This is a genomic window from Gemmatimonadota bacterium, from assembly GCA_040882465.1.
Taxonomy (GTDB): domain Bacteria; phylum Gemmatimonadota; class Gemmatimonadetes; order Longimicrobiales; family Gaopeijiaceae; genus JBBEBG01.
Genome location: JBBEBG010000035.1, coordinates 1 through 57,671, shown reverse-complemented (window position 1 = coordinate 57,671; position 57,671 = coordinate 1). Strand labels below are relative to the sequence as shown.

The following is a 57,671-nucleotide window of genomic DNA, read 5'->3' as shown; positions in this document are numbered from 1 at the left end:
GAAAAAGAGGCGCAGATCCGGAACCCCGTATCGGAGAAGCCCGATCCGGCCAGGCCCCATTCCGAAGGCGAACCCGGTGTAGCGTTCGGGATCGAGGCCACAACCCTCGAGGACGGCGGGATCCACCATTCCCGCCCCCATGATCTCGATCCAGTCCGACTCGCGCTCGACGCCCTCCTCGTCTCGGAAGACGCGTTTCACATCCACTTCGGCCGAGGGTTCCGTGAAGGGAAAGAAGGAAGGGCGGAAGCGGACCCGTGTCCCCGGACCCCAATACCGGCGCGCGAATTCGGCGAGCGTCGCCTTGAGATCCACGAAGGTGATCCCTTCGTCCACGGCGAGCCCCTCGAGCTGCATGAAGGCGGGGGTGTGGGTCGCGTCGTACGAATCGCGGCGGTAGACCATTCCCGGTGCGAGGATTCGAATCGGCGGAGGATGCCGCTCCATGATCCGGATCTGTACGGGGGAGGTGTGGCTTCGCAGGAGGTGGCCACTCTTGAGGTAGAGGGTGTCCTGCTCGTCAGCGGCTGGGTGGTCGAGGGGGGTGTTCAGCGCCTCGAAGTTGTACCACTCCGTCTCGGCCTCAGGGCCCCGCGCGAGGGTGAAACCGAGCCCGCGGAAAATCCCTACGAGCTCATCGATGACCCGAGTCACCGGATGCCGCGCACCCGTCCATTCCGGGCGCCCCGGGAGTGTCAGGTCCTCGGCGGGAGCCTCCGCCTCGCCCGCGCCCGCGAGCTCGGCTTCGCGGTCGTCGAGCGCACCCTGGAGCCGCTCCTTAACCCGATTCGCCTCGGCGCCGACGCGTGGACGTTCGGCCTCTGGAAGCTCCCCGAGGTGCCGGAGGATGCCGGAAATCCGGCCGTCCTTCCGCCCCAGGAAGGCGACCCGGACCGCCTCGAGCGCGCGGGCGTCGGACGCAAGGCGCACACCCTCTACGGCCTCGGCCTCCAGCCGCTTGAGCGCCTCGACCAGCTCTCCTTCGTTGGACATGGGGCTCCGGGGGGGGATCAGCCGAGGCCGAGCTTCTCCTTGGCCTGGCCTGCGAGGACGCCGAAGGCGACCGGATCCTTGATGGCGAGCTCCGCCAATGCCCTTCGGTCGAGCTCCACGCCGGACTCGCGAAGCCCGTTCATGAGGCGGGAATACGAGAGATCGTGCTGGCGTGCCGCCGCGTTGATCCGGGTAATCCAGAGGCGCCGAAAGTTGCGTTTCTTCTTTTTCCGGTCGCGATAGGCGTGTTCCCACCCCTTCTCCACCGCATCCTTGGCGGTCCGGTAGAGCTTTTTCCTTCCCCCGAAGTAGCCCTTCGCTTCCTTCAGGATCTTCCGCTTTCTATCCTTGCGCGCCGGGGCGCCCGTAGACCGTGGCATGGCTTGACTCCCTCGTTGAGATTGTGGGCGCGTTAGATGCCCGGAAGCATCCGCTTGACGCGCTTCTCATCGGCCGCCGATACGAGGGTGGCCTTTCGCAAATGCCGCTTCCTCTTGGGGGACTTCTTCGTGAGGATGTGGCTCTTGTAAGCCTTCCGGCGGCGAATCTTGCCGGTCCCGGTGCGCTTGAACCGCTTCGCGGCAGCGCGGTTCGACTTCATCTTCGGCATCTTCGTCTCCTGGCGGGCCCGGCTCCCGGGCGCCCTGCTATGCTTTCGTGTTGACGGGCGCGAGCACCATCGTCATCGTGCGGCCCTCGCGCGTCGGCTGACTTTCGATTTTTCCCACGTCCTCCACGTCCACGAGGACACGTTCGAGGACTTCGAGTCCGAACTCCGGATGGGAAAGTTGGCGGCCCCGGAACATCATGGTGACCTTCACCTTGTCCCCTTCCTCGAGAAATCGCCGGACGTGCCGGGTCTTGAACTCGTAGTCGTGCTCTTCGATCCCCGGGCGGTATTTCACTTCCTTCACCTGAATCGTGTGTTGCTTCTTCCGTGCCTCCCGGGCCCGCCGAGCTTCCTCGTACTTGAACTTCCCATAGTCCATCAAACGGCAAACCGGCGGCCGCGCGTCCGGCGCGACTTCAACGAGATCCAGGCCAGTTTCTGCCGCCCTGGTCCGGGCGTCGTCGAGAGAAATGATCCCGACCTGGCCCCCGTCGGCGTCAATGAGGCGGATGGGGCTGATTCGGATCTGCTCGTTTACGCGAACCTTTTGTTCCTTGATGGTCGTACCTCCGATGGGAACGGATGCGTTCGGACCAACCACAAAAAAAAGCGGCCCGGCGTTGTCCGGGCCGATCAAGCCGTAGGGCGGGTAGGCCAACTGAGCCCGCACCAAGGCAATTCGGACCCGGCGGCCAACCTCCCCGGTGCGGAGGGAGTGCCGAAAGGTGGAAGGGGCTCTCCCCCCTCACTTCCGCGTTTTTCCTGAAGGAAAGATACCGCCGAGGAGGGGGGCGTCAAGCGTGGGGGTGAGGGTCAGAAGTCGAGAGCCCGGCGGCGGATGTCTTCCAGGAGCCGATCGCGGAAGACCCCTCGGGGCATGATCTCCTGCTTCTTCCCCGCGCCTCGCTTCCGCACGGCAACCGTCCCCTCGGCGGCTTCCCGCTCGCCGATGACACCCATGTACGGGACCTTCCTCATCTCGGCCTCCCGGATCCGATAACCGAGGGTCTCCCGCTCGACCAGGGTGGCCCGTATCCGCTGGTCCTTCAGCTCGGCGGTGAAGGCCGCCGCGTCCTCCCGCGAGTCCTCGGAGATCGGAAGAATTCGGACCTGCTCGGGCGCGAGCCAGAGGGGAAACGCGCCCGCGTAGTGTTCGATGAGCCCACCCACGAAGCGCTCCATGGACCCCACCAGGACGCGGTGCAACATCGCGGGGCGATGCCGCTCGTTGTCGTCCCCCACGTACTCGAGGCCGAAACGTTCGGGAAGATTGAAATCGAGCTGGACGGTCGGGCCCTGCCAATTTCTCCCGATCGCATCGATGAGCTTGAAGTCAAGCTTGGGGCCATAAAATGCGCCGCCCCCCTCGTCCACGGCGTAGTCGATCCCCCTCTTCTCCAAAACCGCCCGGAGGACGGCCTCGGCCCTGGCCCACTGTGCCTCCGAGCCGATCGCCTTCTCGGGGCGGGTGGCCAGTTCGATCGTGTACGGATACCCGAAGGTCCGGAGCATCTCGTCCACCAGGTCGAGGAGCGCCTCCACCTCCGACGGAACCTGTTCTTCCGTGCAGAAGACGTGCGCATCGTCCTGAGTGAACCCTCGCACCCTGAGCATCCCGTGAAGGACGCCGCTCCGCTCATAACGGTACACGGTTCCGAATTCGGCGTACCGAATCGGGAGGTCGCGGTAGGAGCGCTGGCCGGATTCGTAAATGCAGATGTGCCCCGGACAGTTCATCGGCTTGGGCCGGTAACGGCCCCCTTCCACTTCCACCGCCGCGAACATGCTTTCCTTGAAGTTCTCCAGGTGCCCGGAGATCTCGAAGAGCTTTTCGCTCATCAGGTGCGGAGTGTAGACGAGGTCGTAACCATGCCGGAGGATCAACTCCCGCTCGAAGTTCTCGATCTCGCTCCGTACGATCGCGCCGTGGGGCTGCCAGAGAATGAGCCCCGGCCCGACACGCCGATCCACCGTGAATAGATCCAGCTCGCGGCCGAGGACCCGGTGGTCGCGGCGCTTCGCCTCTTCCAGGCGCTCGAGGTGCTCCCCGAGCTCTTTTTCCTTGAAGAAGGCGGTGCCGTAGATGCGCTGGAGCATCTGTCGGCGCTCATCTCCCCGCCAATAGGCCCCGGCCGCGGAGAGGAGGCGAAAGTGCGCGAGCCTCCCGGTCGAAGGGACGTGAGGCCCGCGGCAGAGGTCGAGGAAGGGACCATCCGTGTAAACGGTAATGATCTCGTCGTCGCCGAGCTCCTCGAGGCGCTCCAGCTTGAGAGGGTCATCCTGGAAGAGTTGCCGCGCTTCCGCCTTGGAGACCCGGCGCCGCTCGAAGGGGAAGTCCGCCTCGATGACCTTCCGCATCGCGGCCTCGAAGGCTTCGAGGTCCTCCGGAGTGAAGGGCTCCTCGACCCCGAAGTCGTAATAAAATCCGTCCTCGATCGCCGGCCCGAATCCGATCTCGGCACCCGGCCGGAGGGTCCGGACCGCCGTGGCCAGGACGTGCGCGGCGGAGTGACGAAGGAGCGGCGTGGCCTCGGGGTCCCGCTCCGTGATCAGGCGCACCCGCGCGTCCCCCTCGATGGGTCGGGAGAGGTCCACGAGCTGCCCGTCCACCTCCGCCGCGAGGGCCGCCTTGGCGAGCCCCGGACCGATGGCGGCGGCGACGTCGGCTCCGGACGAACCCCGTGGAAGCTCCAACACCTTCCCGTCGGGGAGGGTGATACGAAGCGGCGAGTCGGATGCCATCGAAGCGGATGCCAGGAAGCCGGTCATTGGGCGGGTGAGAAGCCAGTGTAGTGGCGCAGAACACTAGTCCGGTCCCGAAGAGGGGTCAACCGGACGGTCAGCCCCAGATCACGAGGACGCAGGCACCGGAGACGACCACAGCGGCCCCGACCAGCCGAGGCCCGAGGGTGCCTTCACGAAAGGCCAGGTACCCGAGGAGGACAGCGAAGATCGCCCCCGAACGCTTGATGCTGAGGACATAGGAGGCGAGCGCCATCGAGAGGCTGGTCATCTGAAGGGTCAACATGGCCGCAAAGAGCAAGCCGTGGAGGACCAGGACCCATACGCCCGCTCCCGATATCCGTCCCAGAACCCCCGCCGGCAGTCCCGGTTCGGTGCGGCTCCGCCGTCCGGCGCGGAGCACCAGAGGGAGGTACAGGATCGAGAGGGCGGCCGACAGGGTGAAGCCGTAAAAGGCGGGAGAGGATTCGAGCACCGCGACCCGATCGAGGGTCCCGCTCACGGACCAGAGCACGGCGACGACGAGCATTCGCACGGCCCCCGGGTCACTCGCGAGCGCTCGAAATGGGGCGAGGAGCCCGCCCCTCCGCTCCCGAAAATTGAGGAGGTAGACCCCGAGGACCACCAGCGCGATCCCGACCCCACCCCAGGGCCCCGGGAGCTCTCCCAGCAGGCCCCACTCGATGGGAATCACGAAGACCGGGGTGAGCGCGAGGAGCGGATAGGTGAGTCCCAGGTCTCCGATCCTCAGCGCGGACATGAAGAGATACGAGGCGCCGAGATTGATGAGCGAATTGATGATCCACACGGGCCAATACCCGATTCCGACTGCGGACAGTCCCGTTGCCGCGAGGTAGGCAAAGAGAAAAGGGAGCGCGAAGGTGAAGAGCGCCCATCCGGATAAAAGGGGCCCGGCCGCCCGCGCGACCCGCGCCGACCAGGCTCCGTGCAGGGCATAAAAGATCGCCGCCCCCCCCGCCAGGAAGGCCCAGGTCATGATCGGCTGTCCGGAAAAATGGGTCGGCTACGCGGGCTCGGGTGCGCGCGCGGCGGGAGAAAGGTCCACGCCCAAGCCGAGCAGCTCGTCCACGAGGAAGAGGTCCGTGAGGAGAGCCCGGAGGTGGGTGGAAGCGTTGAGATTGTCCACCAGCTGGGAGGTTGCGAAGCGCTGGGCCCGGACGAGTTCGATCGCGCTCCCGGCACGGGCGGCATCCGCGGTGACGACCTCGGCGAAGGCCTCGAAGCGGTCCGCGGCGTGGATCTCCTCTTCGGCCAGAAGCCTCCGGAGACATCCCCCGATCCCCGAAATCCCTTCCGCCATTCCGTCAACGTGTCTCCGGAACTGGCCGATTACCCGGGCACCCTCGCTCTCTTCCCGAATCCCTTGAGCGGCATAAGCGAGGAAGTACTCGTAGGCACCCTCGATGGCGTCAATCCGCTCGCGAAGCTCCTCGCGAGCCGCCTTGGCCATCGGCCCTCAGTCCCGCGAAGCGGACGACGAGGTCGAGGACCCCGCCGTTACGGCTTCCTCCCGCCGAGGCTGCTGCCGATCACCATTCTTCGAGAGCTTCCAGCGGTCGGGATGGTGGTGTTCCAGATACTCGTCGCGCGTGATCCAGCCTTTGATCATCGAGCGCGTAATCCAGAGATTTTCCGGCCGGAAGGCGAGGTAAAGGTGGAGCATGATCAGCCCCACGAACGCGACCGCCGCCACCCCATGGATCAGGAAGACGGTTCCCCAATCCGCGTCGCTGATCTCCAGGACGTACGGGTTCGCCGACCAGAACCAGGTATCAAGCCGGGCCATCATCAGAACGCCGGTGATGACGACGGCGAACCCGGCGAGCGCGGTGACGTGGTGAAAGAGCTTGTTCTCGAGCGCCCATTTGCCGGGATGCGTCTCCGCGTTGTCGGCACGGGCGAAGAAATCCCGGACCCGGCTGAACGACTCCCCGATGTCGCGGAAGCCGATCCACATCTTGCCCCAGCTGAGACGAACCGTGGTGTCCAGGATGTGGTAGACGATGTACACTCCGAGCACCAGTCCCGCGACCCAATGGATCGTCAGCCAGGGAAACTGGAGACCCAGCATCGGGACGAAGGCCGTCACGAGCAGCGTCAGGGTCGAGGCGGCGAGCAACCAGTGGGAAATCCGGGCGCTCTTGTTGTGCCGTGTGACATGTGCGGGGACGGCCGCGGCGACCGCCGGGTCAACGGGGGCCTTGGTGACGCGATCTTCTCTTTTGTTCGCGAGGAGGGCGTGCCCCACGAGGCCGACCGCGGTTACCACCGCAACCAACCAGGCCACGTTCCATGCGAGCCCGAGAACGACCTCTTCACCCCATGGGTTTAGCGCGACCCGAACCCATTCCATACTAGGCGCTGGCCTCCCGAATCGCCCGCTTCACGAGATTCCGCGTGAGGGCGATCTTGTACGCATTGTACTGGAGAGGACGCGCACCCTGAACCGCGAGCCGTCCCGCCTCCTCGAGCGTCGCTTCGTTGATCGCCCGTCCACGAATGGCGCTCTCCACCCGTTCCATGCGAAGAGGCCGTGCGGCGACACCGCCGACCACGATCCTGGCATCCTGGATCACTCCTCCCTGCACGTCGAGGACCGAGGCCACGTTTGCGAGGGCGAAGTCCCAGGACTTCCGGTCCTGGACTTTCTCGTAATAGGCGGGCTTGCTCGCCCAGGTGTTCGGGATCGTGATCGCCGTGAGGATCTCGTCGGATCCGAGCGCGGTCATCCGGCGGATATCAATGGCGGGGCCGATGAAGAAATCGCGCGCCCGCACCGACTTCGTTCCGCCCACAGTCCGGATCTCCATCTCAGCGTCGAGAGCGACCAGGGCCGTGGCGACGTCGGACGGAGTGACGGCGACGCAACGGCTCGACTCGAAGAGCGCGTGCTCGCGATTGAGGGCGCCCGGCGCGTTGGCGTAACAGGTATTGCCGCCGGCGCGATAGCAGGGCCAACCGCTCCGGTAGTACCAGCACCGGGTATCCTGCGCCACGTTCCCGCCGATCGTTCCCTGCGTGCGGATCTGTGGCGTCGCGACCGACTCGGCGGACCGAGCCAGTACCGGAAAGCGGGTCGCGATGTCCGGGTGCGTGGCGACGTCCCAGACACTCGTCAGTCCCCCGATCCGGACTCCGTCTTCATTGACCTGGATCCCGCGCAGCTCGGCGATCCCTCCCAAGTCCACCACGACAGGGGTGGACTTCGCGCGGTCCTTGAGCCAACCGAAGGTGTCCAATCCCCCCCCCAGGACCCAAGCATCGGATCCATGGCGCCGCAGGAGGTCGAGGGCCCCATCGAGCTCCATCGGCTGATAGAGCTCGAACGTTCCCATCATGTCCCGAATCTCGCCCATGGTCGCTCTCCTCTACTCCCTGGTCAGACGTGGGTCTGGAGGGTGGTATAACCCGTGGCACCACCTTCGATGGCATTCAAAATCTTGTCCGGCGTGAGCGGCGTGCGGTAGATCGGTACGCCGATGGCGTCGTAGACAGCCGAGACGATCGCGCCGGCGCCTCCCCCTACGGGCGGCTCCCCGACGCCTCGCGAACCCACGGGAGTCTGGTCGTCCGCGATGTTGACCGCCATCGCCGTCATCTGCTCCGGAACGTCGAGGATCGAAAAGGGCTTCACCGAATGGAAGCCCTTGTTCTGGTTGACGCCCCACCGCGGATCGAATGCCCAGTGCTCGAATCGGGCGGCGCTCATCCCCTGGAGCACCCCGCCGTTGATCTGAGCGTTGAGGCTTCGCGGATTGAGGATCGTTCCGACATCGCCGACGGTGAGCATTTCCTTCACCTCGATGACTCCCGTCTCCCGGTCCACCTCCACGACAGCGAAGGAGACGGTGCTGGACCAGACGGATCCCTGACCGCCATAGGTGTCCCGCGCAACGCCGATCAGCCCCTGCCCGACCAGGTGGGTCTGGACCGTGGCGACCGTCATCGAGTTGATGTCCTCGGGGAGCTCGTGGCCGTCGTACCGCCCCCCGAGCGCGATGGCGCGTTGCGCCGCCTGCGCGAAAGTCATCCCGACCGACGGGCTGCTGGCGCGGAAGACACGGCGGCCATCCACCGTGTAGTCGCCCGGATTCCCGCCGAGATCGCGCGCCGCGATCTCCTGGAGCTTCCGGAGGGCGTCGTGGCCCGCGGCCCAGTTCGCGCGGGTATGGGCGTGCGTCGTCTGGCTGCCCGACTGCGAAGAACTCCAGGGGAGCCCCTGGCTCGAGTCACCCCAGACGTACTGCACTTCGTCCCAATTCACTCCGAGTACCTCTGCCGCCGCCATCCCGGTGTCGAAAACCGAGTGGGTGCCGAGATTTCCGATTCCGGAGTGGATCGTCACGCTTCCATCCGGGCGGATCACGACGAGCCCGTCCATTCCTGAGCTTCCCGCGACGTAGGAGCTCAGGGAGAGACCGACCCCCGTCACCTTGCTCCCGTTCACCTGGCCGCTGAGGTTCCGCTTCTGATCCCAATTGAATTGCTCGCGGCCCATCTGGATCGCTTCGCGGACGAAGGCCGTCGAGACGCGGGCGTTTCCGCCCCCGAAGGCAGCCCGGTTCTCGGGCGCGTTCAGGAGCATCATGTCCACCCGGTCCACGCCGAGCTGCTTCGCGCCCATCTCCAGGACCGTCGTGATCATGGGAACAACCTGCGCGCCACCGGGGCCACGCTGGGCTGACTTTGGCGGCGTGTTCGTCAGGACCGCGATCGCCCGATGGCGCATGGCCTCGGGCTGGAGAATCAGGGAGGTGACGTTTCCGGCCTGCCCCATGTCCCCCTGGCGCCCGTACGGACCATTCTCCTGGATCACGAGGAGGTCCACCGCGAGGACCCTTCCGTCCGCGCGGAATCCCATCTTCACCCACCCCTGGAGTCCGGGACGGGCCCGCCCGAAGTAGGTCTCCTCGTCGCGGGACACGCGGAGCATGACCGGGCGATTGATCTTCCGGGAGAGGTGCGCGGGAATCAGGTCGGTGACGCTTCCCCCGATCTTGCTCCCGAACCCACCGCCGACGAAGGGACTGATGAGGACGAGATCGGCCTCTTCGAGCCCGAGCCGGCCCGCGTAGCTCCGAGCGGTCCGCGCGGTGCTCTGCGTGGAGCAATGCACGAAGCACTTCCCGCCCTGCCAGTAAGCCATGGAGCTTCTGGGCTCCATCGGGTGGTGCGAGTGCGAGGCGTAAACGATCGGTTGCTCGACGATCACCGCGGACCGGGCAAAGGCATCCGCGAGGTCGCCCTTCTCGAAGCCGGTGGCGCCGGGGAACTCCCCCTCCGGGAAGGTATCGCCCTCGAGCGCCGCGATGTCGGCTTCGGACCACTTGATCTCAGCCATTCCGAAGCCCTCGAAGCTGTTCACGGACAGCAACGGACCCTCGGGGTCCTCCTCGTTCGGGATCTCCCATGAGTTGGGACCACCCGGGCGGAGGGATTCGATCGGATCGAGCACGAAGGGCTTCCGCTCGATCTCGAGCACGATGGCGGCAACCCCTTCCGCCGCTGCTGTCTCGTCCACCGCGGCCACGGCGGCGAGCGGCTGACCCTGGTACTTGGGCTCGCTGGCCAGGAGGGGTTCGCCCGTTCCTTCCTGTGGTTCGAGGTCGTCCGGAGTCAACACGCCGAGCACCCCAGGGACCTCGAGGGCGCGGCTCACGTCCAGGCGTGTCACCCGGCCATTCGGCACGGGACTCAAGAGGAGCTTCGCGAAGACCATCCCGTCCACCCGGTAGTCCTCGGCGTATCTGGCTCTTCCGGTGATCTTCGCGACCAGGTCCTTCGGCGCCTGGCTAGTCCCGATCAACCTGTAGTCGGCCATCGTCCTATGCCTCCCTCGGGGGTTCGCCCCGGCAAGAAGTACGTCCGCGAGGTTCTACGCTCAGGCGGTCGCCCGCGAGAGCTCGATGGCGCGCATCGCGCTCGCGAGGATCTTATCGTAGTCGCCACACCGGCAGAGGTTGCCCGAAAGGTGTCGGCGAGCCTCTTCGCGCGTCGGATTCGGATTCCGGTTGAGCATGCCGGTCATCGCCATGATGAAGCCCGAGGAGCAGAAAGCGCACTGGAAGCCGGCTTCCTCGAGCACCGCCTGCTGGACCACGGAAAGGGTGCCGTTCGGCGCCGCGAGACCTTCAATGGTCGTGACCTGCCGACCGCGAACCTGATGCGTGAGGAGAGAGCACGAATAGTGGGGCGCACCGTCAATGAGCACGGTACATGCGCCACATTCGGCCCTGTCACACCCATACTTCGTCCCCGTGAGACCCAGCTTATACCGGAGGGTCGTACCGAGTGTCTCCTGGGGGGCGACATCCACGGGACGCGCCTGCCCGTTCACGTTCAACGTGACCAGCCGCTCGACCGTCCCTTGCGCCGCCTGCGCGAATGCCGTGCCCGGCGACCGAAAGAGGTACGAGGCGGAGGAAACGGTCGCTCCTGCCGCGATGACACCCTTGATGAACGATCGGCGCGAGACACCACGGTCCGCGACGAGGATCTCCTGGATTTCCATCGAGCAACCCTCCTCCGCTGTAGTCCTTCGGGTCAGCCGCACAGGGCGGCCCGGTGCGGTCATCGCTGGAACTTCAGCAACCGCTGGGGCAGACTCCCGCTACACTGGCGCAATCTTAAGGTGGGCCCTTCACAAGTGTCAACCTCGATTCCGCGCGCTCGCAGCGGATGGCGCAGGGGTCCGAGGCAAAATCCCGAGACCCAGCGGAACCGACTCCCGACCGGCGGTTCGGCTTCCGTCCGGGTGGAGAATCGTCTTCCAGATCGGGGCCTCGCGCTTCACGCGATCGATTCCTTCGCGCGCCGCCTCGAACGCTTCGGGCCGATGTCGCCCGCGCACGACCACATAAACGCTCGGTTCTCCCGCGGGGACGGCGCCCACGCGGTGCACGATGCGGCAGGCGGCGATCCCGTCGCGCCCTGCGATCTCTTCTTCGATCGCCGCCAGCACCCGCTCCGCCATGGCAGGGTGCACGTCGTATTCGAGGGCCACCACTTCACGCCCCTCCTCCGCGCCGCGGACCGTCCCGGCGAAAACGACGAGGGCACCCGACTCCGTGCCTCCGGTGTCCCGGAGGAGCTCGTCCAAGGAGAGGGGTTCCGCCCGGATCCGATTCCCCACGCGCCTATCCGCCGCTCACGGGTGGGAGGATTGAAATCTCTTCATCCGGCCGGAGAATCGCCTCATCGGGGAAAAGCTCCGGCCCCATTCCCACCGCCGCGTGATGGAGTTGGGGAGCGACCGCGGGGAGCGCACGCGCGATGGCCGCCCGCAAGTCCGCGACCGTAGGCGGATCGCCGGGGACGCGAACCGTTTGTTTCCGACCGCCGGCCGGCTGGACGAGCGTGCCGTAGAAAGTGACTTCGACCTCCATGGCACCCCATACCCGAACGGAGCCGGAGAGTGCCTCGGGGACCTGGGCCCGGTTCCCGTGTACGCCCCGGGATGAGTCGAGTACCTTTCTGAAAGCATGAACATGAAGAATGAGGAACGAGCCGGCGCCAGCCCTTCCACGCGAGGGGCATCCGTCCAGCCGCACCGCGGAACCGGGCCTCTCCAGCCACGGGACACCCTCGACCGGCCTCTCCACGACCTGCGCATCTCGGTCACCGACCGGTGCAACTTCCGCTGCGTGTATTGCATGCCGCGGGAGGTATTCGGGCCGGGGTTCGCCTTCCTTCCGAAGGAAGAGATCCTGACCTTCGAGGAAATCCACAGGTTGGTAACCATTTTTGTGGGGCTCGGAGTGGAAAAGGTGCGGATCACCGGGGGAGAGCCGTTGCTCCGGCGGGAGCTCGAGTCGCTCGTGGCCATGTTGGCCGGGGTCGAAGGGATCACCGATCTCACGCTCACGACGAACGCTTCGCTCCTCGCCCGCCAGGCAAAGGCGCTCGGCGACGCGGGCCTCCAGCGGATCACGGTGAGCCTGGACGCGCTGGACGACGTCGCGTTCCGGGCGATGAGTGACGTCGAAGTCCCCGTCGCGACGGTTCTCGCGGGCATTCGCGCGGCCGAGAAGGCCGGGCTCGCCCCGATCAAGGTCAACATGGTGGTGAAGCGGGCCACGAACGAAGGCCAGATTCTCAAGATGGCCGAGCACTTTCGCGGGACCGGCCACATCCTGCGTTTCATCGAGTTCATGGACGTCGGCACGTCCAATGGATGGAAACTCGACGACGTGGTTTCGGCGCGTGAGATCCGGGACACGATCGACGCGCGTTGGCCCCTCGAGCCCATCGGCGCGAACTACGCCGGAGAAGTCGCCGAGCGGTACCGTTACCTGGACGGCGGCGGCGAGATCGGCATCATCGCCTCGGTCACTCGTCCCTTCTGCGCCACTTGCTCGCGGGCGCGCCTCACGGCCGACGGCGAATTTTTCACCTGCCTTTTCGCGAGCCGGGGGCATCCCCTTCGCGACCTCCTCCGCTCGGGTGCGTCCGGCACGGAAGTCGCCGATCGAATCCGCGACATCTGGACCCGCCGGACCGATCGCTATTCCGAGATCCGGAGCCGCGCCACGGTCGGCCTTCCCCGGGTCGAAATGTCCCGTATCGGCGGCTGACCTGGGGACCCCGTGAACGACATTCTCCCGACCCTGGAGGCCTGGAAGGCGGCGGGCGAAGAGATCGCGCTCGCCACGGTGGTCCGGACCGTCGGATCCTCTCCCCGCCCCGTCGGCGCCAAGATGGCCGTCACCGCTTCGGAGAAGATGGTGGGGTCGGTGAGCGGCGGTTGCGTGGAGGGCGCGGTGTCCGAAGCCGCACTCGAGGTGCTGAAGACGCGCGCGCCCAAGCTCCTCAAGTTCGGCGTTGCCGACGAGGAGGCGTGGGCCGTGGGACTCTCCTGCGGTGGCACCATCGAGGTCTTCGTGGAGCCGCTCGAGTGGTGACCTCCGGCGAGCTCTTCGGAGAGTTCGTCGAAAAGGTTCGCGAGGGAAAACCCGCGGCGCTCGCCACCGTCATCGAGGGGCCTGGCGCAACCGGCGCGCGGATGCTCCTGGACCGGAGCGGGATCCTTGGCGGCACCCTCGGGGACGAGGCGCTGGACCGGAGCGTCCGCGAACGTACGGCCGCACTCCTCCGCGAGGGCGCGTCGGAAGTTTTCGAAGCGGGACCCGTCCGCGTCTTCATCGAGGTCCACCTCCCTCCTCCCCGGCTCGTGATCGTCGGTGCCGTCCACATCGCGATCACCCTCGGCCGCCTCGCTCGCGAGATGGGGTTTCGCGTGGTGGTCTCGGATGCACGGGGACGCTTCGCGACGCCGGAGCGCTTTCCCGACGTGGACGAGCTCATCCTGGGGTGGCCGAGCGAGGTCCTCCCCCAGCTCCAGCTCGACGAGTTCAGTTATGTGGTCGTGATCACACACGACGCGAAGCTCGACAATCCCGCGCTGGTCGCCGCGCTGCGGAGCCCCGCTCCCTATGTCGGCGCCCTCGGCTCCAAGCGCACGCACGCACGCCGGATGAAGGCGCTGCGGGAAGCCGGGCTCTCGGACGAAGAGATCGGGCGGATCCATGCGCCCATTGGACTGGAAATCGGGGCCCGCACCCCTCAGGAGATCGCGCTCGCGACGATGGCCGAGATCGTCGCCGTCCGAAATGGCGCGTGGGCCGCGGACGGTGCGGGGGGTCCCCGATGAAGTTCGGCCCCGTCCCGGTCGAGGAGGCGCGCGGGAAGATCCTGGCGCACAACATGACCGATCCGGACGGCCGGCGCGTCCTGCGGAAGGGGCAAGAGGTGGACGACGCGGTCGTCGCGACTCTTCGCGACCTCGGTCAGGCTTCGGTTTACGTCGCGGCGCTCCAGGCGGACGACGTACACGAGGACCGGGCCGCGGCGACGGTGGCCTCCGTCATGTTGGGACCGGGGGTGAGCGCCGCTCCCGCGCACGCCGGACGGGTGAACGTGCACGCCGACGCGCTCGGGGTCCTGCGGGTTGACGCCGACGCCCTCTCCCGCTTGAACCAGATCGAGGGGTTCACCGTCGCGACGCTCGCGACCCATTCGGTGGTCCGGCCGGGCGATCGGGTCGCTACCATCAAGATCATCCCGTACGCCGTCCCCTGGGAGGCGGTGGCTCGGGCCGAAGCGCTCGCGGGAGCGAGCCCCATCGTCTCGGTCCGCCCGATCGCTCCGCAGGAGGTCGGCATCGTCCTCGTCGGAAGCCGCGGGGCGTGGGGGAATTTGGAGTCAGGTCTCGGGGAAGCGATTCGCGGACGGGTGGAGGCGCTCGGGTGCGCCACGACGCCTCCCGCCTTTGCCCCGATGGACGAGGTCGCCCTCGCCGAAGTTCTTCGAAGGCAGGTGTCCGGCGGTGCGCGGGTCGTGGTGGTCGCGGGGGAGACGGCCATCATGGACGCCGGCGACCTGATTCCGCGCGGCATCCGGCGGGCGGGGGGACGTGTCGAGCACCTCGGCCTCGCGATGGACCCCGGCCACCTCCTTCTTCTCGCCGACCTCGAGGGGATCCCGGTCGTGGGCGCCCCCGGATGCGTCCGGAGCCCGTCGCCGGACGGTTTCCACGCGGTGCTCCCTCGCCTCCTCGCCGGCGAAAAGCTCACGCGAAGCGACCTCCAGGCGCTGGGCCATGGGGGCCTCCTTTCTGACCCGCGAAAGCGGTGAACGCGGGGAAGGGCGGCCATGAACGGCGGGACGCCGAGGTCGTGACCAAAAGGGCATCCGCGGGGCGCCGCACCGTCGGGATCATCCTCGCGGCCGGCTCCTCCTCCCGTATGGGGCGCCCGAAGCAGCTCCTTCCCTACCGGGGAAAACCGCTCCTCCAGCACACTCTCGACCTGGCCGCTCCCCTTCTCCCGGAAGTGATCGTGGTCCTCGGACACGCGGCGGATGAGATCCAATCCGCGCTCACCTTCCCGTCCAACGCCCGCGCTGTCCTGAACCCGGACTACGCCTCCGGACAGGGGGCGTCTCTTCGCGCAGGGCTCGCCTCGGCCGGGGACGGATGGTCTTCCGCCGTCATCCTCCTGGGGGACCAGCCGGGAATCGGCGCGGAGGTCCTTCGCATGGTGCTCGAGGAGCACAAGCGCTCGGGAGCGCCGGTCGTCCGCACAGCCTATGCGGGAGTCCCCGGGCACCCCGTGGTCCTCGAACAGTCCGTCTGGCAGGAGCTCGGCGCGGACTCGGGCGACGTGGGCGCGCGCGCCTGGATCGCGATGCATCCCGAGCGGGTTGCGACGATCGCGCTCCCCTCCCCTCCTCCGATCGAGGTGGACACGGAGGAGGACTACCTGCGCCTCCTCGAAACGGAGTAGCCCCTCTCCCCGCCGTCTCGGGTCAGGCGCAGGCGTTGCCCAGCGGTCCGGATCCACCACAGTAGGTGGGATCCTGGAGCTGGATGCGGAGGCCATCCGGATCGGTCATGTAGATCTCCGGGACCGATCCGTCGCGCATCCGCACATTGGCCTGGATTCCTCGCGCCTGGAGAATCCCCATGATGCGGTCCACGTCGAATCCCTGGACGCCGAGGCAGAGGTGGTCAATGCGCGGCTCCCCCGCCCCCGCGCCGTAGATCCCGACGAACGTCGTGTCGGATCCCGCGCGGAGATTGATCCCCGTTCCCTGATCGCTCAGGACCGGCATCCCGAAGAGCTCCTGGTAGAAGGCCACCGTGCGGGGAATGTCGGAAGCAAAGCAGGTCACATGATTCAGCGAGACGACCGGAATCGGCGGCTGGGCCGTCTGCGCCGAGCCGCGTAGCGGGAGCCCGAGCGCCAGAGCGGCGAGCGACCGCACGAGGTCCCTTCGCGACACTTTTCCCCCTTCGTAGAGCCCAACGAGCCGATCGATCGTCCCGTCCATGTGTTCCTCCGGATGATCTGGCTTGACGAACCCCCGCGACGAACTCCTTGCGAGGTTGTCGCGAGAGTAAGGGGACCCCCCGCGCCCGTTACACTAGATTGGGACGGGAGCGTGGCCGCGGCCACTCATGTTGACGCCTGAGCCGCGTCTCCGGTAGTCTGGTGCGGCCGGTCCTCCCCGCTTTCTGGCCCGCCGAAATCAGACCTTGCGCCGCCCGGTCAGGGCGCCCGTCATTGCAGATCGGAAACCCATTGCCGAGCCCACAAGCCTCCCGCGCCTTCGAGGCGCATAGGCGCCCCGTTGCACCCGCGACAGGGGACGCGGGAACCGTGATCGTCGCGCGAAACCTCCAGAAGCGGTACGGGGAGGTCATTGCGGTGCGTGGGCTCGACCTTACGATCCGGCGCGGTGAGTGTTTCGGACTCCTCGGCCCAAACGGCGCCGGCAAAACGACGACGATCGAAATCCTCGAAGGGCTCACCGAGCCCGACGGAGGGGAGGTCGAGGTCCTGGGAATGTCCTGGCGCTCCGACGCGGTCCGGATCCGCCCGCGCCTGGGCATCCAGCTCCAGGAGACGCGTCTCACCGGAAAGCAGCGGGTGGAGGAGGTCGTTCGCCTCTTCCGCGCCTTTTATCCGACCGGGCCGACCGTGGACGAGCTCCTCGGGCGCGTCCAGCTCGAGGAAAAGCGCCGGGCCTTCGTGCGTGACCTCTCGGGCGGCCAACGCCAGAGGCTGTCGGTCGCCTGCGCCCTGGCGGGATCTCCGGATATCCTCTTTCTCGACGAGCCCACCACGGGACTCGACCCGCAGTCCCGTCGCAGCCTCTGGGACATTTGCGAGCGATTCCAGGAGGAAGGAGGCACGATCCTCCTGACCACCCATTTCATGGACGAAGCCGAGCGGCTGGCGGACCGCGTCGCGATCATGGACCATGGGCGAATTCTCGTCCAGGGCGCCCCCGCGGAGCTCATCAACCAGCTCGCCGGAGAGCACACGATCGAGTTCGAGACGACGATGCCCCTCGAGGTCGAAGCGCTCGAGATGCTCCCTTCGGTCCGGCGCGTGGTCGTCCATGGGAGCCAGCTCTTTCTCACCGTCAACGAGTCCCATCGAGCGGTCCCGGCTCTCCTCGAGCTCCTGGCCGCGCGCGGGGCCGAGCTCGCCTCCCTCAACACACACCGCGCCACTCTGGACGATGTCTTCTTGACGTTGACGGGACGCCAACTCCGCGATGACTGATCCCGTCGCCCTGAAGGAGCTCGTCCTCACCCGGGTGCGGGTGATGTTCCGGGAGCCGGAGGTCCTGTTCTGGGTCTTCTTTTTTCCCGTCCTCCTCGCCCTCGGAATCGGAGTCGCCTTCGCCGACCGCTCGCCGGAGCGATTCCGGATCGGCGTAGAGCGGGGATCTGCCGCCGAAGCGTATGTGGCCGCGTTGGCCGCGAACCCCGAGCTCGAGCCCGTCCTTCTGGACGCAGGCGGGAGCGGGGAAGCGCTCCGCCGAGGTGAGGTCGCCCTGGTCGCGGAAGGGATCGCGGGCGGGACCCTGATCTTCCGGTACGATCCGACCCGCCCGGAAGCGCGTGCGGCCCGCGCCCTCACCGAGGCCGCGTTCCAGGAGGCGGCGGGGGCGACTCGTCCCCTCGCCATCCGGGAAGAGGAAGTGCTGGCGCGGGGCCAGCGGTACATTGACTGGCTGATCCCGGGTCTCATCGGCTTCAACTTGATGGGGACCGGGCTCTGGAGCGTCGGCTTTTATACGACACAGGTTCGCGAAACCCGAGTCCTCCGCCGCCTCGTCGCGACGCCCATGCGGAGGAGCGATTTCCTCCTCGCGCAGATCCTCGCACGCTACGTCTTCCTCCTCGGCGAAGTGCCGGTGATCATGATCTTCGCCTGGCTCGCCTTCGGCGTCCCGATCGAAGGCGCACTCGGATCGGTCGTCCTAATCGTGATCCTCGGAGCCACCTGCTTCTCGGGGCTCGGCCTCCTCGCCGCCTCTCGAGCCCGGACCTCGGAGGGGGTCAGCGGGATCATCAACGTCATCATGATGCCGATGCTCATCCTTTCCGGTGTCTTTTTTTCCGTCGAGCGTTTCCCCGACACCGCACAGCTTCTCATCCGTGCCCTTCCGCTCACCGCCGTGAACGACGCACTTCGCGCGGTCTACAACGATGGAAGCGGGCTGCTCACCGTTCTCCCCGAGCTGGGCGTCATCGTCTTTTGGACCGTGGCAGCCTTCCTCGCGGCCCTGCGCCTCTTCCGCTGGCAATAGAGCACGGCCGAGGTATCGCAGGCCGTACGGGACGACTACTTTTTGACGGCACTTCACGCCCCGTCCACCCACCGACCGGAGCCCTCCCTCCAGAACGCATGAGGCAACCCTTAAAGGCGATCTCCCGCCTTTGCCCCGTGGACGATCACTCCAGGACGTCCTCGAGCACCGATGAATGAACCCGCCGCAAAGGATCCGACCCCTGGGGCCGTGCGATTCCGGCAGGCTTTCCTGCTCCTCCTGGTGGTCGGGATCTCGATCCTCTTCCTACTGGTCATCCGCAACTTTCTCCTTTCGGTCTTCCTCGCCGCGGTAATCGCGGGCGTTTCGTCGCCCCTCTACGCGTGGCTTCTGAGACATCTCGGGGACCGCCGCAGGCTCGCGGCCGTCATCGTCATTCTCGTCCTCCTTCTCCTCGTCGGAGTCCCTCTGGCCGGCTTTTTCGCCCTCGTCGCGAACGAAGCCGTGCAGGTCAGCCAGGGCGCGGGCGCCTGGCTGGAAGGCCAGTCGGGCCGGCTGGAGCAGGTGCGCGGGTTCCTCGAGCGCCTCCCCTTGATGGGGCCCCTCATCCCCGAGGGAGAAGTACTGGTCGAGCAATTCCGCGAGCTCGCGGGACGAACCGGACCGGTCCTCATGGGCGCCTTCGCGGCGGCCACGAGGGGAACGGCGAATTTCCTCCTCCAGACTTTCATCGTGCTTTACTCCCTCTATTTCTTTCTCAAGGACGGCCCCGAGATCCTCCGCACGATCCTTTACTACATCCCGCTCCGGCCAGAGGAGGAAAACAGCCTCCTCGAGCGCTTCGTCTCGGTGACGCGGGCGACCCTGAAGGGCTCTCTCCTCATCGGCGTGATTCAAGGGGGGCTGGCCGGCCTCGCCTTCTGGGCCGCCGGTGTGCCGGGGGCCGCTTTCTGGGGAACGGTCATGGTTGTCCTTTCGATCATTCCGGCGATCGGCTCGGGGCTCGTATGGGTGCCGGCAGTCCTGTATCTGTTTCTCCGCGGAGAGGCCCTGGCCGGAGTCCTCCTGCTTTCCTGGTGCGTGGTCGTGGTGAGCTCCGTGGACAACTTCCTTCGCCCCCTTCTGATCGGTCGGGACGCAAAGATGTCCGACCTCTTGATTCTGCTCAGCACGCTCGGCGGGATCCTTTTCTTCGGCGTCCTCGGGTTCATCGTCGGCCCCATCGTGGCGGCCCTCTTCGTGACCGTGTGGCACATATACGGAGAAACGTTCAGCCGATGGCTGCCGGAGGTCGGGGCGCCCGCTCCTCTCGCCGCAGCCGAGACGCCCATTCCGCCGCCTGGAGACGGAGGCGATGAGGGGAGTGGGGGCGACGGCTGACCGGGCATTCCCCCGTTCAGATAGTGACCGTGGAATTGCGCGCGCAGGAGTGCTTCACGACAATTCGATTGTCCTTCGCACGATGGAACGGCGCGGGTCCCGCTTCCCGATAGGCTTATGAACGCAAGAACGCTCACCTTCCCCTTGTTCTTCGGGGGCTTGGGTCTGTTGCCGCTCGCTGGCCCCGCGGAAGCGCCCGCGCCGAGCCTGGACTGTGAGGCGCCTCTCCGCTGGCGAATCGAGGCGGTGGATCCACGCTTTGGCCTGAGCGAGCTCGAAGCCGCGGACGCGGTGCGCCAGGCCGGCATGGTGTGGGGCGACGGGACCGGCCTTCCTCTCCTTTTCCAGGAATCCTCGGAAGGAATCCCCATTCGCTTCGTCTTCGACGAAAGAATGGAGACGGCGCTCGAGCGGCGCAGCAGCAGCGCGGAGATCGATGAGAGAGCGCGGGCGGTCGAGGAGGGGACCTCGGCTCTCGAAGCAAGCCGCATGGAGCTCGACCGGCGCCGCACGGCGCACGGGCGGCGGGCGCTCGACTTCCAAGAACGTCAGGAAAGCCACAATCGCACGGTCGAGTATTGGAACCGTGCCGGAGGTGCCCCGCCGGCGGAGTTCGAACGGTTACGTGCGATGGAAGAGGAGATCGCGGAGCTCAGGCGCGTCGTGGACGCCGAGCTGGAGGCGGTCAATCGGGTGGTGGGCGAGGTCAACCGCGAGGCCGACGAGCTCAACGCGCAGATCACCGCGCTCAACGAGGCCCGCATCGCCCTCGACGCGGAGCTTCCGGCCGGGGTGGTGGAGTCCGCCGAGTATCGCCGGTCGCGTGGGGGGTTCTTTTCGAACGCCGCCCGGGAGATCGACGTCTTCCACTTCGAAGACCGGAACCACCTCCACCGCGTCCTGGCACACGTTCTCGGACATGCGATCGGGCTCGAGCACTCCGAAGAACCCGGTGCTCTCATGCATGCGGCCGCCACGGTCGAGCGAGGCGAGGGAAGGCCGCGTCTGCATGAGGAAGACATCGCGCAATTTAGGGCGCTCTGCCCGGAACTCTGAGTCGGAATCACCATCCGGGCCCCGCACTTCGACCGAGTCAGCGGGAGATCGAACTCGCCGACACCACTGCGTCCACCTCGATCTCGACGAGAATCTCCGGGGCGATGAGGCGGCTCACCTCGACCATGGTGGCCGCGGGCCGAATCGTCCCGAAAACCTCGACATGCGCCCGTCCGACCTCCTCCCACCGGGAGATATCGGTCAGGTAGATTCTCGTGCGGACGACGTCCGCGAGGGATGCCGCGACCTGCGCGAGGGCCCTCTCGATGTTCGTGAGCGCTTGTTTCGCCTGCGCGTAGGGGTTTCCTGCGCCTACGATCGAGCCGTCTCCGTCGGTGGCGGTCGTCCCCGAGACCCAGATGAAGGACCCCACCCGAACGGCGCGCGAATAACCGACCCGTGCCTCCCACGGAGCGCCGGATTCGAAGGTGCGGCGATTCGCTCCTCCCGCCGCATCTCCCCCCCCGGTCATGCCGCCTCCACTTCGCCGAAGGCCGCGACGAAAGACCGGAGAACGGCGTCCCGCCGAGGAACCGGGGGACCGGAGACGGGTTGCCAGGGGCGCTCTCCGGAGAGAGCTTCCCCGACGGCGGAGGGTTCACGGCGACCCCTCAGGCCGAACCTCTGACCCGGAGCGCCGCCCTTCGGGCGATGAGCGGACACGTTTCGATGGCCCATCAGATTCTCGCGCCCCTCGTCTTGGACGGCTGGTTCGTCCTCCACCAATTTTTTCGCCTTGACCCCGACTCGCTCGCCGAGTCGGGAGCCCCCGACGCCACGGAGCTCGCGGCCGAAGCGGACGCCTTCGCCGGAATCCTGACGATGTGGGACAATCTGGGCGACCGGGGGTGGTCCGGGCTCTACCGAATCGTTGGTGGCGGCACGGACTATATGATCGTCCACTTCCGCGACTCTCTCAGGGCGCTGGGAGAGGCGGAACGGGACCTCGCGCGCACACCCTTTCTCCGCCATTTCGAGCCGACCGGAGACTACGTCTCCGTCGTGGAGCTCGGGCTGTACGGGCTGACGGACACTCTTCTCCGGGAAGCCGCGGCCGCGGGAATCGCTCCCGGGTCGGAGGAGTGGCAGGCCGTCGTGGAAAAGCACCTCGCCGAGGAGCGCGAGAAGCGGCACGTGCAGGCCCGCCTACGCCCCACCCAGCCGGAAGAGATGCCCTACGTCTGCTTCTACCCGATGGACAAGCGCCGCAACGTGGGGCAGAACTGGTACATGCTCCCCCTCACGGAGCGCGCGTCGCTCATGGTCGAACATGGGAACACGGGCCGGCGTTATGCCGGACGGATCTCCCAGATCATCTCGGGATCGGTCGGAATGGACGACTGGGAGTGGGCCGTGACACTTTTCGCCTGCGATCCTCTCGACCTGAAAGCGCTGGTCACCGAGATGCGTTACGACGAGGTCAGCGCGATCTACGCCGAATTCGGGAGTTTCTGGATCGGGTACCGAGTACTGGCGGAGCGGATCGCCAGGGAGCTCGTGGGGTGAACGCGCGGTAGGCGGGGCCCTCCCGGGCCCCCGAAGGATGCGGCACCGGCCCCACGGACGGCGCCCCATGTGTATATTTCGAAACCATGACCTGGATTCGTGCTGTCGTCGTATTGATGGCGTCCGCCGGCACCGCGGCGATCGTCGCCACGGGGAACTTCAGGACTCCCTCCGAGGGTGAGGCGTCCGGCGGCTCCGCCGAAACCGGAGTTTCTGTCGGGGTGGGTTCCCTTCCCCCCTCGATCACGCCGCGCCCGTCCCGCCCTCCCTACGCCGAGTCGGCCGGGATTCCTCAGGTCTTCGGGGTGGATCGTTGCCCCCCGTTCGCGGCCAACCGTACCGTGTCGGAGATCCGCCACTCCTTCTATTTCACCCGTGGCGCATATTCGAGCGATCCCTACAGCTACCGCGGAAGCTCCTGGGCGACGGACTACGAAAAGGCCGACCGCCAGTTCATGATCGTGGTGGAGCGGGTCCTCCCGATCGACGCTTATTCGTGCGAGAACCCCATACTCCTCGACAATCCCTCGCTCCGCCGCTTCCCCTTTCTCTACATGGTGGAAGTTGGATACATGGGGATGACGCCGCCCGAAGTAGAAGGGCTCCGGAGTTATCTGCTTCAAGGCGGATTCCTCCTCGCGGACGACTTCTGGGGGCCCTACGAGTGGCAGAACTTCGAGAGGGAGATGCGAAAGGTCTTCCCCGAGCACAAGATCGTCGAGCTCCCGATGGACCACCTGGTCTTCCGAATCGTTTATCCGGTGAGCGAAGTGCTCCAGGTCCCCTCGATCGGAAACGCGCGGGCCGGGCAATACGCCGAGTGCAGTGGGTGCGTCCCTCACATGCGCGGGATCTTCGACGATACTGGACGGCTCATGGTCGCGATCGCCTGGAACAGCGACCTGGGCGACGCATGGGAGTGGGCCGAGCAGCCGGACTACCCGTGGGACCGCTCGAACTACGCCCTCCAGATGGGGATGAACTTCATCCTGTATGCCATGACGCACTGACGCGCCGCCGGAGACCCCCGCCTCACTCCGGGACGAACCGAACTTCGAAGACCACCGGCCAGAGCTTCCCCGTAAGGTAAAAAACTCCGGACGCGCCATCGTAGGCAATCCCGTTCAGGACCGCGTCCACAGCGCGCGGGCGACCGCCCGGCGGCACAAGGGAGCTCCCGTCCACCTCGGCGACGACCCGCCCGGTTTGCTTGTCGATTCGGACGATCCGATCCGTGAGGTACACGTTTCCATAGACGTGGTCGCCCACGCAGGCGAGCTCATTCACCTGGAAGAGTGCACTCCCTCCTTGCGTGATCTGCATGCTTTCGAGAACGGCGAAAGTTTCCGGGTCGCGGCGGTAGAGAAAGGATCCCCCGGTCGTCATGAAGAGGGACTCTCCGTCGAAACAGAGTCCCCACCCCTCTCCCTCGTATTCGAAACTGCCGGCTTCCTCGAACGATTCGAGGTCGTAGACCAGCGCGATCCCCTCCTTCCAGGTCAGCTGGACGAGGCGATCTCCCATCCGCTCGAGCCCTTCGGCGAAGTACTCCTCCGGAAGTTCGACGGAGCGCAGGATCTCTCCACTCTCGAGGGCGACTTCGCGAAGTGTGGAGGATCCGTATTGGCCAGTGCTCTCGAAGAGACGCCCCTCGTGGTAGATGAGCCCCTGCGTGTAAGCCCCGGCGTCGTGGGGGAGGATGCGCAGGACCTCGGGGCGTTCCCGGGGAAGTTGTCCTCCCCCACATGCCGCGAGGCTCAGGGCCAGGAACAAAGCACGAAGGGAAATCGGGCCGAGCCGGGCGCGCGTCTTCATGGGGAGGGAAAGTCGCGTCACTGGATCTCGCCGAGCGCCTCGAGGGCATTCCTGGAGCCGACCACGAACAGGGTGTCGCTCTCCTTCAGCGGGGCGTCGGGGTTCGGCGCTGTCACGACCTCGTTTCTGAGGAAGTCGTGGAGCGCCACGATCGTCACGCGTTTCGACTGGCGAAGGTCCAGGTCCCGGAGCGTCCGCCCGATCCAGGCCTCGGGGACCGCCATCTCCTGAAAGGAGAAGCCGGGGCCGAGAGCGACGTAGTTCAGGATCGACGTGGTCGAAATGCTCTCGGCAAGGCGAATTCCCGAATCGCGTTCAGGAAATACGGTCTCCGTGGCGCCGATCTTTTCGATCACGCGGGCATGGGGTGTCGAAATCACTTTCACATAGATATTCGCGACCTCGAGGTCACGAAGGGAGAGGGTCGCGAGTATCGAGGCTGTAATGTCGTCTCCGGTGCTGATGACCCCCGCGTCTGCCTTCGCGCACCCCACTTCGGCGAGGACCGAGAGATTCGTTCCGTCGGCCACGACCGCGCGCGCCACACGCGACGCGATCCGATCCACGGCCTCCTGGGAGTGGTCCACGGCAATCACGTCGTGACCCTTTCCAGCGAGCGCCTCCGCGACCGCCGATCCGAAGTTTCCGAGTCCGATGACCACGATCCGCTTCATCAGGTTCGCACGTCCTCACCCGATCGAGACGTCTTCCCGGGCAAAGTGGTAGGAGTGAGTGGCGGCCTGCGCCTTCACAGCGAGCGCCGCCGCGAAAGATAGCGGCCCGATCCGACCGACGAACATGAGGATTGAAGTGAGAATCCGGGACGCGGTGTCGAGCCCGGTGGTCATCCCCATCGAGAGTCCGACCGTATTAAACGCGCTGACGGCTTCGAACATCAGAGACAGAAATGGGTCCGTCCCGCCCCCAACCGACCCGAACGCGACGTAGAGGAAGATCGCGAGGGAGATCGTCCCGAACGCGAGGACACACACTCCGACCGCCCTTTGTACGGTCTCTTCGGGAACGGTGCGGGACCAGGCCGAGACATGGGTCCGTCCGCGAAAACGGGACCAGGCCAACAAGCCAATCAGGAAAAAGGTCGTGGTCTTGAGTCCGCCCGCGGTGGAGCCGGGCGAACCCCCGACCGACATCAGGAGGATGGTCAGGAAATTGGTCGCGGGAGAGGCGTCGGCATAGGCCACCGTATTGAATCCCGCCGTCCGCGCCGTCACGCTCATGAACAGGGCGTTCTGAAGCTTGTCCGCTCCGGTCATCTCCGCGAGGACGCCGCCCCATTCGAAGGCCGCGTAGGTCACCCATCCGGCCACGAGGAGAAGGGCGGAGCCCGCGAGTACGATGCGGGAATGGAGGGAGAGGCGCGTTCCTCCCTTTTCTTTCCTCCGCCGGAACGACGCGCCGACCTCCTCGATCGTGAGAAATCCGATCCCGCCCAGGGTGACGAGCGCCATCACCGTCCAGAGGACCGGTTCACTCCGGGTCCAGCCGACCAGGGAGTCGGAAAAGGTCGAAAACCCGGCGTTGCAAAAGGCGCTGACGGCGTGGAAGAGGGCATGCCACGCCGCTTCGCCCATCGGGAACACACCTTGGAAGGAGCCGAAGAGGACGAGCGCTCCCACCGCTTCGAGCCCGAGGGTGAGGACGACGATGCGGCGTACGAGGATTCTGAGCTCGACTTCCGGCACCGGGCCCGTCATCTGGGCGGCAACGGAAGCAACCCGAAGCGAAATTCTCCGTCCCAGGGTCAGGATGATCAGCGTCGTGATCGTGATCATCCCGAGGCCGCCGAGCTGGATCAGCAGGAGGAGAAATCCTTGGCCGAGCCGCGTGAAGTGGGTCGCCGTGTCCACCACGATGAGGCCGGTCACGCAGACCGCGCTCGTCGCCGTAAAAAGGGCGTCCACCCAGGAGAGGGGAACGCCACCCACGTAAAAGGCGGGGACGGCGCCGAGGCCGATCGTGCCCACGGCGATGAGGCCGAGAAATGAGACCGCCAGCAACCGGGGCGGCGACATACGCCGCCAAAACGGCAGCCTCGTTCGACTCATGGTCGATGCACCTTCCCTCGCCCACCCGTGTCCGCCTCAGGAACCGAACCGCCCCCCATGGCTCCTAGTTTCCCCGGAGCCCATATTGGGATCGACCGAAGCGCCATGGAGGATGGCGAAATCGCGGCGCGGTTTCCAGGGAGGAGTGATGAAGACGGAAAACCTCGTCGGCTGGTTCGAGATCCCCGTGTCGGAGATGGACCGGGCGATCGCCTTTTACCAAGCGGTCCTGGGGATCGAGTTAGGCCGCCACACGATGGGGATGCTCGACATGGCCTGGTTCCCGACCGGATCTGGCCCCGGCGCGGCCGGGTCCCTGGTACGCCACGAGGCATTCTACCATCCCTCGGAGGACGGAGTCCTCGTCTACTTCACATCCCCGACGGGAGACCTTCGCAACGAGCTCGGGCGGGTCGAGGCGGCGGGTGGCGAAGTCCTCGTGCCGCGAAAGCAGATCTCGGAAGACGTGGGATTCATGGCGGTGTTCAGGGATTCCGAGGGAAATCGCATCGCTCTGCATTCCCTGAAATGAACAAGGCGCCGCGGACCCCGCGGCGCCTCCCTACTTTTTCCACCCGACCTGCCGGCGCGCTCAGCGCGCCGACTGCGGGAAGCGAGTGTTCACGATGTTCGAGAAGCTCGAGCCCCAGCGGTAGTTCAACCCGATGGAAGCCTGGTAGTTGTAGCTCGTCGGAAGCGAAATGTTTCCGAGGAGGACATCTTCTTCGTTGAAGTCCGCTTTCTGGATGTGGATCTGGTCCTCGATCTTCTGGCCCGAGGCCGAAAAGGAGAGCTCGAGCCCCCGGATCAGCCTGAAGGAGATGTTCCCGCTCGCCCCGACGCTGTAGAGCCCGCCCTCGTGCAGGTACTGCGAGGCATCCAGGCTGATGCCCGCGTTCCCCCAACCTTCCACGGCGCGATACTGGACCCCGATCCGGTGGAGGGGGATCGTCTCCTGCGTCACGCCAAAGACGGTCTCCTCCTCGTAGCTGTTATACTGCACGCCCGCGCTGTAGTGCGCGATCAGCTGCCGCCGGTTCGCCTCGACGTAGGGATAGTAGTTCCACTCGATCGCGGGGGTGACCGTCACGCGAACTTTCCGATTGTTCTGCGTCGAGCTTCCCCCGCCAAAGGTCGCTCCCATCGAGGTGTGCGCGTTGATGCTCCGCACGAGCGTCGTGTTGGCGTTCCATCCGTCGCGATTGTTCACGACGTCACGCTCGGGCGATGTCGCAGTCGCCGGGAAGGTCGTCGTTTCGCGGTTCAGATTCAGGTTCGCGAAGAAATTGAACTTCCAGTTTTCGGTCACTCGGTCCGCGCCGAAAGAGGGGTTGAAGCGATATCCCTTCCGGAGCTCCTCGACGGACATGTTCCCCTGGAGCCCCGCGCGGAAGGTCCAGTAGTTCCACGGATCGTAGAAGGCGGGCGCTTCGGGAGTGCCGGATGCGGCGTCCCCCGCTCCGCTCGTCGAAGCCAGCGTGCGGTCGAAGTTGACCTCGAATTCGGCGCCCAGCCCCGCTTCGACGGCGTACCGCATCAGACCGAGGCGCATGGCCTGGGTGATTCCGTCCAGGGTCTCGATTTGGACGTCGGTGCCACTGGAAGTATAGGTGAGCGCGTCGGTCAAGTGCTCCATCGCCTCACGACCGATGAAATCGAGGTTGAAGCGGCGCCCGCCGCCGCCCACCGCCTCGCTCGTGATGATCATGTGAACGTCCGCGTCCTCCCGGTCGTTCATCCAGTTGATCCACTGGATCTCGGTGCGGAAGTGGTTTCGGTCACAAGGCACCTGTCCCTGGCAATCGAGGAAGACGCGGAGGGCCGCTTGCGGGTTCGCGAGCACGTCGGCGCTTACCTGAGCCGTCCCTTCCGCGGGAAGGAGAGCCGAGGCCAAAGCGACAAATAGGAGAGTCAGGGCACTCCCCCGCGCGGCTTCGCGCGCGGGGCGTCCCCATCGGTCCATTGTGGGCCGAGATACCATGCTCACCGCTCCTCTTCGTCTGATCCGCATCTATCGTGAATCCGTCTCGTCAGTTCCCTTCCTGCGCCCTCCGCCACCTTCCCTTTCAACACATCCCGCTTCATTGGGTCGCGTTCCCCCATAAAGGGGAGTTGGACGTCGGTCAGCGCGGCGGACCGCCTCCACGACCGCCTCCACCACCACCGCCGCCCGGCGGTCCTCCTCCAAAACCGCCGCCCCCACCCCCGCCCATGCTCTGCATTCGCGAGTTGACGATGGTCGAGAAGCTCGACCCCCAGCGGTAATTGAGGCCGACCGAGAACTGGAAGTCGTAGCCCGTCGGGAGAGCCGCCCTCCCCAGGAGGACATCCTCTTCCGAAAGCGCCGAGGCGGGGAGATAGATCTGATCCGCGATCTTCCCGCCGGAGGCGTTCAAATTCAGATCCAGGCCGCGAATGATGCGGAACTGGAGATTTCCGCTGGCCCCGAAGCTGTAGAGGCCACCCTGATGCAGGTACTGGGCGGCGTTCAGGCTGATCCCCGCATTCCCCCAATCTTCCGAAGCGCGGTACTGGACCCCGACCTTGTGGAGCGGGACCGTCTCTCGGGCCACGCCCAGGATCGTGGTATCCGCATAGTTGTTGTATTGCGCACCCACCGCATAGTGCGCGATCAGCTGCCGTCGGTTCTGCTCGGCATACGGGTAATAATTCCACTCGATCCCGGGAGCGACGGTGATTCGCGCCTGCTGGTTGTTCTGGATCGAATTTCCCGCCCCGATGTCAATGCCGGTGGAGACATGGCCGCTGATGCTCTTCACCACGAGCGTGCTGATCCCCCAGTTGTCGCGGTCGTTATTGATTTCGCGAGCCGGGGAGGTGCTCGTCGCGGGAATTGTCCGCGTATCACGATTCAGGTTGAAGTTCATATTGAAATTGAGCTTCCAGTTGTCCGTCACCCGGTCGGCCCCGAAGCTCGGATTCAACTGAATGATCTCGCGATTTTCCTCGATGTTGACGTTGCCGGATAGCCCCACCCGGAAGACCCAGTAGTTCCAGGGGTCGTACGCGACGGCGGCCGGCGTGCCCGAAGCGCCCCCGGTGTCCGCGGCGGATCCCGCAGTGGCCGCGACGAGGCGCGGCGAAACCGCGAGGGCCATGTCGGTGCCGAGCCCCGCTTCGACGCCGTACCGGACGAGTCCCATGGCGATGAGACGCGCGAGTCCTGCGGTAGTCTCCGAGGCGTCCTCGGGAGTGGAAACCGCGTAGGTCAGTTGGTCCGTGAGGCGCTCCATCGTCCCGGCGCCGGCGAAGTCGAGAACGAATCTCTGGCCCGAAGTCCCCTCGGTCGGGCTCGCTCCGCGGATCGTGACCAGGACATCCGCCCCCTCCGGGACCTCGAGCCACTCCACCCAGCCGACGTCGCCGCGGAGGAGCCCCTGATTGCAGGGAACTGGTGCTTCGCACTCCAGGAATACGCGGGGCGCGATCCGAGGCATGGCGGCGCCCGCCGCCGCCGAGGTGAGCTGCGCAGAACCGGACGCCGGCACGACGAAAGCCGCGGCCAGGAGTCCGAGCGCAGTGGCCGCAATGCCGAAGCGACCCGGGAGTCGGATGGTCCTCTCTCCCTGCCGCGTTCTCGACCCTGTCATCAACTCGCTCCGCGCCCGTGGTGGATCCTGAAACCTCCCCGGCCGATCCCCGGCCGAACCTCGATAGCCTAAGACACCTGAAGCCCCTAAAGTGTTACGGCGTTTGGCCGCGGAGGGAAGCCCCCCCGGGGCCTCAACTGTGATCCGCGGCAAGGTCGCCCGGGCGGAAGCCCTTCCGCACCATCGCGGGCTCAGCTTCTGGCAAGGGAACCGGCTGCGGACGCGAATCCACGGGCTCCAGGCGCGGCTGGGCGCTCGGAGTGCTCCCCCCCGCGACCGCCATCGCGGGCTCTCCCACGTAGTGCCTCCGGAAGAAGGCCGCCAGATCGTCCACCAGGGAATACATCACCGGAACGACGATGAGCGTGAGCGCGGTCGCCACCATAATCCCCACGATCACGGCGATGGCCATCGAGCCCCACCACGCGGCCTGCTCCCCGCCCCAATAGAGGTCCGGGTTGAGGCTCGCGTAGAGGCCGAAGAAGTCGAAGTTGAGCCCGATCGCGAGCGGCACGAGCCCGAGGGCCGTGGTCACGGCCGTCAGGAGCACGGGGCGAAGCCTCGTCATCCCCCCCTGGACCAGCGCTTCCCGCCGGTTCATCCCGTCTCGACTCCGCAGGATGTCGATGTAATCGATCAACACGATCGCGTTGTTCACCACGATTCCGGCGAGGGAGATGATCCCAACGCCGGTCATGATGACCACGAAAGGCATGTTGAAGACCATGAGTCCCCAGAGAACCCCGACCGTGGACATGATGACCGAAGTCAGTATGATCAATGGCTTTACCACCGAGTTGAACTGGCTGATCAGGATAAACGCGATCAGCATGAGCGCGATGCCAAACGCCAGCGTTAGGAACTCCTGCGCCTCCATCTGCTCTTCGAGCTGCCCCGTGTAACGAAGCTGGTATCCAGGTGGAAGCTGGGCCACGAATGGCACCAGCTCCGCCTGCACTTCGGCAAGCATCGCGTTCTGGTTGTAGCCGGACCGCACGTTCGCCGAAATCGTGGCAAGGCGATCCATGTCCTTCCTCCGGATGGACCCGAGCCCCTCCCCCACCTCCCAGGTCGCCACCGACAGAAGCGGCACCTGGGCGCCGCCGTCCGCGACGACCACGAATTCCTCGAGCGAAGAAAGCTCCTGCCGATCCTCCTCCGCGAGCCGGACGACGATGTCGTACTCGTCGTTTCCGGTCCGGTACTTCGCCGCCTCCACCCCCTGGATCGCTCCGCGAACCGCGTTCCCCACCTCGATCGTGGAGAGTCCATAGAGGGAGGCGAGCTCCCGATCCACCGAGATGAAGAGCTCCGGCCGCGCGTCGTTCAAATCACTTTCGAGCCCGACGAGGCGCTCCGCCACGGGGGAATTTCGGAGGACCGTCAGGATCTCGTCAGAAAGCCGCTTCAGGACCGCTGGGTCGGCTCCAACGACCTCGATGTTCACCGGAGGCCCCGCGGGCGGTCCTTGCGCCATCGGGTTCGCGCTGATCTCGACCCCAGGGATCTCCTTCCCCAGGTCTTCCTGGAGATGCGCGAGGAAGTCGAAGGTGTCGAATTCCCGGTCTTCGAAGCTGATCATCGAGAAGCTCACCCGCGCCTGATGCTCCGCGGTGGGGCCTCCCACTCCGAACATGTCGGCTCCGCCCCCGGTGCCGCCGACCGTCGCGACCGCTGACTCGACGTCTTGGTATCCCGGGAGCTCACGAACCTCAGCCTCGATCCGCCGCGCCACATCGTCGCTAAAGGACACTCGTGTACCGGTCGGTGCCTCCATGTCCACAAAAAGCTGGATCGGAGGAATGTCCTCGGGGAAAAATTCGACGCCGTTGTTGAAGACCGTGAAGAGCCCGAAGCTCCCCACGAAAACGACGCCGACGATCCCGAGCACCGCTCCCCTGTGGTCGAGCGACCAGCGCAGCGACCGCTCGTAGCGTCGCATGAGCGCGGCTAGGCCGCGCGTCTGAAAAATCCGGCCCAACCGGTCGAACACGAAGCGGTGGAGGAGGTACAGGCCGACCCCCGTCAGGGCGAAGAGGAGGGCCGTGAGCGGGTTGCTGGCCCCCACCACGAGCAGCACCAGGACAGTGACCCCGACCAGCGTCCAACGAGTCGTGCGCGTGAGCGGCCGGGGAGGCGCATCCAACGGGCGGAGCATCATGGCGCAGAAGGTCGGCACCACGACGAGCGCCACGAAGAGCGAACTCGAGAGGGTGATGATGAGCGTGATCGGAAGGTACCCCATGAACTCCCCGACCATCCCCGGCCAGAAGGCGAGAGGCGCGAACGCCGCGAGCGTCGTCAGGGTGGATGCGATGACGGGGACGGCGACTTCTCCCGTGGCCTTTTTCGCGGCCATCGGGGGACTCCACCCCTCGCCCACGTACCGGTAAATGTTCTCCACCACGACGATCGCGTTGTCCACGAGCATGCCGAGCGCGAGGATCAGCGAAAAGAGCACGACCATGTTCATCGTGATCCCCAGAAGCCCCAGGATCACGAAGGAAATCAGCATGGAGGTCGGAATCGCGACCGCCACGAAGGCGGCCGTCCTCACGCCGAGGAAGAAGAGAAGGACGGCGAGGATGAGGATCAGCCCGGAGATGATGTTGTTCTCGAGGCTGCTCACCATCATGTAGATGTCACGCGACTGATCCCCGGTGATGGAGACCTGTGTCGCGGGCGGGAAGGTCGGCTCAAGCTCCGCCAGAATCGCCTTCACCGACTCCGCGGCGTCAATGATGTTGTCCCCGGCGCGCTTGATCACGTCCAGGGTGACCACCGGGCTGCCGTTCAGGCGGGCGTGGCTGGTGCGATCCGAGAACCCGAATTCCACCGCCGCGACGTCGCGCACGTAGACGGGACGGCTGTCGAAGGTCCCCACGACGAGATCTTGAATGACGGTGGGATCTACGAACTCCCCGTCTACGCGGACGAGGTAGTTGACCGGACCGACTTCGATTGAACCACCCGGGATGTTCACATTTTCGTCGCGGATCGCGTCCACGACGTCGCTCATCGCGAGCCCGTAGTACTTCAGGCGAATGAGGTTGACCTCCACCTTGACCTCGCGTTCGAGCCCGCCCCGCAGGTCCACTCTCTGTACCTCGGGGATCTGCTCGATCCGGTCCTGAAGGTCCTCGCCGATCTCCTTGAGGCGCACCAGCCCATAATCGCCGGCGATGTTGACCTGCATGATCGGGAATTCGGACGAATTAAACTCCAGGATGCTCGGCTCTTCCGCGTCGGAGGGGAGGTCCGGACGCGCGAGATCCACCTTCTCCCGGACCTTCTGCAGGGCCTCATTCAGATCCGTCCCGACCGAGAACTCGACGGAGATGGAGGAGTAGCCCTCGACCGAAGTGGAGATCATCTCCTCCACGTCGGACATCGTGTTCAGCTCTTCTTCCAGAGGGCGGGTCACGAGCGTCTCGATGTCCGCGGGCGACACGCCCGGATACATGGTGTTCACCGCCACCATCGGCATCGTGACTTCGGGGGCCGCTTCTTTGGGAATCGTCGAATAAGAAACGAGCCCCGCGAAGGAGAGGATGAGGAAAAGCATGACGACCATGGTGCGGTGCCCGACCGCAAACGACGTCAGCTTGAGCTCCTTGTACTGCGCGAGAAAAGTCGGATCGTCTTCCGGAATTTTCACGCGCACGCCCTCGAGGTAGGCGAGGTTGGCTCGCGACGGGTCGTTCGGACCCACATATCCCTCGCGCCCCTCCGTCATGAGCCACCTCCCGTTACGGTGGTCTCGCGCGTTCGCACGACCTGGACATGGTCACCGTTCGCCACCTGGTTCTGTCCCAGAACGATGAGTCGCTCTCCCACCGCGAGCCCCTCTTCGACCACGACCTCGTTCCTCTGGGTCGCGCCGAGCCGGATTGGGCGAACCTCGGCAATCGAGGCCTCTCCCTCATCCCTCACGACGAAGGCCACGAACCCCTCCTCGACCCGCACGACCGACTCCTGGGGAATGACGATGGCGCCTTCGCGCTCCCGCAGGACCACGTTGACATTCGCCACCATCTCGGGCTTGATGGATCGTTCCTGATTCGGAATGCTGAGCTCGACCTCGAAGGTGCGGTTGCTGGGGTTCACAGTCGCGCCGATATACCGTACGCGCGCCTCGTGGACCTCTGGCCCGAGGGCATCGAAGGTCACGGTCGCGCGCGAGGCCGGCCCCACGAGCCCGGCGAAGCGTTCCGGCACGCCGGCCAGAACCTTGATGGGGTCCACCTGGACGATGCGCGCGACCGGGGTGCCGATCCCCACCATCGTTCCTACCTCTACGGGCCGTGCCTCCAACACTCCGGCGATCGGCGCGAGAATCAGCGTCCGGTCGAGGCGCTCCCGCAGGGAGGCCAGGACCGCGTCGGCCTGGTCGGCTTGATACCTCGCCTCGAGGTAGGCGAGCTCCGACCCCACCCCGTCCTCCTCGAAGAGACGGCGCCGGCGCTCCCACGTTTCCCGGGCGAGATTGGCTCGTGCCTCGGCCTCCGCGACCTGAGAGCGGAGGATCCGGTCGTCCACCTGGAGGATTGCATCTCCCGACCGAACGATGGCACCCCTCTCCGCGAAAGTCTCCCGCACGACACCGGGCTCCTCCGCGGAAATCATGACGTCCACGTTCGCTTGCACCGTCCCGGCGATGCGGATCGTCTCCTCGAAGGAGCGGGCCTCGATAGGGAGCACCTCCACATTCACGACGCGCTGGAAGGCGTCCGCGCCCGCCTGGCTTCCCGCTTCCGCATCACCGCAGGCCGAAAGCGCCGCCCCCAGCACTAGAATCGTGACCGCACGCATCCCCGCCGCCCGTTCCGGGCTCTGGGCCTTCTTCCAGCGTCTAAACATGGATTTCGAAGCTCTCATCGCTTATGTGGTTTCTTCCGGTCTCCGCCCCACCTCCGGCCTCAAGAACCGGCGGCGGGCAAGGGCACCTCTCCTACCGTCCGATCCAACCGCGCGCGCGCCGACAGGTAGTCGAACACGGCCTGGGCGTAGTTGAACTCGCTCTGCCGCAGCGCGACCTCGGCGTCGGTCAACTCCAGCTGGCTCCCGAGCCCCTCGCGGTACTGGGCGCTCGCGATCTCGAAGCCCCGTTCGGCCTGTCGCACGGCCAGCGCCTGGCTCCGCGCCCGCAGCCGAGCTTCGTCCACCTCGTCGAGGAGCGACCGCACTTCGTCGCGAATCCGATCCTCGGCGAGCTCGGTCTCGACCTGGGCCGCGCCCAGCGTGGCGCGCCGTTGCTCCACGCGCGCGCTCCGCTCGAAACCGGTGAAGATCGGAATCGTCAGCCGAAGTCCGATGTTGCGCCCGTAGCCGCGCTGCCCCGCACCCCCGAAAAAGTCGGGACTTCCGTTCTGCTGGGCCTGGATGTCGTAGCTCCCAAAAAGGGCAAGCCGAGGGAGATACTCCGATCGCTCGACCTGGAGCTCCGCGTTCCGGAGCTCCTCGTTCAGACTCGCTTGCTGGAGCTGCGCATTCGCGACACGTGCCCGTTCGTAGAGCGCTTCGGCCGCCGCGTCATCCACCGTCGCAGGTGGCTCCACTCCGGCGAACTCGAGGATCCGCAAGTTCTCGGGCGAATTGAGCGCGAGATCGTCGAGGTTCATCTCGGCAAGTGCGCCCTGGACCTCTAGCGTCGTCCCCGGAGGGAGGTCGAGCTCGGTCACGAGCTCTCGCTCCATCCGGCGGAATTCGTTCTCGGCGCGACGGAGTTGGGGCTCGAGGTTCGCCAGCTCCACTTCGAGGCGCAGGACATCGTAGTCCGAAGAGAGGCCGGCACGATTGAGGGCCCGCGTCTCCTCGAGGGACTGCACGACCCGCTCAACGGATCGCTCGATCAGCCGGGCTTGCTCGCGGGCGAGGAGGAGGTCGTAATAGAGGGTCCTGACCCGCGTCACGACGTCGTGGATCACCCCTCGCACACCCTCTTCCTGAAAGGCCTGGTAACGTCCGGCCGCCCCCACACCGATGAAGGCACGGGCCTCGAAGAGGGTCTGCTCCAGGTAGATCTGGTTCGACCAGACGTTGTCCGCGCCGAACTGGATGAAGCGGAGCTCATCCGGAGCTGCATCCGGGTCCACGAAAATGGCCGGGAGAAACGATCCCGGCGGAGTGAGATTCCGGTTGTACGAGGTCGTGAGGTCAATGCTCGGGAATACGCTTCCCCACGCCTCCGAAACCCGGCCCTCCGCTTCGGCGAGAGTGAGCCGAGCGCGTCGGACATCCCGGTTTCCGTCGAGCGCGAGGTTCACGGCCGCGTCCAGGGTCAACGAGCGCCCCGCCTCCGCCCCCTGACCGAGGATGGATCCCGGCAGAAGGAGGATCGCCGCCGTAAGAACCACGGCCGGCGCCCCGAAGCCGCCTCGCCTCGAAATTCGCCGGAGCGACCCGGCCGCCCGTCGGGACTCCACCCCCCATCCCCCCACTTCTATCCTTACCGTCGCCATATCCGGTGCCCCGCGATCTTGGTCCATTCGTCGTGTCGGGCTCGCGCCCTGGTTTCCGGCTCCCCGATCCCATACGGAGTGACCGGTGCGTGGATTCATGCCGCCGAGGGAGCCTCCTCCACCCCGACGCCCGTCATCAGCTGTCTCATCGCCGCTGCGAAGGCCTCGCGAAATTCCTCTTCGGAGAGGCGAAGCATCTTCCTGTGGTAGATCGAGACGAGGCCGTGCGAGACCGCCCAAAACGTTCGCCCGACCAACTCGGGATCGTCCGGCTTCAAGATTCCCGCGTCCATGCACTCCCGAACCCGATCGAGCCAGAACTGGTCGATTCCGGCTACGAGCTTTCGGATCCCTTCCGGGAGCTCCTCGAGGCCGAGAAATTCCGTGTAGGAGTAAAGGATCTCGTAGTAGCGTGGGTGCTCGAGGGCGAAGTTCATGTATCCCGCCCCCGCCAGGCTGAATCGCTCCTCCGGAGTCCGTCCGCCCAGCGCCGGGTGGAGGTACTGGATCAGCGTCCGGTACCCTTCACCCACGACTTCGAGCAGGACCTGCTCCTTTCCGAGGAAGTGCCGGTAGAGCGCAGGTGCCGTGACCCCGACGCTGCGTGCGAGCTTCCGCATCGAAAACCCCTCGAACCCGTCATCCAGGTAGAGGTCGCACGCGCAGGTGAGAATTCGATCCCGTGTTTTATCCATGGTGAACAGCGTAAACAAACTGAAACTTTTGGTCAACCCATCCGTTGGAGCAGTAGCGTAACGGCGTTCACTAGAGGGTGGGGGATCGCATCCGGGCGAGGAGCCAGGTGGAGCCGAGGATGACCGCGGCGCCACCGAAGGTCCACCGGTCCGGGAACTCCCGAAGGACGATCGCGCCCCAGGTGGCGGCGAAGACGACCTGGAGGTAGGCGACCCCCATCGCTCGTCCTGCCCGTTCTTCACGGAGCCCCATGGTGATGAGCACCTGCCCCAGGTAGGTCGCGACGCCGACGGCGCCAAGGAGGGCGAGCGCGCGCGGGCCCGGAAGGGTGAAGTCCCGCACCACGAAGGGGATGGCGCCCAGGGTGCTCACCAGAGCGAACCAGTAGACGACAACAAGGGGAGCGTCGCTCCGCGCCAGCCGCCGAACGGCCACGTAGGAGAGGCCGCTGAACAAGGCGCCCACGACTCCGACGGCCACCGGACCCGGCGGGAGACCCGGGGCGCCCCCGCCGAAAAGGAAGCTCGGCCGGGCCATCAGGACCACGCCGCCCAGCGAGATGAGCGAGAGCGCCACCTCCTTTCGCCCAATGGGTTCGGCCAGGAGGAGCGCGGCCAGAAGCGCGGTCCAAACGGGGTTCGTGTATTGGATGACCGTGGCGTCGGCGAGGGGGAGGTGGATGAGCGCGAAATAGAAGCAGGAGAGCGCGATGAAGCCGACGACGCCCCGGACGAAGAGGAGCGTCCGATCCTCTCCCAATGCGGAAAGGCCCCGTCGTTTCAGGAAGGTCCACGAAAGAACGAGGACGACCAGCGACCGCCCGAGGACGACTTCCATCGTCGTCAACCCCGCCCCTCCGGACAGCCGCACGAGAAGCGACATCAGGGAGAAGAAAAAAGCGGCCGCCGCGACGTAACGCAGCCCGAGAGGAAAAGGCGCCCGGGATGGCGCGGGAGGACTCGGAAGGACCGGATCAGGTCCCAGCCGCCACCTCGATCGTCATCCGCACGACACGGTCGCCCTGGAGGAGGCGGTCGAGAACCTCCCCTCCAGTTTCGATCCAGCCGAAGGCAGTGTATCCGCCTTCCAGGTGAGGCTGCGCGGAGTGCGTGAGGAAAAACTGCGACCCTTCCGTGTCCTTCCCCGCCGAGGCCATCCCGAGCACGCCCCGTTCGAAGGGGAGAAGTGTGATCTCGGTGCGAAGCTCGTACCCGGCGCTCCCAGTCCCGTCGCCGAGCCCGACGTCCCCTCCCTGGATGACGAAGTTCGACACCACCCGGTGGAAACGCACGCCGTCGTGGGCTCCGCGCGCGACCTCGCCGAGGAAGGCCTCCACCGACATGGGAGCCTGTTCCGGGGTGAGGCGCACGATGATGTCGCCGCGTTCCGTTACGATTCGAACCCTCGGCTCCGCACCATACCCCGCGAGCGCGACCCAGTCCACCGCCCGTTCCACGCGTGCGGGCCCGAGAGCGGCCTCCGGGGTGGTCGTTCCGGCAACCCGTTCGAGGGCGGCGGCCGCCGCCCTGCGGAGCGTCGGGTCCGGGTCCGACAAGACAGTTCGGAGGAGCGGCGTGGACGAGGGGCCCATCGCCTCGATCAGGGGGACCAGGGTGTTTGGATCCCCCTCCGCCCTCTTCCCTTCGAAGGCGTTTTGCAGCGCCTCGTTCCCGCCGAGGGCCAGGAGCGCCGGATGTGCGAGCGCCCCGGCCGCCCGTGCGACGGGAAGTGGCGCCACATCGCCGAGGAGGCGGACGAAGAGATCCAGGTGGCGCAGCGCGTCGGACTCGGTACCGCCCTCTCTGAGCCATCTCCGCGATAGCGCGGTCGTGGCCGCGGCGCGCACCTCCGGCTCCGCATGGTCCGCTAGCTCGAAGAGGAACTCGGTGACCTCAGTGCCCGCATGGTTCGCCAGGAGCTCGATCCCGCGCGCCGTCGGAACGGGGTGGTGGGACGCCATACGACGGGTCCAGTCGAGCGCGAGCGATTCGAAACCCTGTTGGGCCAGAGGAGGAAGAATCGCCATCTGGACCCTCCACTCCTCCACCGGCCCGCGCACGATCTCCGCGCCGCGTTCCCGGTCGTCGGAAAGATTCCAGAGGGCGAGTGCGATCGAGGCCGCCGCCGCGACCCTCACATGCTCGGACGGATCGGAGAGGGCCGCAAAAAGCGCGTCGCGAATCGTCCGGGACTCGAGCCAGGTCGGATGCAGGACCGCGGCGGCCACGTTCGCCCTCGCCCGCCAGTCCACCCCCTCCCGGAGCCAACGCACGAGCCGCTCCGCGTCCTCGCCGGTCTCGACCAGGCGTCCGACCGCCGTCACTAGGTACGTCGCGGCGGGCTCATCCCACTCGTATCCGTCGAGGACGGTCCGGAGGCGTGCGCCCTCCGGCCTCCAGGGGGTCGTGTTCGAGCTCCGCCCGAAGTAATAAGCGGCGGCGAAGCGCACCGCGGGATCGGCGTCGGTGAGGCGGGAGAAGAGCTCGGTGAGAAGTCCCGGGGGACGAATCTCCCGGAGCGCGGCGCGGGCGAGCGAGAGCACCCAGGGGGCTCCTTCGTCGGGCGCGGGACCTGGTTCGAGGAGCGCCCGGACGGCGGTCCGGTCTCCTCGTTTTCCGATCGCCTCGACGAGCCGGAGTCTCACTTCCGGGTCGCGCTCCAACTCGAGGGCGCGGACGACCAACGCCCCACTCTCGGCCCAGGGAATCTGTCCGAGGGCGAAGGCGACGTCTCGCCGGACCGAGGGATCTTCGTCCAGAAGGGCCGAGGCGAGCGCTCCCTCGGCCCGCGGATCCTGGACCGATGCGAGGGCGAGGGCCGCCCGGGCCCTCACCGCCGGATCCGGGTCCGCGAGAAATGCCCTCAGCGCTTCCCCGTCCCGCCGCGTCTGGAGATCCACCACCGCCTGGAGCTCGGGACTGCCGAGAAGTCCATCCGGGGGAGGGAGGTCGGGAACGAAGAGTGGGGCGGCCGCCGTCTCCTGCACGGCCTCCGTGCCGCCGGCGCCACAACCTCCGAGGGTCAGGAAGAGGAGACCGGAGCCGATGATGCGGGCCCGCGCGGGGCGCTTCGCCCATTGCGACATGGCGTGTATCTTCGCCCAACGTTCGCGCCGGAACAAGCGCGCGACCCTTCTCCCCGCTTCTTCGGCAGGGCGGCCCGCGCCACCGCGCGCGCCACCGGGCCGGGGCTTCAATCGGCGGTCCCACGGGGTCAGATTGTGGTGCCCGAAGTGGCCCACCGGGACCCGTTCGTCACGCCAACCCCAAGGAATCGTGCCCGACCGAAACTCTGCATCCCTCCCGGAACCTCATCGGGGCTTCGTTCCACGCCCGTTTCGTCCGGCGGGGTGGGCGCGGGGCCCCCACGGCCAGACCCTGCTCGGCCGGGTTCTCCGCCCCGAATCCGATCTCCTCGTGCGCCGCGAACGGGTGCATACTCCGGACTCCGACTTCCTCGACTTGGAGCTCGGGCCCGAACCGGGGCCCGAGGCACCGATCGCCCTCGTCCTGCACGGCCTCGAGGGATCCACCCGGCGCAGGTACATGCGGGTTGCGATGGAGGAGTTGACCGGCCGGGGAATGTGGGCCGTGGGCATGAACTTCCGGTCGTGCTCGGGCGAACCCAACCTCCAGCCGCGCTTCTACCACTCGGGCGAAATCGGTGACCTGGAGTTCGTTCTCCGTTTCCTCCGGGAGCGACATCCGACCCGCCCGATCGGAGCGCTCGGATTCTCCTTGGGAGGCAATGTCCTCCTCCGGTTCCTCGGGGAAAAGGGCGACGCCGCCCGCGATCTCCTCGGGGGGGCCGCGGCGGTTTCCGTCCCCTACGATCTCTCCGAAGGATCGAAACTCCTCGAGGGCGGCCGGATGGGACGCCTTTACTCCCGGTACTTCCTCCGTTCGCTTCAGGCGAAGGCCCGGGCCAAGGAAGCGCTCCTGGCCGGCGTCGTGGATCTCGAGCGCATTCTCGCCGCCCGTACGCTGAGAGAGTTCGACGATGCGGCGACGGCCCCCCTCCACGGCTTCGCGAGCGCGGCGGAGTATTACCGCGAGGCCTCCTCCGGCCCGCGTCTCCCCGGGATCCGTGTGCCGACCCTTCTCCTGCACGCGCTCGACGATCCCTTCCTTCCCGCGGCCTCGGTACCCACCGATGCCGTGTCGGAGAGTCCGTGGCTCCTCGGGGCCATTCACCCGAAGGGAGGGCACGTAGGTTTTGTCGAGGAAAGCTCCCCGTGGAGGCCTCGATTCTGGGCAGAGGGCGAAGCGGCCCGCTACCTCCAGGGAATCCTATTCGGCGATGGTCCGCGCCCGACCCCGAAAGGGCCGTGATTTCCGGGCAGTCAAATCGGTTTGACCGCCCTCGCGGGCCCACTTACCTTCGCTCTCGCCCGCCATGAAGTGGCCCCGGAGACTCCTGCCCTTCGGTCGCACTGCGGGTCCAGCTGTCCCGAAGATTCGTCCTGCTCGAGGGAGCTCCCGCGATGGCTCACGACGTCTTCATCAGCTATTCGAGCCGGGACAAGAGCGCCGCGGATGCGGCCTGCCACTTCCTCGAGGCGGACGGGATCCGTTGCTGGATCGCGCCCAGAGACATCCCGCCGGGCCAGCCCTGGAAGCCGCACATCGTACAGGCCATTCGTGATGCGGGCGTGATGGTCCTCATCTTCTCCGGCCAAGCGAACCGGTCGCCCCAGGTCAAGCGCGAGGTGGATATCGCCTTCGAATCCGGGCACCCCATCGTTCCCTTCCGGATCGAAGACGTCCAGATGGACGACGAGATGTATTATTGTCTCGCGGCCGCGCACTGGCTCGATGCGCTCTCCGACCCGATGGAAAATCACCTGGACCGGCTCCTCCACGCGGTCCGCCTCCTCGTCTCCCCCGAGACAACTGGAGCCGCTCCCCCGCCCCCCGCATCACCTCCGGGACCGATCTCCCGCTCGCAGCCTCAGCCCGGCGTGCCCACCAACGGGGGTGCCGCGGCGGCTCCGTCGGGTGGCCGGCGATGGCTCGTCCCCGCCGGAGTCGGGGGCCTCCTCCTCGTCGCCTCCGTGGCCTTCGGGCTGTCGAGGCTGGGAGGTGAAAGTGATCCGCCCCCACCCGCGGGGAGCGCCCCGTCAGGGGAAGTGCAGGGCTCCCCGGCCGCGGCAAGCCTCGTGGACACTCCAGTGTCCACGGACCTCCCCGGGAATGCGGCCGGGTCCGAAGCCCAACTCTCCGGCTCCCCGACTACTTCCGGAGCCGGCGACACTCGGGCCGCCACGACCCCCTCGGCGGAGGGAACTACGGCACCGGTAGCGGTGCCTTCGGCGACTTCGGCTCCACCGGCCGGTACGCGGGTCACCGACGCCGCGGGGGACGGCGCACCCGCCGCCGCGCCGGCCAACGCCGCCACGGGTGTCCTCGTCCTGATTTACGGGAACGAACCAGGCTCCGCCGCGGAGGTGGAAACCACGGTTCTCCGTTCCTTGCTTCAGATGCCGGAGGTCGCCCCCCTCGATGCGAACAGCCTCGGTCTTCTGCGTGGGCAGCAGGGCGCGGTGGAAGCGGCCAATCGCGGAGACTTTTCGGAGCTCGCCGTCCTGAGCCGCGAACACGGTGCCGAGTTCCTCGTCGTCGGAGGCCTGACCGCGAACGCCACTCCCGCCGTGGGCCAGTTCTTCGCGGGCTCGGCCGTGCTCGACCTGAAGGTCTACAGGGTTTCCACGGGCTCTCTCCTCGGAGCCGAAGTCCTGCGGGCGGGAACCGCGGGAAACCTCGCCGCAAGCGAGGACCAGGCCCGTTCCCGGGCTGCCGCGGAGGTGGGACGCTCCGCGGTCAATACCTTGCGCCGCTGGGTCAGCCGGGCGAATCCCTGAAGCGGCGTTCGTGACGATTGAGACTGCTTCGAAGGAGTGAGACGATGACGGCGAGATTCTGGACCGCTGGACCCTGGGTCGCGTTCGGCACCGCAATCACCCTGGCCACCACCGTGGAGGCTCTCGCGCAGGACCGCCCCCGCGTGGCAGTTCTATCCTTCGAGAACCGGACCGACTGGTGGGGACGCCAGCTCGGCGCGAGCGCCGCGAGCCAGCTCACCGTGGGGCTCGTGAACAGCGGCGCCTTTGCGGTGCTCGAGCGGCAACAGGTCGAGAGCGTACACGATGAGCTTTACATGGGGCAGTCCGGTGCGGTGACTCCGGAACAGGCCGTCGAGCTCGGGAAGCTCCTCGGGGCGGAATACCTCATCACCGGTGAGCTCACCGGCTTCAACATCAGCCAGCGGGGCGGGGGGCTGAATCTTGGGGGGCTCCAGGTGGGCGCGTCGGAAACGCGTGCCGAAAGCGCGATGAACGTGCGCGTCATCCGCGTGGAAACCGGTGAGATCGTGGCTGCGGCGCAGGCCCAGGGAAACGAGGTATTGGGGCGGGGAATCGTCACGGACGTTATCCGGACGGCCGAGACGACGGAGTACAATCCGACGATCGCGGACCAGGCTCTGGGCCCGGCGATTCAGACGATCCTGGCCAGCCTCGTGGAACAGCGCGACCGAATGCCGACGAGCGGAGTCGTCGCGGCCGCGCCGGCCGAAGTGACTGGAATCGGACAGGACGGGTCCATCTACATTGACGATGGCGCGGACTCGGGGATCCTCGAGGGCACTCGCTTCCGCGTCGTTCGGATCGTGGACGTCATCCGCGACCGCGACGGAAACGTCCTCGACGAGATCACCGACCGGGTCGGCATTCTTCAGGTGACACGGGTCCTCTCGCAGTCCTCCGTGGCGACCGTCGTGGAGGGGACCGCCGAGGTCGGAGACCGGCTGGAGCGCGAAGAAAACCCGTGAGATCGAGCCTCCGGGGCTGACGCCCGGCCCACCCGCTCCCGCCCCACAAGCCGCCCGCCTTCGTGCCTTCCGGACCCCGGGAAGAAAAAGCGCCTCCCGCCTTCGTGGCCTGGGGCGGGCGTATCGCGGCCGCGCTCACCTTCCTCTTCGGACTCTGGGCGCTCTGGCCCTTCGCCGAAGGGCGAGGGGGACTCGCGGCGCTCCCCCGGGCGATCTACACGATCTTCGGGATGATCGCGTTCGAGGGACTCGCCGACGAGTTCCCGACGCTCACGGATCCCCTCACCTTCGAATCCCTCCCATACATCGGCACCATCATCTCGGCGATCGCGACCGTCGGATTCGGGCTCGCATACCTATTCTCCCTCTTCGTTCGCCGAAACTACGAGCAAGTGAAGCTCCACCGCTTCACCAGGGGCGCACACCACGGGACCCTCTCGCTCGCCGTGGTCTGCGGGCTCGGACGCGTCGGCTCGCAGCTCGTGCGCGATCTCACCGACGAGAAGCGGCGCGCGCGCCGCGGGGTCATCGCGATCGAGATCGATCCCGACAATCCCGCGATCGAAACCGCTCGGGAACGGGGCGCCGTCGTCCTCGTCGGAAACGCATCGGACAAGAAGCGCCGCGAGAAGGCCCGGCTCGATCTCGCGGATGAGCTTTTTATCGCCTGCGGGGACGACGCGACGAATCTCGATGTGGCCGCCCTCGTGGCGACGGATGTCGAGGACGACGCCGGGGGACCAACCCGTCCGCTCCTCTGCATCGCCAGCGTGTCGAGCCCGACCCTGGCGAAAGCCGCCCGTGACAATCCGATCTTTTCGGATGCCGGCGATGGCTTTCGGCTGCGTGTTTTCAACCTCCCCGACAATGCGGCGCGTGCCCTCATGGTCGAAGAGCTCGGCCGTGCCCATGCCCCGTCACTCACGGAAGTCGCGTATTACATCGTTGTGGGATTCGGGACCGTCGGGCAGGCCGTCGCACTCAACGCCGCGAAGCTGGCGCACTTCGAAAACGGCCGCCGGCTACGGATGACCGTCGTGGACGACTGGAAGGATGCCGCGACGGAGCGGGCCAGGAGCGCCTTCCTCGAGCGATATCCGGCGTTCGCCCCCGACCCGATGACCTTCGATCTCGGCCCCTACGTCCACGCGCCGGATCCGGCCAAGGACGAATGGACGGCGCGAGCGGGCCGCCCGTTCCACCCCGCATGGCGGCGCGAGAGCCCGATCGGCCGCGACGGACGACCCATTGCGGCCGAGTACGTGGTGAACGCCGAGTTCGTGGACCTCCCGGCCTCCTTCGATTCGCCCGAGTTCGCGGATCTCCTCACCGAGCGACTGACCCCCGGCCAGTCCCCCGAAGCCCGCCCCGTCCTCATCGTCGCCTTCGACGAGGACCGCCGGAATCTCGAGGCCGCCCTTTCACTCGGCGCGGCCCTGGCGCGGCGCGGCTCGCTCCTCCCGCTCTTCGTTTATCTGGGGGACGAAGAGGGGCTCGCCGTTTTTCTCGAACGGGGACGGCGAGCGGGAACCCTGGATGAGGTGAAGGCGTTCGGAAGCGCGGCCGACTGCGGCTCTTACGAGCGGCTGGTCCAGGCGGAGGTTTTTCACCTCGCCGACACGTTTCACATCGCGCATGGACGGGCGGGCAGAGAGGAGGGCGCCGTAGACCCCGCGAGGTCGGCCTGGTTGGAGCACGCCTTCAAGGGCTCGAGCGAGGCCGCGGCACACCATGTGGCGATCAAGCTCGACGCCGCGAAGCGGCTGGGGGCCGATGCCGGCCCAACCGCCCTCCCACCGGAGGCCCGCGACGCGCTCGCGCGCATGGAGCACAACCGCTACGTCGCGGAACGTCTCCTGGAAGGGTGGCGGTACGGCCCGCGAAGCGATACCGAAAAGCTGCGCGAGAGCCTATGCGCCTGGGAGCACCTGCCGGAGTCGGAGCAGAAGAAGGATCACGAACAGGTCGAGCTGATCGAGGCGAGGTGGCGTCAGTCCTCCTCGGGCGGAACGATTCGGTAGCCGAGCGCCACGATGGTGCGGAGCGCCTCCAGCGCGGTCTGTCGGTCGTACTCCTTTTCGGACTCCGAGAGGTCTTCGTAGGACACCAGTCCGGGGTGGGTCTTCGCGGAGTCGTCCCGGCTTGGACCGTACCGCCACCCCTCACCCAACCGTCGCGCTGCCCAAAGGTCGTGGATCTGGCGGGCGAGCCGCTCGGTGAGAGCGAGGAGGGGGGGTGGGAGCTTCACCCCCTCCGTCGTGATCGGATCGGGCCCCTCCTTCACCGAACCGGCCACTACCGGAGGTAACGCCGGTGCCAGCCCTCTCGAGCCGGCCTTTCCCACTTCCCTTCCCTCGCCTCCCCGACCCGGGTGAGAGAAAGGTCGAAGACCATCGTATCCCCGGAAATCTCTCCGCTCTCGGCCAGTTTCTCGAAGACTTCCCGCGAAACGCGCGTGGGAAAGCCGTCGTGCGCCTCGTCACGGTACCAGATGGCCCCCCCGCCGAGGATCTCGATGCCGAGCTCGCCCTCGAGCCCACGGAGAATCCCGACCAGCGCATCGATCGAGCACCCCGAGGGTGGAGCGATCCTCTCGTCCACGCCCACGAGGAGAAACCGGCCGTAACGCCAATCACGCGCGGCCGCGAGGCTGGAGCCGTGCGCCTTCCAGTTCGCGAGGAAAGCGTCGACTTCGTGCAGGAACCGTTCCTCTTCGGTTGATGCGAGTGGACGGTTCACCCCGAAGATCCATAAGCGCGCGGCATCCGGCAGGCCCGGGAGGAGGTCGGAAGCGGATGGGGCCAATGCGTCCTTGGAATTCACACTTCTTCGTCCCGGTCGATGCGCGCTGGACCTGAACTGGGTTGAGTTGGAGCCTCCCGGTCCAGGAGCACCGCGACCCAGCGGAGGTCCTCCGTATTCTCCAACATGATCTTCACGACCATGGTCAGCGGGACCGCGAGAAGCGCGCCGACCGGTCCCCACGCCCACGCCCAGAACATGAGGGAGAGGATCACGACAAGCGTCGAAAGGCCCAGACGGCGGCCCTGAAGGTTCGGCTCCAAGAGATTCCCGAAGATCACGTTGATCACGACGTATCCCAGCATGACGAGCACGGTGGCTCCGGGCCCGCTTCCCTGCAGAAGGGCTAGAAGGACCGCCGGCACGGCGGCGATGATCGAACCGATGGTCGGAACGTAGTTCAGGAGGAAGCCGAGCAACCCCAGAATGATGGGAAAGTCGAGTCCCATGACCCAGGCCCATAGCCCGATGCAGAGCCCCGTAGCGAGGCTGACCATCGTCTTGATCGCCAAATAGTCGAGCACCTCGCTCGTGATCTTCGAAAAGCGGCCCAGGTCGTGCTCCCCTTCATCGAAGACCGCTCGAAATTTTTTCGGAAAGATGGAAGCTTCGGCGAGCATGAAAACCAGGATGAGGAATACGAGGAAGGTGTTCGAGACGAAGTTGGCCACCTGCGACAGCGCACCCTGGACGAACGCCATCACATTCTCCGTGCTGAAAAACTCACCGGAGAAATATTCGGCGGCGGGGAGCCCGCGCGCCTGGAGAGCCGCAATCCATTCGTCCAGCAGGACCTGAAACCGCTCCGCGTAACTCGGGAGGCGTCCCTGGAAGTCGGCGACGGACTGGCTCGCGATGAGGATGATCCCGCCGAAGATCGCGACCTCGACGAGCACGGCGAGGAGAATCGCGATAGGAGCGGGAACGTGCCGGCGCTGGAGCCAGAGCATGATCGGGAGAGACAGAATGGCCAGGAATAGCGCCACAGCGGAGGGGAGGAGAATCGGCCTTCCGGCGCGGAGACCCGCGATGACGACGACGGCCCCTCCGAGCACGACGAGGAAGCGGGCGCCCGGCCCCCAATCGCTCTGCCCCGAACCCTGTCCCTTCCGCTTCTCGGCCATTCCTCGCGCGGTCTCCCCTCCGCGGTGCTCCGCGCCTCCCGGGGCGCCCGGGAATCGCGAACTTGGAATGTCATTGGAGAGAGTTCCCGAAGCTAGGGGTGGGCGCCCGGAGGAGGAGCTTCCTACCTTAGATTTTTCGGGATCGAACGCCAGGTTCGAGGGGGCGTCCTCGATCCATCACCGAAGACCGGCAGGGGAGGTCGCGACCCGTGGGTGACGAGCCGCACGAAACGACTTCGCTCGAGCTCGTCCCGGAAAGCGACGACGAGCTCCTCGCGGCGTGCCGAGTGGACACCTTTCGCGCCGGGGGGAAAGGCGGGCAACACCAGAACGTGACCGAGTCGGGGGTCCGGCTCACTCACGAGCCCACCGGAATCGTGGTCACTTCCCGCGCCGAGCGAAGCCAGCACCGGAATCGCTCGCTCGCGCTCGAGCGGCTGAGGAAGAAGCTTGCGGCCAGGCGCCGAAAGCCCAAGCGCCGCATTGCGACCCGCATTCCCAAGGGGGAGAAAAAGCGGCGCCTCGAACAGAAGCGCCGCCGATCCTCGAAGAAGGGGCTCCGCCGCCCCCCCGACCCAGAAGGTTGATGGGCCCTTCGCATCACGGGCGCTCGGGACACGCCCGCGAGACCCTAGTGGTTCGTCCCGGAAGTCTCTTGGCATTCGGCTGCGGCTGGAGCCCGTCCTGCGTCGTTGCTCGTCGTCGCCGTAGCGTTGCTACGACTCCTCCTCGCGCCTAGCACTACGGTCTCCATCCGTACCCTCGGTGCTACAAGAGACTTCCGGGACGAACCACTCCTAGCCGGGGCTCGGCTCTACGTGAAGCGCTCCATGAAGGCGCGCTCCTGAGCCGTGAGCGACGGAGACCCCAGGTGCCGGGCCTTTTCGAGAAGACGCTCGAACTCCTCCCGGTTGAGCGGATGGAGCCCCTGCCGGTCCACCGACTCCCAACGGCTCAGATCCTTTCCGCCCGGCTTCACCGGCGTCGCCGCCTCTACCTGCGCCCGGAAGCGGCGGGCGGGCGAGTTCCGCTCGAGAAGGACGAGGTAGAGCCATCCGCCCACGAATCCACCGAGGTGCGCGAAGTGGGCGATTCCCATCCCCCCCCCGCCCACCCCCATCCCGCCCCAGATGGACATGACCGCGAGCCCGATCACGAGGATGCGGGCTGGGACCGGAAGAATCCCCCAGATGTAGACACGCTCGTTGGGCCAGTACCTCGCGAATCCGAGGAATACGCCGAACACCGCCCCGGAGGCCCCCACGATCGCCGCGCTGGGCGTCACGACCGAGAGGATTGCCCCGAAGACCCCGCTCACGAGGTAGAGCCCAAGGAAGTGGCGGCTTCCAATCCTCGCCTCCAGATGGGGGCCGAAGAAAAAGAGACCGATCATGTTGAAGAGTAGGTGGAGAGCGCCGGCGTGGAGGAATTGGTAGGTCAGAACCGTCCAGGGCCGAAGCGGCACGAGGGCGGGGACGAGCCAGGTCGCCTCGATGATCGCCGGGGGGAGGAGCCCAAGGAGGCCGAACGGGGGTGGTGCCACCACAAACACGGCAACATTCGTGAAGAGGAGCCTGCGAACCCAAGGGGTCATCGTGCCTGCCGTAGGGCGGGACCTAACAGGTCGCAAGAGAAGGGTGAGGGGTGGCGCGAAGAAGGCCCACGCGGGCCCATGCGGACTCCGTCGCCGAGGGGAGGAAGTTGGCCCTGCGGCCTTCCCGGATCAAGCCGCGGTACACCCGGGTCCCTGCCCTTGGAAGGGGCCCGAAGCCCTTGACACCCACCAGAACCGAGGCGATTAATGTCCACTATGACTGCCCAGGGAAGCTCGATCCGACTCGAGACGACGACGTGCCGTCCGACGACCTCCACGACCCGGAGGACCGGCCGGGAAGGCGCCCGAGTTTGATCTGAGTTTCGTCCCTCGAATCGGAACCCGACGCCCCACCCCGGCCCTCTCGAAGGTCGGGGTCGTTTTTTTTTCCGGAGCCGCGTTCCCGAATCGAGCGAATGCCGCGATGCACGCCAGAACCAAGAGAGCGACGTGAAACAGGAAGCCCCGCCGAAGCCGATCCATCCCCCCGAGGGATCGCCGGCGCGCGCGCCCGTGCCCACGGGAGGCCGCGGCGTCCGGGTCCTCAAATTCGGCGGAAGCTCGGTCGCCGACGCGGATCGGATTCGCGCCGTGGCGGGGCTGGTGGAAGAAGCGCGGAAGGAGGTGACCCCGATCGTCGTGGTCTCAGCGGTGGGGGGGACGACAAACGAGCTCGACGCCGCCGCCGATCTCGCGGGACGGGGAAACGGGGGTTACGAAGACCGCCTGCGGAAGCTCGAGGAGCGCCACCTGGGCATCCTGAAAGGGGTCGCCCTACCGGAGGAGCTCGCCGCGCTCCAAAAGACGATCAGGGAAGCCTTCGAGGAACTCCGGAAGCTAGCTCGGGGCGCGCAGCTCCTCGGGGAGTGCAGTCCGCGGACCCGGGACCGGATGCTCTCCTTCGGCGAGATCCTCTCCTCGATCCTGGTCGCGGCGGCTTTGCGAGCGCGCGGTACGCCCTCCCGTTCGGTGGACGCGCGCCAACTCATCCGCACCGACGCCCGGTTCGGCTCCGCCCGCGTAGACCTCGATGCTTCGAACGCATTGATCCGCGCACACCTACCCGGTTCGGTGGGAGTGCCCGTCGTGACCGGCTTCATCGGGGCGACCCCCGAGGGCGAAACAACCACGCTCGGCCGCGGCGCTTCGGATTACACCGCGACCCTTCTCGGCTCCGCCCTCGCCGCGGAAGGAATCGAGATCTGGACCGATGTGGACGGCGTGCTCACGGCCGACCCGCGGAGCGTGCCGGACGCCACCCCCGTCCGCGAGATCGGTTACGAAGAGTTGCTCGAGCTGGCCCACTTCGGGGCCAAAGTCATGTGCGCACCCGCCGTCGAACCCGCTCGAAAGGCGGGGATCCCGCTCCGCATTCGGAGCACGCTGGATCCCACCCTCCCCGGTACGCTCGTGGTGGGCCGCCTCCCGGCCGACCCGTACCGACCGGTCCGGGGAATGTCCGCGATTCGCGACGTGGCGCTGATCCGGCTGGAGGGGGTCGAACAGGTGGGAGTCGTCGAAGCGTGCGAGCGGCTCTTCCGGGCGCTGGGCCAGGCGGAGGTGGATTCCCTCCTCTTCACCCAGGATTCGAGCGCACACACCGTTTCGTTCGCCGTTGCCCGGAGCCGCCTCTCGAAGGCCCTGGCCGCGATCCAGGCGGAGTTCCGACGCGAGCGGGTCGCGGGGCTCCTCCGCGACCCCTTCGTCGAGGAGCGTTGTTCGATCCTGGCGATCGTGGGAGAGGGAATGCGCGACACGCCGGGGATCGCCGGAAGGCTCTTTTCGACCCTCGGGGCGGCCAAGGTCAACGTGCATGCCGTCGCGCAGGGCTCTTCGGAACGGAACATCTCCTGGGTGGTCGCCGCGGAACAGGAAGGACCCGCGCTCCGCGCCGTGCATCGCGCCTTTTTCGCCCCCCCCGGGGAGCCGCACCCGGTGCGAATCGTCGTTCTGGGCGTGGGGAGCGTCGGAGGGGCGCTGCTCGAACAGCTGCGGGACCACGGAAAGGAGGCGCTCGCTCCCCACGGCCTTCTTCCGGTCCTCGTCGGCATCTCGCAGAGCGGGCGGGCGGTGGTGGACCTCGAAGGACTCGATCCGGGGCGCTGGCGCGAGCTCCTCGCCGAAGGGAAACACACGTCGAAAAACGTGGTCGAGTCGGTCGTGACCGGCGATCCCCTCGTGATCGTGGACTGTACCGCCAGCGCGGATGTCGCGAGCCGGTATCAGGAGTTTCTCCGCTCCGGCGCCGCGGTCGTGACCGCGAATAAGATCGCGCTCTCCCGCTCGATCGAAGAGTACCGCGCGATTTTCCGCGCCGCCGCGGGGGGTGGAGGGATCCATTACGAAACGACGGTGGGCGCGGGCCTCCCGATCATACGCACCGTCGCCGAACAGCGGCGAAGCGGAGACCGCATCGAGGTCATGGAGGGCGTCCTCTCCGGCACGCTCACCTTCCTCTTCGATGAGGTGGCCCGCGGCCGGCCCTTCAGCGAGGCGGTGAAAGAGGCCAAGGAGCGCGGGATCTCCGAACCCGATCCCAGGGAAGACTTGGGGCTCATGGACGTGCTCCGAAAGCTCGTGATTCTGGCGAGGACCGCCGGCTGGGAGCTCGAACCGGAAGACGTCCGCGTCGAGCCGATCCTGCCCGCGGAGCTCCTCGCGGCGGAGTCGGTCGAGGCCTTCATGGCGGGGCTCCCCGCGCTCGATGCCGAAATCGCCGAACGCAGCCGCGCGGCCACGGAAAAAGGATGCCGCCTCGCGACCGTGGGGCGAGTGGACGCGAACGGCGCGGAAATCCGCATGGTCGAGGTCCCCCTCGACCGGCCGGCCGCGCGGATTCGCGGAACGGAAAACGTCCTCGAGATCCGATCCATGCGTTACTCGCGCCACCCCATGCTCATTCAGGGTCCGGGCGCGGGACCGAACGTCACGGCCGCTGGGCTCATGTCGGATCTCCTGGCCGCTTCCGAACGTGTGACCCACGGCCTCCGGAAGCCCGTTGATGCCACCTGAGCGGGAGGTCGCGGCCTTCGCTCCGGCCACCGTCGGAAACGTCATCTGCGGCTTCGACACTTTCGGGCTCGCGCTCGAATCCCCGGGTGACCTCGTGCGCGCCCGGCTCAGCGCATCCCCGGGAGTGAGGATCACCAGGATCGAGGGAGATGGAGGCCGCCTTCCCACCGAGGCCGACAAGAACTCTGCCACCGTCGCCATCCAGGCGCTCCTTCAGGCGACCGGACGCAAAGAGGGAATCGAGATCGTTCTGGAGAAGGGCCTTCCCCTCTCCGGCGGGATGGGGGGAAGCGCTGCGAGCTCGGTGGCCGGCGTCTTCGCAGCGGACGCGCTCCTCGACACCCGTTCGTCACCGGAGACTCTTCTCGAGTGTGCCTTGGCTGGAGAAGGGATGGCGGCGGGCGGCGCGCACCTCGACAACATCGCCCCTGCCCTCCTCGGCGGCCTACTTCTGGTCCGCCCTTCGCGTGTCCGGCCGGTCGTCAGGCTTCCCATTCCTCACGGCCTCTCGGTCGCGCTCCTCCATCCCAACGTCGAGATGAGCACCCGCGAAGGGCGCGTAGCGATCGGAAGCGCGGTTCCGCTGAGCGCGGCGGTCATCCAGTGGGGGAACACGTCCGCGTTCGTGCAGGGGCTGCACAGCGGAGACTGGGAACTCGTCGCCGACTCCCTCGAGGATCGAATCGCGGAGCCGCACCGGGCGCACCGGATCCCCGGATTCGCCGCGGTGCGGGCAGCGGCGCTCCGGGCGGGTGCCGTCGGATGCGGAATCTCGGGGGCGGGCCCTTCGATCATGTCCCTCTGCCGCACTCCCGAAAGCGCCGAACGCGTCGGCGCGGCGATGCGCGAAGCCTTCGCGAAGGCTTCGGATGTTGAAGCGCGGCTCTTCCTCTCTCCAGTCTCGCCGCGCGGTGCCCGCATCGTCCATGATCGCGCCGCCGACAGCTGACGACCCGACGGTGATGCGACTCGTTTCGACCCGGCCGCCCTTCGAGGAAGTCTCGCTCCGCCACGCGGTGCTCGAAGACCCTTCCCCGAGTGGGGCGCTCTACCTTCCCGTATCCCTTCCTCGGCTGTCGTCGCGCGAGCGCGACGCGCTGGTCGGCCTTCCCTTCCCCGAAGTCGCGGAGCGGATTGCCCTCCTCCTCCTCGAGCCGATGCTGGGGAGCGATGTGGTTCGGGAGATCGTGCGCGGCGCCTTCGACTTCCCCGTTCCCGTGGTTCCCGTGGGAGAGCGCACCTGGATCCTCGAGCTCTTCCACGGCCCGACCGGGTCGTTCAAGGACTTCGGGGCCCGCTTTCTCGCCCGACTCCTCCCGCACCTGCGGAAGGTGGACGAGGGTCCGGTATTGATCCTCGTGGCGACTTCCGGAGACACCGGCGGAGCCGTCGCCGAGGCCGTCCGAGGCCTCGAGGGCGTGAAGGCGGTCGTCCTTTTTCCCCGGAATCGCATCAGCGACGTCCAGCGCCGCCAGATCCAGGCCCCCGCGAGCTCCGGCTCGGTGATCCCGGTCGAAGTGGAGGGTTCCTTCGACGATTGCCAGAGGATGGTCAAGGAAGTCCTCGCGGATCCGGGGAAGGGATTCCCGGGAACGCTCACATCCGCGAACTCCGTGAACGTGGGACGCCTGATCCCTCAGTCCTTTTATTACGCGTACGGGTGGGCATCTCTCCCCGACGCGGAACGCGAAAATCTGGTCGTGAGCGTTCCCTCGGGGAATCTCGGCAACCTCACCGCCGGAATCATCGCGGAGTCGATCGGGATCCCGATCTCGCACTTCGTGGCCGCGAGCAACGCGAACGACGCGATGCGGCGTTACCTCGAGGCCGGCCGCCTCCCGGAAGGGCCTTCCCTCGAAACGCTGTCGAGCGCCATGGATGTGGCGCGCCCGAGCAACCTCGAGCGGATCCTCACGATTTACGAGCGGGACATCCCCGCGCTCCGTGAGCGGATCACTCCGACCCGGCACGACGACGCGGAGGTCCTCGAGGCGATGGGTCGGGTCCACCAGGAGCGGAATTACCTCATGGATCCCCACACCGCCGTGGGATACCTCGGGCTGGAGGAAGTACGCCAGGGGCGCGGCGCCGTACCGGGACTCATCCTCTCTACGGCCGATCCCGCCAAGTTCCCCGAAACCGTGTTGCGGGCCACCGGCCAGGCGCCCCCCGCGCGCGGCGATTGGGAGGGGGAAGGCACCTCTTCCGAAGCAATCGCGGCGATCCGCAAAGGGGAAGAGGCCACCGTCCGGCTCGGTCCGGATCCCGACCAACTCCGCACCCTCGTCAGGAACGCTGCGAACGCTATTGCCTGATCGCCAGTCCGCGCCGAAGTTAGCGGGGCTTTGTAACCGGTGGTTCAACCTTAATACGAGGGGATCGACCATGAGGAGTGCCCGCGGATGAACGCGATCTTGCTGGCCGCCATCGGTCTCGGCGCCTTCGCTCTCGGTTATCGGTTCTACTCGAAGTTCATCGCGGAGAAGCTGTACCGGCTCTCCGAGGACTTTGTGACGCCGGCGCACGAGCTCGAAGACGGCATAGACTTCGTCCCGACCAACCGGTTCGTGCTCTGGGGGCACCACTTCGCTGCCGTGGCCGGCGCCGCTCCCATTCTCGGACCCGCCATCGCCGTGATCTGGGGTTGGCTTCCGGCCTTCCTCTGGGTCACCCTCGGAACGGTCTTTTTCGCGGGGATCCACGATTTCGGAGCGCTCTGGGCGAGCGTGCGCCACAAGGGACAGTCCATCGGCGCCCTCACCGAGACGATCGTCGGAAAACGCGCCCGCAACGTCTTCATGATCGTGATCTTCCTCCTCCTCCTGATGGTGAACGCCACTTTCGCGATCATCATCGGGGAGCTTTTCGTCAGCACGCCGAGCAGCGTCATCCCGGTCTGGGCCGTGCTCCCCGTGGCCATGGCGATCGGATGGGGAATCTACAGGAAGGGTCTTTCGCTCGTGTGGGTCACCGCCATCGGCGTGATCGTTCTGTACGGGACGATGTTTGTGGGGGACGCGATTCCCCTCGAGCTTCCGGCCCAGATCCTCGGTTACGGACCCGAGGAACAATGGGTGATGATCCTCTTCATCTACGCGGCCATCGCATCGATTCTCCCGGTCTGGCTCCTCCTGCAACCGAGGGACTACATCAACGGGATTCAGCTCTTTGTCGGCCTCGCCGTGCTGTACACCGCCGTCCTCATCGCGAATCCGACCATCGTCGCACCCGCCATCAACCCGAACCCGCCGGCGGGTACCGACCCCCTGATCCCTCTCCTCTTCGTGACGATCGCCTGCGGGGCCATCTCCGGATTCCACGGTCTCGTCGCTTCGGGCACGACGTCCAAGCAGCTAAACAAGGAGACGGATGCCCGCTTCGTGGGATATCTCGGCTCCACCGGCGAGGGGATCCTGGCGCTCGCCTCGATCATCGCGTGCACAGCGGGATTCGCCACGACGGCGGACTGGACGGCGTTTTATTCGTCCGGCTCCATCGGCGGCGGCATGAACGGCTGGGTGCAGGGCGGCGGCGCCCTCGTGGCCCAAGGACTCGGGCTGCCCGCGGGCTTCGCGGGAACGCTCCTCGCGGTCATGGCCATCCTCTTCGCCGCCACGACGATGGATGCGGGAGTGCGACTCCAGCGCTATATCGTGCAGGAGTGGGGCCAGATCTACGGCCTCAAGTTTCTCACCGGGCGCTACCTCTCGACACTCGTCGTCGTACTCTGCTGCGTGGGGCTCGCGTTCGGGGTCGGAGAAGGTGGCGGTTCCGGCGGTCGCATCATCTGGCCACTCTTTGGAACGACCAATCAGCTGCTCGGGGCCCTGACCCTTCTCGTGCTCTCGACGCTTCTCATGAAGCTGGGCCGGCCGGTCATCTATACCCTCGCCCCCCTCTCCTTCCTCCTCGTTATGACGATCTGGGCCCTCATCTTCCAGCTCAGAAAGTTTTACGACCAGGGCAATTATTTCCTCGTCGGGGTAGACCTGATCATCCTGGGCGCTGCGATCTGGGTCGCACTCGAGGCGCTGGGCGCCCTTGCCCGGGCGCGTAAGGAAGGGCTGGACCGGAAGGCGGCCGAAGTCTTCGATTCCGGAGTTTGAGGCCAGATTCCAGAAGGCCCGGTCCTGGGGGCGGCGCGGGTTTCGCCGCTTCCAGGACCGGAGCGCGAGCGAAGGAGGCCGCCGTGCCGGATGACGACGCGAAGTCACGGATCAAGGAAATCGCCGAGCTCCTTCGCGAGTTCTACGTCGCACCTTACCGCAGCACTCTCTCCCGCGCGGCGAGGGACGAGGACGACCTCTTCATGCTCCTCGTTTATTCCGAGGTGGTGGGAATCCCGAATCCCGCCACCTATTACATGCTCGAGATGCTCCCCATCCTCCAGGAGAGGTTCCACGATTGGCACCGGCGCATGGGCATGGATCACTCGCCTCTCAGCCACATCGCCTGTTGCTGAGCTGATGCTCGCGTTCGCGGACCGGCCGATCGTTTTTGTCGGAGGAAAAGGTGGAGTCGGTAAGACGACCACGGCCTCCGCACTGGCACTGGCGTTCGCCGAATCGGGAAAACGCACTCTCCTCGTCTCCACCGACCCCGCGCACAATCTCGGCGACCTCTTCGACCGGACGATCGGGGACCCGGGGACGGAGATCGTGCCCGGCCTCGACGCACTCGAGATCGATCCGGACGACGAGGTGGACCACTACCTCGACTCCGTGCGCCAGAATCTCCGGGAGCTAGTGCGGCCGGAAATGTACAAGGATATCGACAGCCAGATCGAGCTCACGCGCATGGCCCCTGGCGCCCAGGAGGCCGCGCTCCTCGAACGCATGAGCCGGATCCTGCTCGAGTCGTCGGAATCGTACGATCGGATCGTCTTCGACACGGCGCCGACGGGCTCCACCCTTCGCCTCCTCTCCTTGCCGGAAGTCATGACGGCCTGGATGGAGGGACTTCTCAAGCGAAGGGAGAAGGCGGAGAGCTTTCGCGAGAGTCTGCGAGGAATGACGATGGACGAGGAGGAGGGAGGCGGCGCCGACCCCCGCGCGCAACGGATCCGCAAGATTCTGGACGCCCGCAGGAACCGGTTTTCGAGGGCTCGCCGAATCTTACAGGACGCGAGCCGCTGCGCCTTTGTCCTGGTCGTGATTCCGGAGAAGCTGGCGATCCTAGAAGGATACCGAGCTTATCAGGCTCTTACGGCGGCGCAGATTCCCGTCACCGGTGTCATCGTCAACCGAGTCCTTCCGGAGGGGAATCTCGGCGAATTCCTGGAGAGCCGGCG

Annotated in this window: 52 protein-coding genes and 1 pseudogene (1 of these 53 running past the window's edge); 23 read left to right on the top strand and 30 right to left on the bottom strand. The window is 66.4% G+C overall.

Annotated elements, in window-relative coordinates:
- From pheS to WEG36_12765, 13 genes are all read right to left on the bottom strand, one after another.
- Positions 1–975, bottom strand: partial view of a phenylalanine--tRNA ligase subunit alpha gene (pheS, locus tag WEG36_12825; GenBank protein MEX1258494.1) — the 5' portion only. The gene continues 42 nt to the left of window position 1, outside the view; only the first 975 of its 1,017 coding nucleotides appear in the window; it begins with the start codon at positions 973–975; the stop codon falls past the left edge of the window.
- Between the two features lie 35 nt (positions 976–1,010).
- Positions 1,011–1,373: a 50S ribosomal protein L20 gene (gene rplT, locus WEG36_12820; GenBank protein ID MEX1258493.1), complete on the bottom strand. Its 363-nt coding sequence runs from the start codon at positions 1,371–1,373 to the stop codon at positions 1,011–1,013.
- A gap of 32 nt (positions 1,374–1,405) precedes the next feature.
- A complete protein-coding gene (gene rpmI / locus WEG36_12815; GenBank protein MEX1258492.1) occupies positions 1,406–1,603 on the bottom strand; it encodes a 50S ribosomal protein L35 in 198 nt (65 codons plus the stop codon).
- 37 nt (positions 1,604–1,640) lie between these two features.
- Positions 1,641–2,273 carry a translation initiation factor IF-3 gene (gene infC, locus WEG36_12810; GenBank protein ID MEX1258491.1) on the bottom strand — a complete coding sequence of 211 codons (633 nt, stop codon included), beginning with the start codon at positions 2,271–2,273 and terminating at the stop codon, positions 1,641–1,643.
- Positions 2,274–2,416: 143 nt separating this feature from the next.
- The gene (gene thrS / locus WEG36_12805) at positions 2,417–4,345 is read right to left on the bottom strand and encodes a threonine--tRNA ligase (GenBank protein ID MEX1258490.1); all 1,929 of its coding nucleotides are present in this window, start codon (positions 4,343–4,345) and stop codon (positions 2,417–2,419) included.
- A 97-nt stretch (positions 4,346–4,442) separates the two neighbouring features.
- Positions 4,443–5,342 (bottom strand): DMT family transporter, encoded by a 900-nt coding sequence (locus WEG36_12800; protein MEX1258489.1) that lies wholly within the window; start codon positions 5,340–5,342, stop codon positions 4,443–4,445.
- Positions 5,343–5,369: 27 nt separating this feature from the next.
- Positions 5,370–5,816: a hypothetical protein gene (locus WEG36_12795; GenBank protein ID MEX1258488.1), complete on the bottom strand. Its 447-nt coding sequence runs from the start codon at positions 5,814–5,816 to the stop codon at positions 5,370–5,372.
- Positions 5,817–5,822: 6 nt separating this feature from the next.
- Positions 5,823–6,719 carry a cytochrome b/b6 domain-containing protein gene (locus tag WEG36_12790; protein MEX1258487.1) on the bottom strand — a complete coding sequence of 299 codons (897 nt, stop codon included), beginning with the start codon at positions 6,717–6,719 and terminating at the stop codon, positions 5,823–5,825.
- Between the two features lies 1 nt (position 6,720).
- Entirely contained in the window at positions 6,721–7,722 is a 1,002-nt protein-coding gene (locus WEG36_12785; GenBank protein ID MEX1258486.1) for a xanthine dehydrogenase family protein subunit M, read from the bottom strand.
- 23 nt (positions 7,723–7,745) lie between these two features.
- Complete coding sequence (locus tag WEG36_12780; protein MEX1258485.1) at positions 7,746–10,187, bottom strand: molybdopterin cofactor-binding domain-containing protein; 2,442 nt, start codon at positions 10,185–10,187, stop codon at positions 7,746–7,748.
- A gap of 60 nt (positions 10,188–10,247) precedes the next feature.
- A complete protein-coding gene (locus WEG36_12775; GenBank protein ID MEX1258484.1) occupies positions 10,248–10,877 on the bottom strand; it encodes a (2Fe-2S)-binding protein in 630 nt (209 codons plus the stop codon).
- 138 nt (positions 10,878–11,015) lie between these two features.
- Positions 11,016–11,498: a molybdenum cofactor biosynthesis protein MoaE gene (locus WEG36_12770; GenBank protein ID MEX1258483.1), complete on the bottom strand. Its 483-nt coding sequence runs from the start codon at positions 11,496–11,498 to the stop codon at positions 11,016–11,018.
- Between the two features lie 4 nt (positions 11,499–11,502).
- Positions 11,503–11,751: a MoaD/ThiS family protein gene (locus tag WEG36_12765; protein ID MEX1258482.1), complete on the bottom strand. Its 249-nt coding sequence runs from the start codon at positions 11,749–11,751 to the stop codon at positions 11,503–11,505.
- Between the two features lie 96 nt (positions 11,752–11,847).
- On the opposite strand from WEG36_12765, the gene moaA reads away from it, so the two are divergent.
- Genes moaA through WEG36_12740 form a run of 5 tightly spaced genes read left to right on the top strand, consistent with a single transcriptional unit; the run spans position 11,848 to position 15,648 of the window.
- Positions 11,848–12,939 carry a GTP 3',8-cyclase MoaA gene (gene moaA, locus WEG36_12760; GenBank protein ID MEX1258481.1) on the top strand — a complete coding sequence of 364 codons (1,092 nt, stop codon included), beginning with the start codon at positions 11,848–11,850 and terminating at the stop codon, positions 12,937–12,939.
- Between the two features lie 12 nt (positions 12,940–12,951).
- Entirely contained in the window at positions 12,952–13,266 is a 315-nt protein-coding gene (locus WEG36_12755; GenBank protein ID MEX1258480.1) for an XdhC family protein, read from the top strand.
- Entirely contained in the window at positions 13,260–14,015 is a 756-nt protein-coding gene (locus tag WEG36_12750; protein MEX1258479.1) for an XdhC/CoxI family protein, read from the top strand. The genes WEG36_12755 and WEG36_12750 overlap by 7 nt, the downstream gene beginning before the upstream one ends.
- Positions 14,012–14,998: a molybdopterin-binding protein gene (locus WEG36_12745; GenBank protein ID MEX1258478.1), complete on the top strand. Its 987-nt coding sequence runs from the start codon at positions 14,012–14,014 to the stop codon at positions 14,996–14,998. Before WEG36_12750 ends, WEG36_12745 begins: the two co-directional genes overlap by 4 nt.
- Positions 14,999–15,039: 41 nt before the next feature.
- The gene (locus WEG36_12740; protein MEX1258477.1) at positions 15,040–15,648 is read left to right on the top strand and encodes a nucleotidyltransferase family protein; all 609 of its coding nucleotides are present in this window, start codon (positions 15,040–15,042) and stop codon (positions 15,646–15,648) included.
- Positions 15,649–15,670: 22 nt separating this feature from the next.
- On the opposite strand, the gene WEG36_12735 is transcribed toward WEG36_12740, so the two are convergent.
- Positions 15,671–16,195 (bottom strand): VOC family protein, encoded by a 525-nt coding sequence (locus WEG36_12735; protein MEX1258476.1) that lies wholly within the window; start codon positions 16,193–16,195, stop codon positions 15,671–15,673.
- A gap of 329 nt (positions 16,196–16,524) precedes the next feature.
- Between WEG36_12735 and WEG36_12730 the strand changes: the two genes are divergently transcribed.
- From WEG36_12730 to WEG36_12715, 4 genes are all read left to right on the top strand, one after another.
- Complete coding sequence (locus WEG36_12730) at positions 16,525–17,436, top strand: ABC transporter ATP-binding protein (GenBank protein ID MEX1258475.1); 912 nt, start codon at positions 16,525–16,527, stop codon at positions 17,434–17,436.
- Positions 17,429–18,469, top strand: coding sequence for an ABC transporter permease (locus WEG36_12725; protein MEX1258474.1), 1,041 nt, complete (start codon positions 17,429–17,431; stop codon positions 18,467–18,469). The genes WEG36_12730 and WEG36_12725 overlap by 8 nt, the downstream gene beginning before the upstream one ends.
- Before the next feature lie 171 nt (positions 18,470–18,640).
- Positions 18,641–19,810: an AI-2E family transporter gene (locus tag WEG36_12720; protein ID MEX1258473.1), complete on the top strand. Its 1,170-nt coding sequence runs from the start codon at positions 18,641–18,643 to the stop codon at positions 19,808–19,810.
- A 117-nt stretch (positions 19,811–19,927) separates the two neighbouring features.
- Positions 19,928–20,866, top strand: coding sequence for a matrixin family metalloprotease (locus WEG36_12715; protein MEX1258472.1), 939 nt, complete (start codon positions 19,928–19,930; stop codon positions 20,864–20,866).
- Between the two features lie 37 nt (positions 20,867–20,903).
- Here WEG36_12715 and WEG36_12710 read toward each other — a convergent pair whose 3' ends face one another.
- Complete coding sequence (locus tag WEG36_12710; GenBank protein MEX1258471.1) at positions 20,904–21,338, bottom strand: RidA family protein; 435 nt, start codon at positions 21,336–21,338, stop codon at positions 20,904–20,906.
- Between the two features lie 80 nt (positions 21,339–21,418).
- Between WEG36_12710 and hemQ the strand changes: the two genes are divergently transcribed.
- Positions 21,419–22,372, top strand: coding sequence for a hydrogen peroxide-dependent heme synthase (hemQ, locus tag WEG36_12705; GenBank protein ID MEX1258470.1), 954 nt, complete (start codon positions 21,419–21,421; stop codon positions 22,370–22,372).
- Between the two features lie 86 nt (positions 22,373–22,458).
- Complete coding sequence (locus WEG36_12700) at positions 22,459–23,382, top strand: DUF4159 domain-containing protein (protein ID MEX1258469.1); 924 nt, start codon at positions 22,459–22,461, stop codon at positions 23,380–23,382.
- 22 nt (positions 23,383–23,404) lie between these two features.
- Here WEG36_12700 and WEG36_12695 read toward each other — a convergent pair whose 3' ends face one another.
- Genes WEG36_12695 through WEG36_12685 form a run of 3 tightly spaced genes read right to left on the bottom strand, consistent with a single transcriptional unit; the run spans position 23,405 to position 26,253 of the window.
- The gene (locus tag WEG36_12695; GenBank protein MEX1258468.1) at positions 23,405–24,208 is read right to left on the bottom strand and encodes a glutaminyl-peptide cyclotransferase; all 804 of its coding nucleotides are present in this window, start codon (positions 24,206–24,208) and stop codon (positions 23,405–23,407) included.
- Complete coding sequence (locus WEG36_12690) at positions 24,205–24,861, bottom strand: TrkA family potassium uptake protein (protein MEX1258467.1); 657 nt, start codon at positions 24,859–24,861, stop codon at positions 24,205–24,207. Before WEG36_12690 ends, WEG36_12695 begins: the two co-directional genes overlap by 4 nt.
- Positions 24,862–24,876: 15 nt before the next feature.
- A complete protein-coding gene (locus WEG36_12685; GenBank protein ID MEX1258466.1) occupies positions 24,877–26,253 on the bottom strand; it encodes a potassium transporter TrkG in 1,377 nt (458 codons plus the stop codon).
- A gap of 148 nt (positions 26,254–26,401) precedes the next feature.
- Between WEG36_12685 and WEG36_12680 the strand changes: the two genes are divergently transcribed.
- Complete coding sequence (locus WEG36_12680) at positions 26,402–26,785, top strand: VOC family protein (protein MEX1258465.1); 384 nt, start codon at positions 26,402–26,404, stop codon at positions 26,783–26,785.
- Positions 26,786–26,845: 60 nt separating this feature from the next.
- Here the strand turns inward: WEG36_12680 and WEG36_12675 are convergent, their stop codons facing one another.
- From WEG36_12675 to WEG36_12640, 8 genes are all read right to left on the bottom strand, one after another.
- On the bottom strand, positions 26,846–28,234 hold the full coding sequence (locus WEG36_12675) for a hypothetical protein (protein ID MEX1258464.1): 1,389 nt from the start codon (positions 28,232–28,234) through the stop codon (positions 26,846–26,848).
- Positions 28,235–28,376: 142 nt separating this feature from the next.
- Positions 28,377–29,864 carry a hypothetical protein gene (locus WEG36_12670; protein ID MEX1258463.1) on the bottom strand — a complete coding sequence of 496 codons (1,488 nt, stop codon included), beginning with the start codon at positions 29,862–29,864 and terminating at the stop codon, positions 28,377–28,379.
- A gap of 133 nt (positions 29,865–29,997) precedes the next feature.
- Positions 29,998–33,600, bottom strand: coding sequence for an efflux RND transporter permease subunit (locus WEG36_12665; protein ID MEX1258462.1), 3,603 nt, complete (start codon positions 33,598–33,600; stop codon positions 29,998–30,000).
- Positions 33,597–34,724, bottom strand: a complete 1,128-nt coding sequence (locus tag WEG36_12660; protein ID MEX1258461.1) for an efflux RND transporter periplasmic adaptor subunit — start codon at positions 34,722–34,724, stop codon at positions 33,597–33,599. Before WEG36_12660 ends, WEG36_12665 begins: the two co-directional genes overlap by 4 nt.
- Positions 34,725–34,783: 59 nt before the next feature.
- Positions 34,784–36,289, bottom strand: coding sequence for a TolC family protein (locus tag WEG36_12655; GenBank protein ID MEX1258460.1), 1,506 nt, complete (start codon positions 36,287–36,289; stop codon positions 34,784–34,786).
- A 131-nt stretch (positions 36,290–36,420) separates the two neighbouring features.
- Positions 36,421–37,020 (bottom strand): TetR/AcrR family transcriptional regulator, encoded by a 600-nt coding sequence (locus WEG36_12650; protein MEX1258459.1) that lies wholly within the window; start codon positions 37,018–37,020, stop codon positions 36,421–36,423.
- Between the two features lie 70 nt (positions 37,021–37,090).
- Positions 37,091–37,942 carry a DMT family transporter gene (locus WEG36_12645; GenBank protein ID MEX1258458.1) on the bottom strand — a complete coding sequence of 284 codons (852 nt, stop codon included), beginning with the start codon at positions 37,940–37,942 and terminating at the stop codon, positions 37,091–37,093.
- 52 nt (positions 37,943–37,994) lie between these two features.
- On the bottom strand, positions 37,995–40,106 hold the full coding sequence (locus WEG36_12640; GenBank protein MEX1258457.1) for a HEAT repeat domain-containing protein: 2,112 nt from the start codon (positions 40,104–40,106) through the stop codon (positions 37,995–37,997).
- Positions 40,107–40,296: 190 nt separating this feature from the next.
- Here WEG36_12640 and WEG36_12635 point away from each other — a divergent pair, with 190 nt between their 5' ends.
- From WEG36_12635 to WEG36_12620, 4 genes are all read left to right on the top strand, one after another.
- Complete coding sequence (locus WEG36_12635) at positions 40,297–41,352, top strand: alpha/beta fold hydrolase (protein MEX1258456.1); 1,056 nt, start codon at positions 40,297–40,299, stop codon at positions 41,350–41,352.
- A gap of 152 nt (positions 41,353–41,504) precedes the next feature.
- The gene (locus tag WEG36_12630; protein ID MEX1258455.1) at positions 41,505–42,881 is read left to right on the top strand and encodes a TIR domain-containing protein; all 1,377 of its coding nucleotides are present in this window, start codon (positions 41,505–41,507) and stop codon (positions 42,879–42,881) included.
- 44 nt (positions 42,882–42,925) lie between these two features.
- Positions 42,926–43,849, top strand: coding sequence for a CsgG/HfaB family protein (locus WEG36_12625; protein ID MEX1258454.1), 924 nt, complete (start codon positions 42,926–42,928; stop codon positions 43,847–43,849).
- A 62-nt stretch (positions 43,850–43,911) separates the two neighbouring features.
- The gene (locus tag WEG36_12620; protein ID MEX1258453.1) at positions 43,912–45,870 is read left to right on the top strand and encodes an NAD-binding protein; all 1,959 of its coding nucleotides are present in this window, start codon (positions 43,912–43,914) and stop codon (positions 45,868–45,870) included.
- Here WEG36_12620 and WEG36_12615 read toward each other — a convergent pair.
- From WEG36_12615 to WEG36_12605, 3 genes are all read right to left on the bottom strand, one after another.
- Positions 45,840–46,145, bottom strand: coding sequence for a RyR domain-containing protein (locus WEG36_12615; protein MEX1258452.1), 306 nt, complete (start codon positions 46,143–46,145; stop codon positions 45,840–45,842). The two genes, WEG36_12620 and WEG36_12615, sit on opposite strands and share 31 nt — an antisense overlap.
- Positions 46,145–46,588 (bottom strand): ABC transporter ATPase, encoded by a 444-nt coding sequence (locus WEG36_12610; GenBank protein ID MEX1258451.1) that lies wholly within the window; start codon positions 46,586–46,588, stop codon positions 46,145–46,147. Before WEG36_12610 ends, WEG36_12615 begins: the two co-directional genes overlap by 1 nt.
- 80 nt (positions 46,589–46,668) lie before the next feature.
- Positions 46,669–47,775 carry an AI-2E family transporter gene (locus tag WEG36_12605; GenBank protein ID MEX1258450.1) on the bottom strand — a complete coding sequence of 369 codons (1,107 nt, stop codon included), beginning with the start codon at positions 47,773–47,775 and terminating at the stop codon, positions 46,669–46,671.
- Between the two features lie 284 nt (positions 47,776–48,059).
- On the opposite strand from WEG36_12605, the pseudogene WEG36_12600 reads away from it, so the two are divergent.
- Positions 48,060–48,362, top strand: a pseudogene (locus WEG36_12600) (peptide chain release factor-like protein).
- A gap of 227 nt (positions 48,363–48,589) precedes the next feature.
- Here the strand turns inward: WEG36_12600 and WEG36_12595 are convergent.
- On the bottom strand, positions 48,590–49,369 hold the full coding sequence (locus tag WEG36_12595; GenBank protein ID MEX1258449.1) for a rhomboid family intramembrane serine protease: 780 nt from the start codon (positions 49,367–49,369) through the stop codon (positions 48,590–48,592).
- 450 nt (positions 49,370–49,819) lie between these two features.
- On the opposite strand from WEG36_12595, the gene thrA reads away from it, so the two are divergent.
- The 6 genes from thrA to WEG36_12565 all read left to right on the top strand — a co-directional run.
- Entirely contained in the window at positions 49,820–52,381 is a 2,562-nt protein-coding gene (thrA, locus tag WEG36_12590) for a bifunctional aspartate kinase/homoserine dehydrogenase I (protein MEX1258448.1), read from the top strand.
- On the top strand, positions 52,371–53,330 hold the full coding sequence (locus WEG36_12585) for a homoserine kinase (protein ID MEX1258447.1): 960 nt from the start codon (positions 52,371–52,373) through the stop codon (positions 53,328–53,330). The genes thrA and WEG36_12585 overlap by 11 nt, the downstream gene beginning before the upstream one ends.
- A complete protein-coding gene (gene thrC, locus WEG36_12580) occupies positions 53,308–54,696 on the top strand; it encodes a threonine synthase (protein ID MEX1258446.1) in 1,389 nt (462 codons plus the stop codon). Before WEG36_12585 ends, thrC begins: the two co-directional genes overlap by 23 nt.
- A gap of 87 nt (positions 54,697–54,783) precedes the next feature.
- Entirely contained in the window at positions 54,784–56,487 is a 1,704-nt protein-coding gene (locus WEG36_12575; GenBank protein MEX1258445.1) for a carbon starvation protein A, read from the top strand.
- An 83-nt stretch (positions 56,488–56,570) separates the two neighbouring features.
- Complete coding sequence (locus tag WEG36_12570) at positions 56,571–56,843, top strand: cory-CC-star protein (protein MEX1258444.1); 273 nt, start codon at positions 56,571–56,573, stop codon at positions 56,841–56,843.
- A gap of 4 nt (positions 56,844–56,847) precedes the next feature.
- On the top strand, positions 56,848–57,671 hold an 824-nt coding region (locus WEG36_12565), incomplete at its 3' end, for an ArsA family ATPase (protein MEX1258443.1).

Excerpts from the sequence above, each read along its gene's own strand:
- rplT (MEX1258493.1), bottom strand. The coding sequence starts at position 1,373 with ATGCCACGGTCTACGGGCGCCCCGGCGCGCAAGGATAGAAAGCGGAAG.
- rpmI (MEX1258492.1), bottom strand. The coding sequence starts at position 1,603 with ATGCCGAAGATGAAGTCGAACCGCGCTGCCGCGAAGCGGTTCAAGCGC.
- thrS (MEX1258490.1), bottom strand. The coding sequence starts at position 4,345 with ATGGCATCCGACTCGCCGCTTCGTATCACCCTCCCCGACGGGAAGGTG.
- WEG36_12800 (MEX1258489.1), bottom strand. The coding sequence starts at position 5,342 with ATGACCTGGGCCTTCCTGGCGGGGGGGGCGGCGATCTTTTATGCCCTG.
- WEG36_12795 (MEX1258488.1), bottom strand. The coding sequence starts at position 5,816 with ATGGCCAAGGCGGCTCGCGAGGAGCTTCGCGAGCGGATTGACGCCATC.
- WEG36_12790 (MEX1258487.1), bottom strand. The coding sequence starts at position 6,719 with ATGGAATGGGTTCGGGTCGCGCTAAACCCATGGGGTGAAGAGGTCGTT.
- WEG36_12785 (MEX1258486.1), bottom strand. The coding sequence starts at position 7,722 with ATGGGCGAGATTCGGGACATGATGGGAACGTTCGAGCTCTATCAGCCG.
- WEG36_12780 (MEX1258485.1), bottom strand. The coding sequence starts at position 10,187 with ATGGCCGACTACAGGTTGATCGGGACTAGCCAGGCGCCGAAGGACCTG.
- WEG36_12775 (MEX1258484.1), bottom strand. The coding sequence starts at position 10,877 with ATGGAAATCCAGGAGATCCTCGTCGCGGACCGTGGTGTCTCGCGCCGA.
- WEG36_12765 (MEX1258482.1), bottom strand. The coding sequence starts at position 11,751 with ATGGAGGTCGAAGTCACTTTCTACGGCACGCTCGTCCAGCCGGCCGGC.
- moaA (MEX1258481.1), top strand. The coding sequence starts at position 11,848 with ATGAACATGAAGAATGAGGAACGAGCCGGCGCCAGCCCTTCCACGCGA.
- WEG36_12745 (MEX1258478.1), top strand. The coding sequence starts at position 14,012 with ATGAAGTTCGGCCCCGTCCCGGTCGAGGAGGCGCGCGGGAAGATCCTG.
- WEG36_12735 (MEX1258476.1), bottom strand. The coding sequence starts at position 16,195 with ATGGACGGGACGATCGATCGGCTCGTTGGGCTCTACGAAGGGGGAAAA.
- WEG36_12725 (MEX1258474.1), top strand. The coding sequence starts at position 17,429 with ATGACTGATCCCGTCGCCCTGAAGGAGCTCGTCCTCACCCGGGTGCGG.
- WEG36_12720 (MEX1258473.1), top strand. The coding sequence starts at position 18,641 with ATGAATGAACCCGCCGCAAAGGATCCGACCCCTGGGGCCGTGCGATTC.
- WEG36_12715 (MEX1258472.1), top strand. The coding sequence starts at position 19,928 with ATGAACGCAAGAACGCTCACCTTCCCCTTGTTCTTCGGGGGCTTGGGT.
- WEG36_12710 (MEX1258471.1), bottom strand. The coding sequence starts at position 21,338 with ATGACCGGGGGGGGAGATGCGGCGGGAGGAGCGAATCGCCGCACCTTC.
- WEG36_12700 (MEX1258469.1), top strand. The coding sequence starts at position 22,459 with ATGACCTGGATTCGTGCTGTCGTCGTATTGATGGCGTCCGCCGGCACC.
- WEG36_12690 (MEX1258467.1), bottom strand. The coding sequence starts at position 24,861 with ATGAAGCGGATCGTGGTCATCGGACTCGGAAACTTCGGATCGGCGGTC.
- WEG36_12685 (MEX1258466.1), bottom strand. The coding sequence starts at position 26,253 with ATGAGTCGAACGAGGCTGCCGTTTTGGCGGCGTATGTCGCCGCCCCGG.
- WEG36_12680 (MEX1258465.1), top strand. The coding sequence starts at position 26,402 with ATGAAGACGGAAAACCTCGTCGGCTGGTTCGAGATCCCCGTGTCGGAG.
- WEG36_12675 (MEX1258464.1), bottom strand. The coding sequence starts at position 28,234 with ATGGTATCTCGGCCCACAATGGACCGATGGGGACGCCCCGCGCGCGAA.
- WEG36_12670 (MEX1258463.1), bottom strand. The coding sequence starts at position 29,864 with ATGACAGGGTCGAGAACGCGGCAGGGAGAGAGGACCATCCGACTCCCG.
- WEG36_12665 (MEX1258462.1), bottom strand. The coding sequence starts at position 33,600 with ATGACGGAGGGGCGCGAGGGATATGTGGGTCCGAACGACCCGTCGCGA.
- WEG36_12660 (MEX1258461.1), bottom strand. The coding sequence starts at position 34,724 with ATGTTTAGACGCTGGAAGAAGGCCCAGAGCCCGGAACGGGCGGCGGGG.
- WEG36_12650 (MEX1258459.1), bottom strand. The coding sequence starts at position 37,020 with ATGGATAAAACACGGGATCGAATTCTCACCTGCGCGTGCGACCTCTAC.
- WEG36_12640 (MEX1258457.1), bottom strand. The coding sequence starts at position 40,106 with ATGTCGCAATGGGCGAAGCGCCCCGCGCGGGCCCGCATCATCGGCTCC.
- WEG36_12630 (MEX1258455.1), top strand. The coding sequence starts at position 41,505 with ATGGCTCACGACGTCTTCATCAGCTATTCGAGCCGGGACAAGAGCGCC.
- WEG36_12625 (MEX1258454.1), top strand. The coding sequence starts at position 42,926 with ATGACGGCGAGATTCTGGACCGCTGGACCCTGGGTCGCGTTCGGCACC.
- WEG36_12605 (MEX1258450.1), bottom strand. The coding sequence starts at position 47,775 with ATGGCCGAGAAGCGGAAGGGACAGGGTTCGGGGCAGAGCGATTGGGGG.
- WEG36_12595 (MEX1258449.1), bottom strand. The coding sequence starts at position 49,369 with ATGACCCCTTGGGTTCGCAGGCTCCTCTTCACGAATGTTGCCGTGTTT.
- WEG36_12585 (MEX1258447.1), top strand. The coding sequence starts at position 52,371 with ATGCCACCTGAGCGGGAGGTCGCGGCCTTCGCTCCGGCCACCGTCGGA.
- thrC (MEX1258446.1), top strand. The coding sequence starts at position 53,308 with ATGATCGCGCCGCCGACAGCTGACGACCCGACGGTGATGCGACTCGTT.
- WEG36_12575 (MEX1258445.1), top strand. The coding sequence starts at position 54,784 with ATGAACGCGATCTTGCTGGCCGCCATCGGTCTCGGCGCCTTCGCTCTC.